The organism is Streptomyces sp. MMG1533 (assembly GCF_001279775.1).
GTDB lineage: Bacteria > Actinomycetota > Actinomycetes > Streptomycetales > Streptomycetaceae > Streptomyces.
Map to the genome: position 1 here is coordinate 1 of NZ_LGDG01000002.1, position 56,678 is coordinate 56,678.

51 protein-coding genes, 1 tRNA gene and 4 pseudogenes are annotated in these 56,678 nt (G+C 69.5%); 26 read left to right on the forward strand and 30 right to left on the reverse strand.

Annotated features, from left to right (window positions below; genetic code table 11):
* Positions 1-285, forward strand: a pseudogene (locus ADK57_RS01380) (NDP-hexose 4-ketoreductase); the annotation flags it as partial.
* Positions 286-419: 134 nt separating this feature from the next.
* Here the strand turns inward: ADK57_RS01380 and ADK57_RS01385 are convergent.
* Complete coding sequence (locus ADK57_RS01385; protein ID WP_053747452.1) at positions 420-1,238, reverse strand: SDR family NAD(P)-dependent oxidoreductase; 819 nt, start codon at positions 1,236-1,238, stop codon at positions 420-422.
* A 95-nt stretch (positions 1,239-1,333) separates the two neighbouring features.
* Positions 1,334-1,849, reverse strand: a pseudogene (locus ADK57_RS48675) (transposase); the annotation flags it as partial.
* Positions 1,850-2,096: 247 nt separating this feature from the next.
* Here ADK57_RS48675 and ADK57_RS01390 point away from each other — a divergent pair.
* Positions 2,097-2,172, forward strand: a tRNA-Arg gene (locus tag ADK57_RS01390).
* 55 nt (positions 2,173-2,227) lie between these two features.
* Here the strand turns inward: ADK57_RS01390 and ADK57_RS01395 are convergent.
* The 6 genes and pseudogenes from ADK57_RS01395 to ADK57_RS01420 form a co-directional block, all read right to left on the reverse strand.
* Positions 2,228-3,142: pseudogene (locus tag ADK57_RS01395) on the reverse strand (tyrosine-type recombinase/integrase); the annotation flags it as partial.
* Between the two features lie 228 nt (positions 3,143-3,370).
* Positions 3,371-5,410, reverse strand: a complete 2,040-nt coding sequence (locus tag ADK57_RS01400) for a multicopper oxidase family protein (RefSeq protein ID WP_199830449.1) — start codon at positions 5,408-5,410, stop codon at positions 3,371-3,373.
* A 370-nt stretch (positions 5,411-5,780) separates the two neighbouring features.
* Positions 5,781-6,257: a hypothetical protein gene (locus ADK57_RS01405; RefSeq protein WP_053747453.1), complete on the reverse strand. Its 477-nt coding sequence runs from the start codon at positions 6,255-6,257 to the stop codon at positions 5,781-5,783.
* A 191-nt stretch (positions 6,258-6,448) separates the two neighbouring features.
* A complete protein-coding gene (locus ADK57_RS01410) occupies positions 6,449-6,715 on the reverse strand; it encodes a DUF6959 family protein (protein WP_053747454.1) in 267 nt (88 codons plus the stop codon).
* A 452-nt stretch (positions 6,716-7,167) separates the two neighbouring features.
* Positions 7,168-8,754: a hypothetical protein gene (locus ADK57_RS01415; RefSeq protein WP_053747455.1), complete on the reverse strand. Its 1,587-nt coding sequence runs from the start codon at positions 8,752-8,754 to the stop codon at positions 7,168-7,170.
* A 96-nt stretch (positions 8,755-8,850) separates the two neighbouring features.
* Positions 8,851-9,621, reverse strand: a complete 771-nt coding sequence (locus ADK57_RS01420) for an aminoglycoside phosphotransferase family protein (protein WP_053747456.1) — start codon at positions 9,619-9,621, stop codon at positions 8,851-8,853.
* 493 nt (positions 9,622-10,114) lie between these two features.
* Between ADK57_RS01420 and ADK57_RS01425 the strand changes: the two genes are divergently transcribed.
* On the forward strand, positions 10,115-10,681 hold the full coding sequence (locus tag ADK57_RS01425) for a Uma2 family endonuclease (RefSeq protein ID WP_053747457.1): 567 nt from the start codon (positions 10,115-10,117) through the stop codon (positions 10,679-10,681).
* Positions 10,682-11,533: 852 nt separating this feature from the next.
* On the opposite strand, the gene ADK57_RS48685 is transcribed toward ADK57_RS01425, so the two are convergent.
* The 6 genes from ADK57_RS48685 to ADK57_RS01455 all read right to left on the reverse strand — a co-directional run bounded on the left by ADK57_RS48685 (position 11,534) and on the right by ADK57_RS01455 (position 20,592).
* Positions 11,534-12,832 carry a lytic transglycosylase domain-containing protein gene (locus ADK57_RS48685; protein WP_053747458.1) on the reverse strand — a complete coding sequence of 433 codons (1,299 nt, stop codon included), beginning with the start codon at positions 12,830-12,832 and terminating at the stop codon, positions 11,534-11,536.
* Positions 12,833-13,062: 230 nt separating this feature from the next.
* Positions 13,063-13,896, reverse strand: a complete 834-nt coding sequence (locus tag ADK57_RS51910; RefSeq protein ID WP_053747459.1) for a helix-turn-helix domain-containing protein — start codon at positions 13,894-13,896, stop codon at positions 13,063-13,065.
* A gap of 44 nt (positions 13,897-13,940) precedes the next feature.
* Positions 13,941-15,824, reverse strand: coding sequence for a copper resistance CopC/CopD family protein (locus ADK57_RS01440; RefSeq protein WP_053747460.1), 1,884 nt, complete (start codon positions 15,822-15,824; stop codon positions 13,941-13,943).
* Positions 15,825-15,900: 76 nt separating this feature from the next.
* Positions 15,901-16,650, reverse strand: a complete 750-nt coding sequence (locus ADK57_RS01445) for a YcnI family protein (RefSeq protein WP_063785907.1) — start codon at positions 16,648-16,650, stop codon at positions 15,901-15,903.
* 66 nt (positions 16,651-16,716) lie between these two features.
* Positions 16,717-17,757: a multicopper oxidase family protein gene (locus ADK57_RS01450; RefSeq protein ID WP_063785908.1), complete on the reverse strand. Its 1,041-nt coding sequence runs from the start codon at positions 17,755-17,757 to the stop codon at positions 16,717-16,719.
* Between the two features lie 87 nt (positions 17,758-17,844).
* Positions 17,845-20,592, reverse strand: coding sequence for a cupredoxin domain-containing protein (locus ADK57_RS01455; RefSeq protein ID WP_199830450.1), 2,748 nt, complete (start codon positions 20,590-20,592; stop codon positions 17,845-17,847).
* A gap of 620 nt (positions 20,593-21,212) precedes the next feature.
* Here ADK57_RS01455 and ADK57_RS01460 point away from each other — a divergent pair.
* Positions 21,213-21,668: an MmpS family transport accessory protein gene (locus ADK57_RS01460; RefSeq protein ID WP_053747461.1), complete on the forward strand. Its 456-nt coding sequence runs from the start codon at positions 21,213-21,215 to the stop codon at positions 21,666-21,668.
* 239 nt (positions 21,669-21,907) lie between these two features.
* On the opposite strand, the gene ADK57_RS49700 is transcribed toward ADK57_RS01460, so the two are convergent.
* The 3 genes from ADK57_RS49700 to ADK57_RS46690 all read right to left on the reverse strand — a co-directional run bounded on the left by ADK57_RS49700 (position 21,908) and on the right by ADK57_RS46690 (position 24,727).
* Entirely contained in the window at positions 21,908-23,014 is a 1,107-nt protein-coding gene (locus tag ADK57_RS49700; protein WP_159049989.1) for a hypothetical protein, read from the reverse strand.
* Positions 23,015-23,217: 203 nt separating this feature from the next.
* The gene (locus tag ADK57_RS01470; RefSeq protein ID WP_063785909.1) at positions 23,218-24,294 is read right to left on the reverse strand and encodes an RNA polymerase sigma factor; all 1,077 of its coding nucleotides are present in this window, start codon (positions 24,292-24,294) and stop codon (positions 23,218-23,220) included.
* Positions 24,278-24,727, reverse strand: coding sequence for a helix-turn-helix domain-containing protein (locus ADK57_RS46690; protein WP_078972877.1), 450 nt, complete (start codon positions 24,725-24,727; stop codon positions 24,278-24,280). Before ADK57_RS46690 ends, ADK57_RS01470 begins: the two co-directional genes overlap by 17 nt.
* Before the next feature lie 486 nt (positions 24,728-25,213).
* Between ADK57_RS46690 and ADK57_RS49705 the strand changes: the two are divergent.
* A pseudogene (locus ADK57_RS49705) lies at positions 25,214-25,366 on the forward strand (IS3 family transposase); the annotation flags it as partial.
* Between the two features lie 133 nt (positions 25,367-25,499).
* Here the strand turns inward: ADK57_RS49705 and ADK57_RS50355 are convergent.
* Positions 25,500-25,880, reverse strand: a complete 381-nt coding sequence (locus tag ADK57_RS50355) for a hypothetical protein (RefSeq protein WP_199830451.1) — start codon at positions 25,878-25,880, stop codon at positions 25,500-25,502.
* Between the two features lie 28 nt (positions 25,881-25,908).
* Between ADK57_RS50355 and ADK57_RS01480 the strand changes: the two genes are divergently transcribed.
* The gene (locus tag ADK57_RS01480; RefSeq protein ID WP_199830452.1) at positions 25,909-26,649 is read left to right on the forward strand and encodes a hypothetical protein; all 741 of its coding nucleotides are present in this window, start codon (positions 25,909-25,911) and stop codon (positions 26,647-26,649) included.
* 30 nt (positions 26,650-26,679) lie between these two features.
* On the opposite strand, the gene ADK57_RS01485 is transcribed toward ADK57_RS01480, so the two are convergent.
* Entirely contained in the window at positions 26,680-26,874 is a 195-nt protein-coding gene (locus tag ADK57_RS01485) for a hypothetical protein (protein ID WP_159049991.1), read from the reverse strand.
* A gap of 147 nt (positions 26,875-27,021) precedes the next feature.
* Between ADK57_RS01485 and ADK57_RS01490 the strand changes: the two genes are divergently transcribed.
* The gene (locus tag ADK57_RS01490) at positions 27,022-27,909 is read left to right on the forward strand and encodes a universal stress protein (RefSeq protein WP_053747465.1); all 888 of its coding nucleotides are present in this window, start codon (positions 27,022-27,024) and stop codon (positions 27,907-27,909) included.
* 155 nt (positions 27,910-28,064) lie between these two features.
* On the opposite strand, the gene ADK57_RS01495 is transcribed toward ADK57_RS01490, so the two are convergent.
* On the reverse strand, positions 28,065-29,090 hold the full coding sequence (locus tag ADK57_RS01495; RefSeq protein ID WP_053747466.1) for a 6-phosphofructokinase: 1,026 nt from the start codon (positions 29,088-29,090) through the stop codon (positions 28,065-28,067).
* Between the two features lie 503 nt (positions 29,091-29,593).
* Between ADK57_RS01495 and ADK57_RS01500 the strand changes: the two genes are divergently transcribed.
* A complete protein-coding gene (locus ADK57_RS01500) occupies positions 29,594-30,124 on the forward strand; it encodes an HPP family protein (RefSeq protein WP_053747467.1) in 531 nt (176 codons plus the stop codon).
* Between the two features lie 147 nt (positions 30,125-30,271).
* Here ADK57_RS01500 and ADK57_RS48695 read toward each other — a convergent pair whose 3' ends face one another.
* The 3 genes from ADK57_RS48695 to ADK57_RS01510 all read right to left on the reverse strand — a co-directional run bounded on the left by ADK57_RS48695 (position 30,272) and on the right by ADK57_RS01510 (position 32,470).
* Complete coding sequence (locus tag ADK57_RS48695) at positions 30,272-30,493, reverse strand: BON domain-containing protein (RefSeq protein ID WP_053747468.1); 222 nt, start codon at positions 30,491-30,493, stop codon at positions 30,272-30,274.
* 276 nt (positions 30,494-30,769) lie between these two features.
* The gene (locus ADK57_RS51915) at positions 30,770-30,895 is read right to left on the reverse strand and encodes a hypothetical protein (protein WP_267890750.1); all 126 of its coding nucleotides are present in this window, start codon (positions 30,893-30,895) and stop codon (positions 30,770-30,772) included.
* Between the two features lie 156 nt (positions 30,896-31,051).
* Positions 31,052-32,470 carry an ATP-binding protein gene (locus ADK57_RS01510; protein ID WP_053747469.1) on the reverse strand — a complete coding sequence of 473 codons (1,419 nt, stop codon included), beginning with the start codon at positions 32,468-32,470 and terminating at the stop codon, positions 31,052-31,054.
* A 572-nt stretch (positions 32,471-33,042) separates the two neighbouring features.
* On the opposite strand from ADK57_RS01510, the gene ADK57_RS01515 reads away from it, so the two are divergent.
* From ADK57_RS01515 to ADK57_RS01540, 6 genes are read left to right on the forward strand one after another with little or no spacing between them, the layout of a single operon-like run.
* A complete protein-coding gene (locus ADK57_RS01515; protein WP_053747470.1) occupies positions 33,043-34,371 on the forward strand; it encodes an ABC transporter substrate-binding protein in 1,329 nt (442 codons plus the stop codon).
* A 4-nt stretch (positions 34,372-34,375) separates the two neighbouring features.
* Complete coding sequence (locus ADK57_RS01520) at positions 34,376-35,146, forward strand: ABC transporter ATP-binding protein (protein ID WP_199830453.1); 771 nt, start codon at positions 34,376-34,378, stop codon at positions 35,144-35,146.
* Entirely contained in the window at positions 35,143-35,898 is a 756-nt protein-coding gene (locus ADK57_RS01525; protein WP_053747471.1) for an ABC transporter ATP-binding protein, read from the forward strand. Before ADK57_RS01520 ends, ADK57_RS01525 begins: the two co-directional genes overlap by 4 nt.
* Complete coding sequence (locus ADK57_RS01530) at positions 35,895-36,767, forward strand: branched-chain amino acid ABC transporter permease (protein ID WP_053747472.1); 873 nt, start codon at positions 35,895-35,897, stop codon at positions 36,765-36,767. Before ADK57_RS01525 ends, ADK57_RS01530 begins: the two co-directional genes overlap by 4 nt.
* Complete coding sequence (locus ADK57_RS01535) at positions 36,764-37,801, forward strand: branched-chain amino acid ABC transporter permease (RefSeq protein ID WP_053747473.1); 1,038 nt, start codon at positions 36,764-36,766, stop codon at positions 37,799-37,801. Before ADK57_RS01530 ends, ADK57_RS01535 begins: the two co-directional genes overlap by 4 nt.
* 54 nt (positions 37,802-37,855) lie before the next feature.
* Positions 37,856-38,356: a MarR family winged helix-turn-helix transcriptional regulator gene (locus ADK57_RS01540; RefSeq protein ID WP_078972880.1), complete on the forward strand. Its 501-nt coding sequence runs from the start codon at positions 37,856-37,858 to the stop codon at positions 38,354-38,356.
* Positions 38,357-38,667: 311 nt separating this feature from the next.
* Here the strand turns inward: ADK57_RS01540 and ADK57_RS01545 are convergent, their stop codons facing one another.
* Positions 38,668-38,964, reverse strand: a complete 297-nt coding sequence (locus ADK57_RS01545; protein ID WP_053747474.1) for a GYD domain-containing protein — start codon at positions 38,962-38,964, stop codon at positions 38,668-38,670.
* Positions 38,965-39,836: 872 nt separating this feature from the next.
* Between ADK57_RS01545 and ADK57_RS01550 the strand changes: the two genes are divergently transcribed.
* The 12 genes from ADK57_RS01550 (at position 39,837) to ADK57_RS01605 (ending at position 52,085) form a co-directional block, all read left to right on the forward strand.
* On the forward strand, positions 39,837-40,337 hold the full coding sequence (locus tag ADK57_RS01550; protein WP_053747475.1) for a hypothetical protein: 501 nt from the start codon (positions 39,837-39,839) through the stop codon (positions 40,335-40,337).
* A gap of 103 nt (positions 40,338-40,440) precedes the next feature.
* Positions 40,441-41,112, forward strand: a complete 672-nt coding sequence (locus ADK57_RS01555) for a class F sortase (RefSeq protein ID WP_053747476.1) — start codon at positions 40,441-40,443, stop codon at positions 41,110-41,112.
* Positions 41,113-41,322: 210 nt separating this feature from the next.
* Positions 41,323-42,159 carry a class II glutamine amidotransferase gene (locus ADK57_RS01560; protein WP_053747477.1) on the forward strand — a complete coding sequence of 279 codons (837 nt, stop codon included), beginning with the start codon at positions 41,323-41,325 and terminating at the stop codon, positions 42,157-42,159.
* 240 nt (positions 42,160-42,399) lie between these two features.
* Entirely contained in the window at positions 42,400-42,726 is a 327-nt protein-coding gene (locus ADK57_RS01565; RefSeq protein WP_053747478.1) for a carboxymuconolactone decarboxylase family protein, read from the forward strand.
* 170 nt (positions 42,727-42,896) lie between these two features.
* Entirely contained in the window at positions 42,897-44,333 is a 1,437-nt protein-coding gene (locus ADK57_RS01570; protein ID WP_053747479.1) for a DUF2252 domain-containing protein, read from the forward strand.
* A 481-nt stretch (positions 44,334-44,814) separates the two neighbouring features.
* On the forward strand, positions 44,815-47,412 hold the full coding sequence (locus ADK57_RS01575; RefSeq protein ID WP_053747505.1) for a LuxR C-terminal-related transcriptional regulator: 2,598 nt from the start codon (positions 44,815-44,817) through the stop codon (positions 47,410-47,412).
* A gap of 36 nt (positions 47,413-47,448) precedes the next feature.
* Complete coding sequence (locus tag ADK57_RS01580) at positions 47,449-47,988, forward strand: hypothetical protein (RefSeq protein ID WP_053747480.1); 540 nt, start codon at positions 47,449-47,451, stop codon at positions 47,986-47,988.
* Positions 47,989-48,152: 164 nt separating this feature from the next.
* Positions 48,153-48,350 carry a hypothetical protein gene (locus ADK57_RS01585; RefSeq protein ID WP_020276994.1) on the forward strand — a complete coding sequence of 66 codons (198 nt, stop codon included), beginning with the start codon at positions 48,153-48,155 and terminating at the stop codon, positions 48,348-48,350.
* A 308-nt stretch (positions 48,351-48,658) separates the two neighbouring features.
* Positions 48,659-49,522 carry a YhjD/YihY/BrkB family envelope integrity protein gene (locus ADK57_RS01590; RefSeq protein WP_053747481.1) on the forward strand — a complete coding sequence of 288 codons (864 nt, stop codon included), beginning with the start codon at positions 48,659-48,661 and terminating at the stop codon, positions 49,520-49,522.
* Positions 49,523-49,668: 146 nt separating this feature from the next.
* Positions 49,669-50,136 carry an SHOCT domain-containing protein gene (locus ADK57_RS01595; protein WP_053747482.1) on the forward strand — a complete coding sequence of 156 codons (468 nt, stop codon included), beginning with the start codon at positions 49,669-49,671 and terminating at the stop codon, positions 50,134-50,136.
* A gap of 30 nt (positions 50,137-50,166) precedes the next feature.
* The gene (locus tag ADK57_RS01600) at positions 50,167-50,634 is read left to right on the forward strand and encodes a DUF7144 family membrane protein (protein WP_053747483.1); all 468 of its coding nucleotides are present in this window, start codon (positions 50,167-50,169) and stop codon (positions 50,632-50,634) included.
* A 23-nt stretch (positions 50,635-50,657) separates the two neighbouring features.
* Positions 50,658-52,085 (forward strand): diacylglycerol kinase family protein, encoded by a 1,428-nt coding sequence (locus ADK57_RS01605; RefSeq protein ID WP_078972882.1) that lies wholly within the window; start codon positions 50,658-50,660, stop codon positions 52,083-52,085.
* 207 nt (positions 52,086-52,292) lie between these two features.
* Here ADK57_RS01605 and chvE read toward each other — a convergent pair whose 3' ends face one another.
* The 6 genes from chvE to ADK57_RS01635 all read right to left on the reverse strand — a co-directional run bounded on the left by chvE (position 52,293) and on the right by ADK57_RS01635 (position 56,658).
* The gene (gene chvE, locus ADK57_RS01610) at positions 52,293-53,384 is read right to left on the reverse strand and encodes a multiple monosaccharide ABC transporter substrate-binding protein (protein WP_053747484.1); all 1,092 of its coding nucleotides are present in this window, start codon (positions 53,382-53,384) and stop codon (positions 52,293-52,295) included.
* 843 nt (positions 53,385-54,227) lie between these two features.
* On the reverse strand, positions 54,228-54,821 hold the full coding sequence (gene amaP / locus ADK57_RS01615; protein WP_053747506.1) for an alkaline shock response membrane anchor protein AmaP: 594 nt from the start codon (positions 54,819-54,821) through the stop codon (positions 54,228-54,230).
* 10 nt (positions 54,822-54,831) lie between these two features.
* Positions 54,832-55,521: a DUF6286 domain-containing protein gene (locus ADK57_RS01620; protein ID WP_053747485.1), complete on the reverse strand. Its 690-nt coding sequence runs from the start codon at positions 55,519-55,521 to the stop codon at positions 54,832-54,834.
* On the reverse strand, positions 55,518-55,964 hold the full coding sequence (locus ADK57_RS01625) for a hypothetical protein (RefSeq protein ID WP_053747486.1): 447 nt from the start codon (positions 55,962-55,964) through the stop codon (positions 55,518-55,520). The genes ADK57_RS01620 and ADK57_RS01625 overlap by 4 nt, the downstream gene beginning before the upstream one ends.
* The gene (locus ADK57_RS01630) at positions 55,961-56,188 is read right to left on the reverse strand and encodes a hypothetical protein (RefSeq protein WP_053747487.1); all 228 of its coding nucleotides are present in this window, start codon (positions 56,186-56,188) and stop codon (positions 55,961-55,963) included. Before ADK57_RS01630 ends, ADK57_RS01625 begins: the two co-directional genes overlap by 4 nt.
* A 38-nt stretch (positions 56,189-56,226) precedes the next feature.
* Complete coding sequence (locus tag ADK57_RS01635; RefSeq protein ID WP_053747488.1) at positions 56,227-56,658, reverse strand: Asp23/Gls24 family envelope stress response protein; 432 nt, start codon at positions 56,656-56,658, stop codon at positions 56,227-56,229.
* Between the last annotated feature and the right edge of the window lie 20 nt (positions 56,659-56,678).

Genomic DNA, 56,678 nt, shown 5'->3' on the forward strand with positions numbered 1-56,678 from the left:
CTCTCCCAGCCCGCCAAGGAACTACTGGCGGAGAAGGGATACGACCCCGTGCTCGGCGCGCGGCCGCTGCGCCGCACCATCCAGCGCGAGATCGAGGACTCCCTCTCCGAGAAGATCCTCTTCGGCGAGCTGCGTCCGGGTCACATCGTGGTCGTGGACACCGAGGGCGAGGGCGAGACCAAGACCTTCACCTTCAGGGGCGAGGAGAAGTCGGCACTGCCGGACGTCCCGCCGATCGAGCAGGCGGCCGGTGGCGAAAGGCCGGGATCGGGCTCGGAGTTCTGAGCGCCTGTCGACCTTGAGCAAGCCGGCTCTTCCTCCGCCGCCGCGGACCTCAAGTACATCTTGTGGCCCCCGGCGGTCCGGCGCGTATCCGGCGCGAGTCCGGCGCGAGTCGGACTCTCCGTCCAGCGGCAAGGTCAACGTTCGCTGTCGCGCGGGGTGACGTGGAACTCGAAGGGAACAGTCCCGGGGTCCAGTGCGGTCACTCCGCCGTCCACGGTGAGGACAGCGCCGTTGACGAAGGACGCAGCCGGCGACAACAGCCAGGAGATGGCCTCGGCGACCTCACGAGGGTCCCCGGGGCGGCGTGCCGGCAGCAGCCGGGTGACTTCCTCGTATGCTTCGTCGACCTCGCCGCAGGCCAATTCGGCGTCCTCTGCGAACCGGGCCATGCGGCGGTCGGCCATCTCCGTGCGTACCCAACTGGGGCAAACGGTGTTGGCTCGCAAGCCCTGCGGCCCGTAGTCCACACACAGTGACCGGCACAACTGCAGCAATGCCGCCTTGGAGGTGGCGTAGGCGGCATTGCCCACCCCGTTGCGCAGAGCGGAAACCGAAGAAACTGCGACGACGGAGCCCCGGGCCCGAAGCAGGTGCGGCAATGCCGCACGCATCAAAAGGAAAGGGCCGGTGAGATTGGTACGGAGCACCAACTCCCAGTCCTCATCGGACAGTTCCCCGACACCCCCACTGCGTCCCACCCCCGCATTGACAACCAATCCATCGAGTCGGCCGAATCGCGCGACGGCAGTTTCGACGAGGCGGAGAACAGCGTCCGGGTCGACGGTGTCAGCCGGACAAGCCAGAGCCCCGGTTTCCTGGGCGATGCGGTGCAACGGCTCCGGTCGTCGACCGGAGATGACAACGTCGTGCCCACTCGCCTGGAGCAGCCGTACAGTCGCCGCACCAATTCCCGTTCCTCCCCCGGTCACGACCACAACACGCTGATCCGTCATGTGCGTTCGCCCTCCTGTTGCCGCCAGCTCGGGTCAGGCGATCTTAGGCGGCAGCGGCCCAGCCAATTCATTCCATTTGGCGAGTTTTCGGTACTGATCAAGGTGCCGCAAATGCCGACGAAGGCGAGGAAGTGTTCGGGCTTGCGCTCGGGGCGGCGGTGAAGTCTGCGGCAGCCGGAGAGCCGGGCGATGCCGCGTTCGACAATCCAGCGGTGTCGGCCCAGTGGTCGGGAGTCCCCGATGCCGCGGCGGGCCATCCGGTGCCGGATGCCGCGCGCGAGGAGCCATCGGCGCCGGTGACGACAGTCGTAGGCCTGGTCGGCGTGGAGTTTGGGCGGGCGGCGCCGGCGGGGCGGCGCCGGGATCGGATGGGCGGGATCCCGCGGATCAGTGCTTCCAGAGCCTGACTGCCGTGGAGGTTGGCGGCCGAGATCCCCGGCGAGATCGGGAGACCGTTCCGGTCGACGACCAGGCGGATCTTCGATCCGCTCTTGCCCGCGATCGGTCGGATTCTGTCCTGTCACTGCCCCCTTCCAGCTGCCCCCCTTCAAGGGCCCGGACGCTCACCGAATCGATCGCACACCGCGACCGGGCAGGTCTCCACGCGCACCGCGTCGCACCGCCAGGATGGCCGCACGACCGGCCGACGGGGCCGGCCGCCCGGCACGGGCGCCGACCGAGACCGGCACCCGATGCACAGCGCACAGGCGCACATCCCGCTCCGCCGCTGGACCGACAACCGCTAGACTGTCCACGGTGCACCGCTCCGGCGGGGCACCCTGTGGATGTCCGGGGCCCCTCGGGGCGGGATCCACCCGGTACGGGCGGATTTTCCAACACGTTTGCCCACACATCCCCGCCTTCGTAGCTCAGGGGATAGAGCACCGCTCTCCTAAAGCGGGTGTCGCAGGTTCGAATCCTGCCGGGGGCACCAGGCAAAAGGCCCCGGACCGATCATGGTCCGGGGCCTTTGACATCTACTTCTGACATCAACGAGGACGGTCACTCACAACCGGCCGCCGCTTGAGCAGCCGATCCATGTGGCTGATCGCCTCGCGCTGAGTGTCCTGCACGACGTGCGTGTACACGTCCATGGTGATGCTGATCTGACTGTGTCCGAGGATCTCCATCACGACCCGAGGCGCGACTCCGGCAGCCGTGAGGAGGGTCGCTGTGCCGTGCCGAGCGTCATGCAGCCGGATGACGCGCAGGCCGGCCGACTCAGCGACGCGGGTGAAGGAGCGGTAGACGTTCCGAGGCTCGACCTGGCGACCGGTGCGGGTAGTGAAGACGTAGCCCGACTCGTGCCACTGCTCCCCCGCCTTTGCCCGAGCCGCCGTCTGCCGCATCCGGTGCCAGCGCAGTGGGGCAATGCAGAGCGCGGGCAGAGGGACGACGCGACGACGACGGCTCTTGGGATCGTCGTCGTACAGGACACCACGGCGACGCTGGGTCTGTTGGCGGACGTAGAGAACGCGGTTTTCGAGGTCGAGGTCGGACCAGCGGAGACCGATGATCTCTCCCCGGCGCAGGCCCATGGCGATGGCGAGCACGAAGGCCGCGTAGAGGGGGTCTTTGCGGGACGCGGCGAGGAAGTCGAGCGTCTCGTCCAGGCTCCAGGGCATCAGCTCCCGGTTGTCCGTACGGGGCGGCTCGACGAGCTTGGCGACATTGCGCGCGATCAGCTCCTCTCGGCAGGCGGATGACAGAGCGGAACGCAGAACGCGGTGCGATTCCTTGGCTGTTGCCGCAGTGCTCTCCTTCTCCAAGCGAACGAGGAAGCGGCGCACGTCGGCGACGCCGAGAGATTCGAGCCGCTTGGCACCGAGCAGAGGCACCAGGTAGAGCCGGACGTGCGACTCGTACTTGTCGTACGTGCTGAGCTTCCGCCGAGGCTTGATCGGCGGGGGCGCCGTTCGCGAGTACCGGCCGTTTGTGGTGTGCGCGGGGAGCTCCCATCCCGTCTGCCGTCGACCCAGGCAGAGCCGAGCAGACGGGATGGGAGCCAGGGTGAGTGGTGGGTGAGGCTGAGTGGCTATCGGACCCGTCTTGGTCTGGAGGGGTCACAACCAGAGGATCGGACCGCGCCCGTGGTGGCCTGACTGCTGTGACCGACCACGGGCGCCGACCTGTCAGTGGTCGTTCTTGCGCCTGCCTCCGATTTGGTACGGCCGCATCATCTCGTTGTCCTCGTGCTCGACGATGTGGCAGTGCCAGACGAAGCGACCGGGGTGGTCGAACCGGGCCTTCACCCGGGTGATTTCTCCCGGATAGGCGATCACGGTGTCCTTGAAGCCACGCTCCCAGCTCTCCGGTGGAATGGGTGACCCGTTAAACGGTTGCCGGTTCACCACCTCGAACGCCACCTCGTGGATGTGGATCGGGTGGGCGTCAACAGTGAAGTTGTGCAGCTCCCATGTTTCGGTTGCGTTCAGCCTTGGGTTCTCCGTCACCGGGTCGGCCCAGCCGAGCAACACCGGATTGCCGGCGGAGTCGACCGTCCCGAGCAAGTTCTGGACCGGCGTTCCAGGTGGCACCAGGGGACTGCTGGAGTTCGCCTCGTTGAGGGAGAGTCGACGGGTGACGCTCGCCGAGCCGAGTGGCCTGATCCTGGGCAGCCTGAGCCGATCCGGCGGGACGCTGGTGTCCTTGCTCGCCAGCGGGCCGACCACGAATTTCATCACCTGCCCCGTGGTGGCCGGATCTGCCACGGGGAAGTCCACGCCTGGTTCGCCCCGGCCGAAGGGCTCGTCCGCGCCCTCGTTGATGAGGTACAGCTCGGTGCCTTCCGGGATCTCGGTGAAGTCGACGATGACGTCGGCCCGCTCCGCGTTGGCCAACAGCAGCCGCTCCAACTGCACCGGTGCGGGCAGGAACCCGCCTTCGTTGCCGATCTGCCAGAACGGTACGGCGGACTGTGTCGGCCGGGCGGTCGGACTGTCCGCGATCTTCAGGATGAGGAACCGGGCATTGCATCCGTTGAGGAAGCGCAGCCTGTAGCGGCGCGGTTCGACCTCGAGCTTTGGCCATGTCCGGCCGTTGACCACGATTGTGTTGGCGAAGAATTCGGGGTTCCAGATGGGGGACACATCGGTGGTAGGAATGTACGGACCCGCGAACCCGTCGAAGAATTCCCGGCTCGTGGGGTAGAACAGTGAGCCGTCTGAGTTGAACGAGCGGTCCTGAATGGCCAGGGGGATCTCGTGGTATCGGGTGCCCGGCGGATCGCCGAAGGCGGGCGCCGGTCCGGGCAGAGCCCCCTTGGGCAGGTCGCAGTCGCCGCCGCGCAGCAGATAGAACCCGGCGGGCCCGGCGTAGACGTTGAGCCGGGTCAGACCCAAGGAGTGATCGTGGAACCAGAGGGTCGCCGCCCGCTGGTCGTTGGCATACTGGAAGGTCGCGGTACCCGGGTCCCACTTCAGGCCGTGCGCATCGGCGAACTTCTCCCGGAACTCGTTGTAGAACGAGCCCACGGTAGCGAATCCAGGAGGAATGTTGTTCGCGCGTGGCAGGTACCACGCTTCGGTGTAGCCGTCGCTCTCCTCGGTGGAATGCCCACCGTGCAGGTGAGTGACGATCGGCACGGGGCCGGTATACGGACCCGGCGTCGATGTGAACGTCGGCCGGGAATCGCGCCCGGCCTTGCCGCCCGGCGGGTTCGCCCAGTGCAGGGTGGGGTCGACCGCCAGCAAGTGCGGGAGGAAACGGCCCTGGCTGTCGACGAGATCGTTCACCCAGGTGACCCGGACAGGCCGGTCGACCCTGGCCTCGATGGTGAACGACGGGTAGTTGAACGTGTCGTCGTCCCCGAGCGAGCCGTATCCCCACACAGTGGTGGACGGCAGAGTAGGCGGCAATACCTGCTGGCTGAACTGCCGGACGCCGATGACGTACGTGTCGATGCCGTGCCGCTGCGGGTGGCGAGCCTTCGGCATCACCGGCGGGATCACCAAGGTGGTGACGTATTTCGGGATGGTCGTGGGGTCCAGGGTGGGGACTGGGAATTTGGCGGCAGACCCGATCCCCGGGGCCACCGCGGTCCCGTGTGGGAGTGCCACCGCCCCGTTGAGTCCTGGAAGGACCAGGGCCGCCCCACCAACGGCCCCGGCTACGAGCACGTCTCTTCGTGCGATCATTTCTCTCGCCTTCTGCCGCCCGAGGGCGTCGATCATTTCCTCACCGGATGTTAAGATGCATGTACAGTGAGTAATTGAACGATGCCCAGCGTGTCGTCAGGTTGTCGGGACCGGGCGACGTGCGGTCTGCAATCGGCGCAGTGATGGCGCAGTGATGGCCAAAATTCGTTAGCTGCAAATGGCCGCGTCCCGCGATCGGGACAGCCGACGGGTTATGAATCCCAGGGCCCTCAGGTTCGGTGCGCCTGATCGCGTTAGGGACGAAGGAGTCGTGCCAGACGCGTGCCAGGTCGTGCGGGGAACCACGGGGAACACCGGGTACCGAATCGACTCACACCAAGGCCCAACACCTCTTAGCCGCAGGTCAGTAAGGCAACTAGAGTCGGAGCACACGAGCTTCCCAAGCTCAGGGCGCAGCACCGTCGTCACTGACGCGCAGGTCTTCTCGCATTCGCGCCCGAAGCACAGCAAGGGCATCGTCATAAGTTCGGCGCCCCTCCAGGTACACGGGATCAGTGACCAACACCCCCTCCATCACCCGATCTCGGAGGTCGCGCAGACGGCGGAAAGCGTCCTCCGAGGCCTCTACGACACGCCTGGGCGCACTGATGGTCATCTGGTACCTCAGTCCGATGCACGGCCCGAACGCTTCGCGAGCCATGGTGCGGCGCGTCGAGGGTGCCATGTCTGGGTCCCGCGCCATATTGCCGCAGGCGTGACGGGCCTCGGACAGGCCGGCCAGGTAGTCCCCGTACAGGGTGCGACGCGCTTGCGTCTCGCGTTCCAAGCGCTCCCGTTTCCACCGCTGACGGTCCAGAAGCATGGCGGACCCTGTCGCGATCGCGGCGCCAACTATGGTGCTGATTAAGGTGATCCATTGCACGGACCGACCGTAGCCACTGCTACGAAGCCCGTCGGCCCCGCACCGCAACCGCACCAGATCGGGCAGGAAACAGCGGGGAACCACGGTGAAAGCAGTCGAGCCCGAAGAAGCCACAGCCCAGCCGTTCGCCCAGGTCAGCACCCGAACCAGCCGCAAATGATCGCAGCTTCCCAAGCTGATGGCCCGACAGCTCAGTACGGCCGTGGAATCTCGTGCTCGCTCAACACTGCCTCGTACCGCGCCAGCAGAGCATCCAGGTTCGCCAGAAGAAGGCCGGCGGAGTCCCGAGCTTCATCCATGTCGCCTCGCTCGCATGCCTCCACCACCTCGGCCACGTCGCTGCGGAGGATGTGAAGAGAGTCGCCCTGCACCAGGACCCCGGGGAACCGTCGGCCGGGCAAGCGAACCACGGCGTCGTTGCCACCATCTGTGAACAGCTCGGCCTCAATACGCTCCATCGGACCATCCAACCTGACATCACCAGCTGACATCAACGACGGTGCACACAGACAGACTTGAGCGACCGAAGGCACAGGGCGCACGAGTGGGTCAAGGCTCCAGGGCGGCCGACGGATCGAACTCCTAAAGCGGGTGTCGCAGGTTCGAATCCGGCCGGGGGCACAGCGCATTACCGCTCTGACCTGTGGTTTATCCCCCAGGGAGGGCTCCTACTCGGCCTCGGACTCCTCGTCCGGGGCCGTTTGCGTGAGCGGTGCGTGAGCGGTGCGTGAGCGGACGGGGAGTTGATCTCCCGGATATCGCCCGACGGATCAGCATCATCCAGCACGGGCTCTTGCGCCTTGCCGGGCTCGGGCGCCGCTGCGGAAGCGGTGTTCTCGCGCTCTCGCCGACAGGTCAGGCTGCCTGACGCGAGCGAGGGCGCGTCGAGTATCGGTCGGGCGGGCATCGGTCACTGACGGCTGAGCGCGCGGGATACTCCGGCCGTGACCGTGGTGGCCAGGATCCAGCCGGCCGCGATCAGCCCATAGGCCAGCCATTGCCCACTGCCGCGTGGTGCGAAGGCGCCTTCCTGCCCGAACGTGATGATCGGCACCAGCAGATCAAGGGTGTAGAAGACGGCGTTGAAATCCGGAGCCTTGCCGGCTTCGAGCGCGGCGGGGGGATGCAGGCCGAAGAACAGTGCGCCGCAGAAGAGCAGAGCCATCAGCCATAGACCTGCGCGGAGAGGCCGGTAGCCGTAGCCGACGGCTACGTCCTGGACGTGACCCCAGGCGCGGGTGTGCGTGGAGAGGGTGGTGCGGCGGTGGCGTTGTTTGGCGAGGAGCACCGTACGCGCTTCGTCCTCGTGCCCCAGCCTCCGGTAAGCCGCTGCGAGTTGCTCGTACGGCTGTGGGAGGTAGCCGCCGCTGGTGCGCCGGATCCACCGGACCCGCTCGACCGCCGGCAGGCGGAACGCGAGGGCGTCGTACATCGCCTCGGCCAGCCGGAGGTCGGCGGGCCAGGTGTCGGGGGCGTCGTACAGCGTCCCCAGCTGGGCGTTGCGTGCGTCCACCACGCCGTCGATCGGCCGCTGGGTGCGCAGGTCGGTCTCCCGGGTCTGGATCGCGCGCAGGGACAGGGCGGTGCCGCCGGCGTGGGTCAGTCTGGCGTCACGGAAGCTGAGTTCCGTACCGACACGCGTGCCGTCGAGCTGGATGCCCCCGTCGACGGTGAGACCACGGCCGAGGTCGAAGTTACGGCTGACCGTGACGTCGACCGCTTCCAGGGCGATGTCGCCGGGGTTGCTCAGCCGGGCCCCGCAGAAGCCGATGGCTGCCCCGACCGTGGCACCGGAGAGGATGATCCGCCCCTCGGCGCTGAACCCCGGGTGGAAGGTGAAGTCCTCGGTGATCTGGACGTGATAGGCGTCCAGGGCGTGACCGCCGGGGTTGCGCAGCGAAGCGCCTTCCAGATCGAACTCGCCGTCCATGGACGCACCGGACAGCCGGAAGCGCCCTTCAACAGCCAGGTTGGTGCACAGCACGTCCCCGTCCACCGTGGCGTGGACGGCGGATATCGCCTCGCCGTCGGGAAACGTGATCACAGCGTCACGCAGGTCCAGATCACCGTTGATCTGGGTGCGGGTGAGCACGAGGGGTCCTGTCATGCGGCAGCGGGAGAGCACCAGCCGGGCATCAATCTGCGCCGTGTCGGCAACGAGGCCGGGCAGACCGCAGCCGGTCATGACCAACTCGCGGGTCCGGGCGCCCTGCAACAGGGGTGCTTCGTCGAAGCGGCAGTCGGTCAGGACGACGGGCACGGAGATCTCGGTGAACCGGAGATCCAGACGGCCTGTGATACGTGCACCGGTCAGGCGCAGTGCGGGGCGGTCACCCGGAGAGTGATCAGCGCCGGCGCCCAGCAGCAGCGCAGCGACGACGTCGGCCCGTACCACCGCTTCGGCCGATGCCGGGTCGTCAAGGACGTCGACGGTGCGTCCTTGGGGGAAGGAGTCCCACAACCGCCGTTCGGGAGCATTGAGTTCGTCGAGGCGCACGGTTGACGATCTTCCTGGTACGACGACGTATCGGACAAGCCCATTCGAAGTGCCGGGACGGTGAGGCGTGAGGCAGTGGACGGACGGGGAGAGCCGTTACTCGAACAGGTGCCGGTGCGCTCGGCTCCATGTCACCTTGTGTTCGAGGTCCTGCAGGTGGCCCTCCGCCACCCAGGTGGCCTGGGGTTCGTGGCCGGCGATGGCGAGACGGCGCACCCGTTGGGCATTCGCCTGCTGCTCGGTGATGACGGCGTCGACGATGCCGTCGGTGGAGGGAAGGCCGTAGGCGGTACAGAACCGTTCCAGGCGCCTGCGGCGGTTGGGCGGTTGCGGGAAATGCAGCCATCGCAGGCACTCGGCGTCGTCCCGGAAAGGCGCGACGTACTGCAGTGCGTAGGCGACGTCGTGCAGACGTGCTGCCGGGCGGGCGAAGTCCCAGTCGATGAGGCCCACGGGCAGGTGGCCCTGCCAGACCACGTTCCACGGGCCGAAGTCGCCGTGGCAGATCACTTCACCGCCGGTCGGTGTGCCCGTGTCGACGGCCCAGACGGCCTCGTCCGGCGGGATGAAGTCAGCGGTTGCGTCGTGACAGTCGCGCAGCAGGCGGGCGAAGGCGGACAAGCCTTCGTCTTCCACGACCTTGGCCCATCCCAGCGGCCCCGATTCCCCCTCGATGTAGCTGAGGACCTCGCGGCCTTCCTCGTCAAACCCCAGAGCCCTCGGAGAGTGGGAGAAGCCCACCGATTCGAGATGGCACAGCAGCGCGTGCACGGTCTGCGTCCAGGGTTGAACGGGTCTGCGGACGGTGTCCCCGATGCGTATGACCTGCCGGTGAGTGTGATCCTGCAACACTTCTTCGTTCGCCACCGGTACGACGCTACCGGCCTGTCGGCGGTGCGGCAGGCGGATTGCCAGGGGTGCCGGGCCACGTACGTTGGTTCCTGGGAAGTTCGATCGGCGGTCGTCGGAGCGGGTCCAAGTGCACGGGGCACGCGCTCGCGCCAGGGCGCCGGTCCGCCCAACTGACGGTCGAGAGGGTGCTGTGAGGCGTCGGGGGAACGTCGGGCAGCGGTGACGAACGCGACCTGTCCGGAGACGAGATCGGACATGATCTGCCGGAGTCTGTCGCGGCCCTTCGGGCCCCGGTCGGCGACCAGGAGGGCGAAGTGTCCGACAGCCTCGGTCAGCTCGCCAGTGAAGGCGCCGACAGGGGCGCACTGCTCACTTGTCGTGGACCCGCCAGTCGGATGCCGGCTGACGGGGAGGAGGCGTGAGCGAGATCAGCGTGCCGGACGGATGGCAGACAGTACGCTGAGTCCAGCGGGATCGGGCCCGCAGCACAGTGTCCGGGAGGTGCTTCATGACGGCCGAGATGGTGGCCCCGGCGTGGATGCATGAGCAGATCACGGCGGAGGAGTACGAGTCCTGGTCCGAGGAGCAGTGCGCCGGCATCGAGATCGTGGACGGGATGGTCGTTGTGAGTCCGAGTGCCTCCAAGCGGCACAACCGGCTGGCCCGGATTCTGGCGAACGCCCTGGATGCCGCCGCGGGCCCGGAGTGGAACGCCGACACGGACTTCGACGTCCGGCTTCAAGACGTCCCGCTCACCAATCGCCGCCCGGACGTCGTCGTGTACCGCGCGGACACGATCGACATCACCCCCACCCGCCCTGAGCACGTGCTACTGGTCGCTCAGGTGGTGTCGCCGGGCTCGGAGACCACCGACCGGATCGTGAAGGTCGACCAGTACGCCAGGGCAGGCATCGGCTTCTACTGGCGGATCGAGCAGGCGGCGACAGGCGTTCCTCTCGTGTACACCTACGTTCTCGACCCTGCGACGAAGACCTACCGGGACGGAGACGTGTCCGCCGGCGTCCTCAAGGTAGCGGCCCCCTTCCCGGTGGAGATCGACCTCGGCCAGATCTGACCACGCACTGCTCAGCAGTCGGCGGCGCGTGAGCGATGCGTGAGCGGACGGCCCGCTACAGGGCGGCATGAGCTGGATCAAGTGTCTCGCCGCGCGGTTCTGACCAGGGGAAACAGCACCGCGCGGCAGCGCCAGGCACCACCCGGCAAGGATTCGACCCCACCTCCTGAAGCGGGTGTCGCAGGTTCGAATCCTGCCGGGGGCACTATTCGTTACGCCGCTGACCTGGGGTTTCTCCCCCAGGAAGGCGCTCTGTTCGGCCTCGGACTCGTCGTCCCGGGCCGTTTGCGTGAGCGGACGGGCCTCCAGACCCCGATATTTCTCCCAACGGATCAGCGCCATCCGGCACGGACTCCAGCCGGGCTCTTCGGCGTCGTCAGGCTCGGCCTCCGCTTCGGGGGCGGTGTTCGCGGAGGTGGCGCGGGCGCGGTACGAGCCGGGCTGCGCCCCCGCCGCAGCCGCACGAGAAGAGCAGCACCGACTGCGACGGTAGGCACGGAGCGCTCCTGCTTCCGTGTTCCGCGGACACCCGCTGCTCACGGGCTGTGCGGTAACGGCGACAGCCCGGCCTCGCGTCCGTCGAGGGTCTGGTGCGCGCGCCGGCCGCCCCGTGGTTGCCCCCTTCCGGCTACAGCACGGCCCAGCCGGCATTGCTGAGCCAGCGCTGATACCCCCGACGCTCGCGACGGCAAGGGCATCAACTCTTCCTACGGGTGTCTCCGCCAAGCGGCTTCGGCTCCGCGTGGAGCGCTTGGTACACCAGCCCGCTTGACGGCGGGCAACCGCGCGGCCCACGCCAGGACCTCGACCAGGTACTCGGCCGGCAGCACCCGGGTCGCAGCCTCGGTACGCCTACTGCCGGACGCTCTCGCCGCCGGTGAGGGCCGTGTCCGTGTCGCCGACGATCGTGAGCCGCGCCGTGACCTTCGGCACACCCGTGCCCGACGAGGTCTCGGCCCGCACGGCCACCCCCTCATCCAACGCGTCGCCCGCCATCGCGGTCAGCTCCCCGGTGCCCGTGACTTCCAGGTGCGCCACGGTGCGGGTTGGCGCGGGGCTGGGCGCGGGCGAGCCGGGTTCGGTGCCGGGATCGTTCGGGCCGGGGCTCGTCGAACCGCCGCCGTCCGGCTTCGTGGTGCCCGGATTCGGTGTACTCGGCTCGGACGTACCGGGCGTACTCGGTGACGGGCTGGGGTTCGGCCCGTCGCTGTCGTCGCTGCGGCCGGTCGGCAGGACACCCGTGCCGTCCGGGACCGCGTAGGTGCCCTTGCGGTAGTACCCGAGCCACTTCAGGACCGTGTTCAGGTAGGCCTGCGAGTGGTTGTAGCTGAGGATCGCCGCGTGCAACTGCGGTGTGACCGACAGGTCGCGGTCGCCCGCGCACAGGTAGCGGCCGGCGGCGAGCGCCGCGTCGTAGATGTTGTTGGGGTCCTTCTTGCCGTCGCCGTTGCCGTCAGATCCCCAGCTCTCCCAGGTCGAGGGGATGAACTGCATGGGGCCTACGGCGCGGTCGTGCACCGTGTCGCCGTCGTACGCGCCGCCGTCGGTGTCGGTGATCTTCGCGAAGCCGTTGCCGTTGAGGACGGGCCCGAGGATGGGCGACAGCGTGGTGCCGTTCGCGTCCACGCGTCCGCCGCGGGCCTGCCCGGACTCCACCTTGCCGATGGCCGCCAGCAGTTGCCAGGTGAGGTCGCAGCCGGGCTTGGACTCGGCGAGGGCGGCCTGTGCCTTCTGGTACGCGTGCAGGACGGTGACGGGTATGCCGGCTTCGGGCTCACCGGTGTTGGCGTCACCGTCACCGTCGCCCGCGCTGGGCGTCTCGGTGGGGCTGTCGAGGGGTGGTAGATCCGTGTAGTAAGGGGAGTCGGCGGTCGCGCCGGGGTCGGTGTCGGTGTCGGCCGCGGGAGTGTCCGTGCGCTGCCGACCGCTGTCGGTCAGGCCGGGGCCCTGGGACGCGGTCAGCGCCGCGACCGCGGCCGCCGTCAGGGCGGCGGTTGCCGTCCCCTTGCGCAGCCTCCTGCCGAAGCGCGCCGCCGTTGCGAGAACCCCTCGCGTCGACGATCGTGCGGGGCTGTCCGCGCTCCCCAGCGCGTCGGCCCGCGTGACACTTCGACAACTACGCGTGGATACCTGTTCGTACCTGATTCTCACCGGTTGTCAACCTCCGATTTCAGTGGTCGGTCAGGTCCGGGCCACCCGCATCGGCCCGATCTGCGCGTCCCGCACAGTGGGCGGCGTTGATCGCGTCACGGTCACGGGACTGCGATCCGAGCGGCAGGACCGGGGCGGTGCGGTGCGATCAGTAGGGGGACGTCAGCCGGCAGACGGCGGCCGGCAACGCGGCAGCCGTCCAGGCACTGCCCAGAGCTGCGGCCTCCCCGTCACAGTGCGACGGGCGTCCTCTCGGTGTGCGTGCTGATCCACAGGTCCAGCAGCTCCGTCCGGCGGATGGGTTCCCAGCCGGGCACGATGACGACCGGGCCGCGGCGCCGGCTGAGCAGGCGGGCGTAGAACTCCCGTATCTCCGCGCCGTCGTACGGGTCCCGGGCCGGCGTGAAGAGCACGGCCCCGCGGCTCGTGACCGCGAAGAGGACGTCGGAGTGCAGGGACATACCGGAATCGGGGTCCGCCGGGGGGCCGCAGACGCACCAGCGCACGCGGGCATGGTCGGTCCACAGCGTCTCGGTCACCGGTCTCCTGCGCACCTCGGCCGCCCCGGCGCCCGTCGTCATGGCCCCCGTCGTGGCACGCAGGCCGTACGTCACTGCGGCCCCGTCGGTGAGCATCCGGATCGGCTGCGATCCGGCCGGACGGAATCCCCACCGGATCAGGTAGTTGCGGATGCTCGTGGTGCCCAGTACAACGCCGAACTCCCGGTGGGCCAGCTCCGCGAGGGACTGCCAGGTCCACAGCACGTCCCGCAGTCCCATCTTGTCGGGCGTCGTCGTCGTCATGGTCCGGAGCATCCAGAGCTGCCGTGCGGACGAGAGCGCCAGCTGATCGCCCGGCCTTCGGCCGCGTCTGCGCGGGCGCAGCGCGTCGGAGCCCTCCAGCCGGTAGGCCCGGACCCAGGCCCCCACGGTCTGCCGGGAGACTCCGTACAGCCGTGCGACCTCCGTGCGCGGCACCCCCGACTCCACGGCCGCGACGGCACACCTCCGCAGATCCTCAAGTCCGTCGGCCGACAGTTTGCGAGCGTCGCGTGTGTTCGACACGATGTCGCGATCCTCCTTCGTCCGGGCCGCCGCGCGGCGGCCCTTCAGCGGACATCAACCGGAATGCGTACGACGTCCTGGTCGATGTCGGACGTGCGTACGGTCAGCGCCAGCTCCCACCGCCCGCTCAGGGGCAGTGAGAAGGCGCTCGAGATGTGGTGGCCGGGGCCCGCGTACGTCAGGGGAACGCGGATCGGCCCCACCGAGGGCTTGCGCAGACTGAACTCCGCCCGTACCTCGGGCACGTCCCTCGGTCTTCCCCGGGTGTCGAGAACCGCGAGGTGGACTTCGTTCACCCCTCTCGCCGCGGGGCTGACCACCACGGCGACCACACCCTTTCCGCTCGGCCCTCCGCTGTCGAAGGCGACCGCCCGGCTGAACGGCACAGCGGTCTGGGGTCCGGCGGGAGCCACTCCCACCGAGGGCCGCCGATCCTGCCGGCCCGCCGTCGTCCCGCCGTCCGCGGTCGCCGGATCGGTGTTCGCCAGGACGGTCGAGACCGCGAGCAGGACGGCGGCGAGCAGTGTCTCCGCCATCACCAGCCTCCCGAAGCGCCGGATCTGACCGCCGTCCGGCCCCGGCCGACCCGGCCTGCGCCGGCCCTGGACCACCAACGGCGCCGGGCCGTAGTGTCGCCGCACCCACGCACGGGCCCCGGCGCCCAACCCGACGAGCAACGCGACCAGGCACAACTTGCCGAGCAGGACACGTCCGTACAGCGTGCCCGGCAGTGCCGGCACACTGCCCAGCTGCCGCCAGGCCTGGAAGAGACCGGTGGCCACGAGCAGGACGACGCATATCCCCGCGACGCGCGAGAACCGCGTGACGGTGGGCTCCAGAGCCGAGGCGTCGGGGGCGTCCCTCGACCGCAGCAGCACCGTGCCCAGGGTGACGAGCCCGCCTGTCCAGACCGCCATGGCGACGAGATGGACCGTGTCGGCCGGCACGGCGAGCGCGGCCAGTGGGCCCGCTGCGCTGTGGCCCGCGAGGCTCCATGTCAGGGCGAACGCGCAGCCGACGCCGAGCACGGCGACGATGTTGCGCCTTTGGCCCCGCCATCCGGGGTCGGGGGAGGGCCCCGCCCCGGATGCCCACTCCGCCCGGTCGCCCGGGGCCGAGCCGCCGGCGGTCACTCGCCGGCGCGCGAGGACCAGTCCGGCCGCGACGAGAGCGAGCAGCACGCCACGCAGCACGAGCATCCGCCCCATTCGGCTGCCCAGCGTCGCGGCCATGAGGCTCCTGTCCAGGGCGGCGAACAGGGAGCTGCCCGCCGCGTACGGCCCGTAGACGAGCAGGGAGAGCACCGTCGCCGCCATGAGGGCGGACCAGCCGGTCCACACAAGCCCGTGGACGAGGCGCCGCCGGAACCCGGCGGGCCAGCAGGCCGCGACGAAGAAGGCGGTACCCACAAGAACGGCGAAGCCCACGAAGGAGACCCATCGCGCCGCGCCGTACAGGGCGACGGCCGCGGTCCCCGCGCCGTGTTCAACGCCCGCGGACGGGCCGGCGGACACGGGCGGGCTCCCGGCCGTGGGCCGGCCGAGGCTGAAGGAGAACGTGCCCTGCACGGGGTGGGAGTCGGCGGAAACCGTGTGCCAGACGACGGTGTAGGTGCCCCTGGCCGACAGGGTCGGCAGCCTGACGGCGACCTTCTCGGCCCTGCCCCCGGGATGCGTCGGCCGGCCCGTCGCGACGGTGTCACCGTCCGGCGCGATCACGCCGACGCGGGTCAGGCCGAGGCTCACGGGCTCGGTGAACGTCAGGGACAGCCGTGACGGAGGGGTGCCGAGCACCTGCCGGTCGGCCGGTGCCGTCGACACCACTGAGGCGTGGGCTCGGGCCGGGGCGGAGCCGGCGACCACGGCCAGCGCTGCCAGCAGGAGTGCGACGCATGCGTGCGCGGACGTGTGGAGCGTTGCTCGGTGCATCGTGATCTCTCTCGTCGGAGGCGGTGGGGAGGAGGCGCCGACGGCCTGGGGACGGGGCCGCCGGCGCCCCCGGCTCTCAGGCCGTGATCCCTTCCTGCCTCTCCGCCCGGGCGGACCGCCTCGCGGAGGTCCGCCGCCCGGCCGCCGCCCAGCCGAGGGCGGCGAGGCCGACGGCCAGCCCGCTGCCGCCGAGCAGCCGCGACACCGTGTCGGTGGCGGGCGCCCGGTCCGCCTCGTCCGTGGTCCTGGCCGCGGCCGGTGCCGCCGCGACCGGTGCGGTGCTCTTCAGCGCGAGCACCGGTGCGGGGTGCTCGGGCTCGGCCGCGCCCTTCTCCGGGACGTCGATCCAGCGCACCACCTCGCCGTCCGAGTAGGTCTGCACCGCCTTGAAGACCAGCTCGGGGGCGTCCTCGGGAAGCGGCCCCAGGGACAGGGGGAACTCCTGGAACTCCCCTGGGCGGATCGTGCCGCCTTCCCACAGGACGGACGTGACCGCCTCGGTGATCTCGTGGTCACCGTCCACGATCGGCTGCTTCAGCCGCTCCTTCTTCACCGTCGCCTTCCAGCCGGGAACGGGCTGGACCGACACATGCCCCAGGGGGTGCTCGGCCGGGAAGGCTATCTCCACCTGCACGGTGGAGTCGGCATCCCGCTCGTTCGGCACCCGGAAGGCGGCCTTGGTGAAGCCGCCGGGCTCGGCCGTCCCCGGGTTGACGGAGACGTGGGCGAAGGCACCGGGCGTGGCGAGGAGGACGACGGCGGCTCCGGCCACGGCCGCGGCCGACAGGCGGCGGCCGGACGGATGCCCGGGAGTGCGGGAGAGCATGGGGATCGGTTCCTTCCAGCAGGGGGACAAGGACATGGGGAGCGGGAGGGCGGCCGGCAGCTGTGCTCAGCCGATGAGGGGCAGGTCCGGTACGGAGACGACCGCCGGGTCGACCTGGAAGATGGAGACGAGTCCCGCCATGCCCTCGTGGGTCTCCGAGTGCGAGAAGATGTGGCAGTGGATCATCCACTTGCCGGTCTTGGTGGGTGTCCAGACGATGTCGTAGGTCTGTCCCACGCCGACGTTCAGCGTGTCCATCTCCTGCGGGACGGCCAGCGGCCGGCCGTCCTGCGCCACCACCGTGAAGTGGCCGCTGTGCAGGTGGATCGGGTGGATCATCTCCGGTCCGGTGCCTATCAGACGGATACGGACCTTCTCGCCCACACGGGCGCTGAGGCGCTCGGTCGCCGGGAAGCTCTTGCCGTTGAACACGAAGCCCAGCGGGCCGTCGCCGATCATGATGCGGTAGTCACGGTCGGCCTCGATGTCGCCGGTCCTCGGCACCACCTCGAGGGATCCGTAGAGCCCCTTGCCTTCCTGCTCGCCGTGCATGTGCGAGTGGTACCAGTGGGTTCCCGGGCTGATCGCCTTCCACTCGTAGGTGTAGCTCTCGCCGGGCTCGATCTCGGGCTGCGTGAGGCCGGGTACGCCGTCCTGACTGTTGGGCAGGTCCATGCCGTGCCAGTGCACGGATGTCGGCTCGGGCAGATCGTTCTCGACGACGATGCGGACCGGGTCGCCCTCGTTCACGCGGATCACCGGACCGGGGACGATGCCGTTGAAGGCGTAGGCCTCGCGGACCTTGCCCGGCGCGGTCTCCCAGGAGACGGGCGCCGCGTGGAGCTTGAAGACCTTGACCCCGTCGACGACCTCGTAGGGCGCCAGTTGGGTGCCGTCCCCGAGGTCCTTGGCCTCGCCGGGCGCCCCGACCGCGGACGGGTTCGGCCGGTGCGGACCGTCGGGAGCCAACTGCTTCATGAGGGCGGGGGCGAAGGATGTCAGGCCGATGACGGCGAAGAACACGGCGCTCGGTACCAGGACGCGGGAGAGACGGAACGTGCGCCGGGGTCCGGCCGCTGGAGGGTAGGCGGGGGCGGGAGATTCCATGGAGGTGTGTCCTTCTCATGCGCTCATGAGGGCCTGGAGGAGAACCGGGGGGCCGCCCGCGGGCGGCCCCCCGGCCGTGGTGCATCGCTACGAGCACTTGCTCCCGTAGTCGAGCGGGTTGCGCTGACGGCAGGTCAGCTGGTCGTTGACCGCGTTGCTGGGCGCGCGCTGAACCCAGCCGTTGTAGGCCAGCGGGACCGTGAGAACACCCTGACCACCCATGCCGGCGTAGTCGGTGATCTTGTCGTCCGTCTTGGTGTTGTCGTCACCGCTCAGGAGCATCCGGCCGACGACCTTGGCGTCCGAGATGTCGCCGTCGTTGTTCGGGTCGATGTCGACGACGGACATGGCGTTCGAGAACTTGCTCGAGACGTAGCCGTAGTAGCCTCCGCCCTTCTTGGCGCCGAAGTTGATGCCGTGGCACCCGGCGTCACAGGGGAGGTACTTCACGATCTTGTCCGTCTTCGGGTCGATCACCGTGATGTTCGACGTCAGGGTGTTCGCCACCAGGAGCGCACTGCCGTCCGGACTGACCGGCAGCTGGATCGGCAGACCACCGAAGTCACCCGTGGCACCCTTGACCGGGTCGTAGTCGCCCCACAGGTCGATCTCCTTGTAGTGGGTCTTCGTGCCGCCGTCGACGCACGCGTCCTCCTTGATGGAGATGCACGAGACGGAGCCACCGAGGAAGTTGGCCTCGTACGCCTTGGCGCCGTCCGGTGTCATGCCGGTCGCGATCGGCAGCTCGCCGGTCTTCTCCTTGCGGATGTTGCCGGTCGGAATGTCCACGACGGTCGAGTCGTAGCTGTTCACGTTCGGCGTGACCATGTACTTGGCGTCGCCGCTCATCCAGTGGGCGTGCGGGTTGGCGATCTTCTCGCCCGGGCCCTGGACGGGAATACGCCGGTCGATGCCGGTGCCGCCCGGTGCCAGCTCCATGACCGCGCTACCGCCGTTGAGGGCGATGTGCAGTTGGTCCGTGTCCGTCCTGGTCATGACGTGGGACGGGTCGGGGCCGACCTTGATCTGCCGGATGAACTCACCGGTCTTGCGGTCGAAGACGTCGAGCTTGTCGTTGAACCACTCGGTTTGGTAGATGTACTTTTCGTCGCGGTCCGTCCACATGTTGTGCGGATTGTTCATGTTGATCTTGGGCAGCGCGACCTTGCGCTCGACGGTCCAGTTGGAGGCGTCGATCTTGGTGGCCGAACCCGGCTTGGACTTGCCCTCGAACTTCTCGAACTGGGTGTCCACCCAGACCTCACCGACGCCCGGAACGCTGGGCTTCTGGTTCGCGGCGGGGAGGGTCTTCGGCGTGTTGAACTTGTTCTTCAGGTACGCGTCCAGGCTGGGGACGAGCTCCTGCTTGCCGTCGCTGGTGTTCATCAGGATCGGCGCCGGCGGGTAGGACGGGTTCCACTGCGTGGCCTGGGTGTCGCTGTACCGCTGCCAGTTGTCCGGGACCGTGATGTTGAAGAACTTCTGCACCAGCTCGGCGATGATGTCGGCGTTGGACGGCACGTTCAGCGAGCGGCTGTTGACGCGCAGCTTCTTGCCGAAGTCCAGACCCGGGGTGAGGGGGTCGTCGACGACGGTCGCACCGAGCATGAACGGGTGCACCTTGCACGCGAAGGCGTACAGGCCCGGCTCGGTCAGCTGGACGCTGGTCTTGCCGACGAAGGCGCCGCCCTGGTCGAAGGGGAAGCCCTTCGCTCCGTCCGGCCAGATGAGCCCGGTGACGGTGTGCGCCGAGGCTGCTGCGGGAGCCGAGATGTCGAAGTTCGCCGTCACCGGGAGCTCGACGTCGTTGGTCTCGGCGTACTTCTGGATGTCCGCCAGAAGCGGGAGCAGCTCGGCGCCGACCGGCAGGTCGTCCAGCGTGGTCGGCGCGTTCGCCGGCTTGTCCTTCATCTCGTCGGACAGCTGGTCGAGCAGCGTGGCCGCCTCCTTGGCGCGGGGGTCGCCATCGGGCAGGACCTTGCTGATGGCGTCCTTGGTCGAGTCCAGACCCAGCAGCTTCAGCGGGTCGACCCCGAGGTCACCGATCAGCGGTGCGTCCGAGCCGTCGTAGTCGAACCCGTCGAGGCCGGGCAGGTCGCCGTTGAGCGCGCCGAGGGCGTCGTCACCGAGCAGGCCGCCTTCGCCGGTCGCATCACCTATCAGGGGGAGGCCGTCGAGGTTCAGCCCCGGAAGGCTGGACGTGGTGGTGCTGAGCGGTACGCGCGGCATCTCGGCCACCGCAAGGGCACGACCGCCGAACAGGTTGGTGTTCGTGTCGAACCACGCGTTCTGGTTGTCGGTGAGGTGGAAGGAGACGGGCAGGGGCCCGACGCCGACCGGGCCACCGCCCGAACCGTCACCGCCCGTACCGCCCGAGGGCGCCGGGGAGCTGGTACCCGTGGAAGTCGGCGTCGGTGTCGGGCTGGAGCTGCTGGTGGAGGTCGGGGTCGGGGTCGGCGAGGGCGACGACGAACCGCCGACGACCACAGTGCCGTTCATGTCCGGGTGGAACCTGCAGTGGTAGTTGAAGGTCCCAGCCGACGTGAAGGTGAAGGAGTAGTTCGCCCCCGGACCGAGGTCGGGTGAGTTCAGCGGTCCCCCGGTCACGCTGTGGGTGACGCTGTCGTCATTCGACCAGGCCACGGAGTCACCGACCGCTACGTTGATGCTGGCCGGGTTGTACTGCAGATTCCTGATCGAGACCGAGTGCGTCGCCGCGGAGGCCACGGGAGCGGCCATGGCCAAGGCGAACCCGCTCAAGGCGAGCGCCGTGGCGCCCGCCAGGGCACGCGTCGTCCAGGGCCGGCGTTGTCGCCACCCCCTGGACGAGCGCATGCGTGGCACATTGAGAATGCGCATCATAACCCTTCTCTCACTTAGAGCTGAGTGCATCGGCAGGCACCACCACAAAGGCTTCACAGTCACCACTGGAAATGCGCGGAGAAACGACCCGACGAGACCCGCGAATCGCCTCCGATTCCACCCCTCAGCGGCAACTCGGACTTCACCTTCACGGCGTGTAGCGAACATTAACTGAGCCTTTATGTCCCACTTATCTCTGCATTGTTAACCAAAGATTAATAGAGATTCACTCGAGCTCCAGGGGCACGTGAAGACGAACATTGAGGCGTAATTACAACGCCAACGAAAACAAAAGGCAGACACCTCGGCGAGCGATCGAAGAGCGAAAGCGAGGCGTTCCAAAAGGTCAGGGCGGGCGCGGTGATCACGCGAAAGTGTCAGGTATTTGCCTTCCAAGCCCGCGGCATCAGGGTCACGTTCTACGGGAAGCCAGGATTAATTCCGTGAACCCTGGCCAAGGGAGCCGACCGAATGCCACCATGACAGCGCGAACGCAGGGGCCGTCGGCACCCCGGGGCCGAGCACGGCCCTGCGCGATTCACCGGACTCGGCCGCACCCAACCGGCCCCACAGGACAGAAAGCGAGAATGCCTATGCCTCCCTCACGAGACGGTTACCGCACCAGGTGGTTCCTCTGGTCGCTGGGCGTCCTGCTGCTCGCCACTGCCGGCGGCATCGTCATCGTGGCCTCCGGCGGCTTTGAAGATCCAAGCACTGCGGAGCAGGCGCGGCAGGCTCTCCAGCCCACCCGGCACACGGTCATCTACCAGGTCACGAGCCCCGGCTCGACGTCAGCACTGATCACTTACCGGGCGGACGGCGTCAACAACGACAAGGGCGTGGACAACGCCAAGCTCCCGTGGAAGAAGGAGGTCGTCATCACGGCCGGACCCGGGGCTGCCGTGGCCCAGGTGATGGCGGCGGGCGGGAAGGCCGGGTCGGTCTCCTGCTCCATTCGCGTCGACGGCCGGATCGTCGACAGGCAGACCGCCAACGGCCAGTTCACCGATGTGTCCTGCTCAAGTGTCGTGCAGCCCGGCGCAGGGTGACGGTGAGCGGATGCCGGGGCGCCCCACGCTTCGGCACCCGCCGGCGCCCCGGGGCTAAACCGTCAGGACAGACAAGAAAAAAGGGAAAAGGAAAACGACAGCCAGAGTCCAGCTCATTATCCGAACGGAAGTCGGTTCTTCGACCAAGGCGTTCTCCGGCATTATTAGCCGCCTGCCGAAGAGATCAGGTCGAGCACGTACGTCCCACCGGGATACTGGCCGTAGCGATGGAACTGGTTTCAGGCATCTTGTCGTGGCTCCGGTGGATCCAGCGCGAACCGTTCTGGTAGATGTCGCACTGATCGGCGTGGCCGATATCGGTAACCGGATTGCGGTAGGGGCTGTCGACGTTGGGGGCGATCACCGCGCGGGCGCTCTGGTCGTTCCGCAGCAGCCGGACCGAGAAATCTGCTCCAGTGCCAGTGCACCGGGAACCGTACGCAGAAATTGCCGCTGATATTCTTGTGGCGCGGGGTCGGACTGATGCCCTTCGGTGTGAACGTACAGGGGTTTGGCTGCAGGTAGTGGCGTGCCGCGGCCTCGGCCCGGTAATTTCCGGTTTCGTACACCATCCCCGGGCCGTCGCCGTGAAACCGGTATTCGGAGCCGTCGCCGCTTTCACGCCCGATTCCATCGTCGGTGGCGACGGTGTACGGGCCCGGAATGCAGGCCTCGGGCGTGGTGCGGGACATGGTCAGCGTGCGGATGCCGAGGGGCGGAGTGGCGCCCGGTGCGGCGCCGCCCGGCGTTTCTTCGACGTCGGTGGCGGCCGGGGTGACCTCGCCCCCGTAGCGGTACCGGGTCATAGTGCGCGGTGCGCCCCCGGCTACGGGAAGACTGCGATCGGCGTCGATCTCGTACGCTCCCCGGTGTCCTGGCACAGCACGGGTGCGGGCATCGATCTCGAGACGTTCTATCTCGAGACGTTCGATGTCACGGGACAGGGCTTCGGCGCGTCCGCTCGGGCCGCGGTCGATCGTGACGGTCCATCGGCCGGCATGCCAGGTGCCACCGGCGACGGCCGTGGGAAGGTGTTCGTCGTCCACGGCCGCGCGTGCCGCGGCGATCGCGTCTTCGGCGCTGACGGGGAAGGACGCCGCATCGGCTGTTCCCCGAGCGGCGGACAGGCGGACGACGGCACCGGTGCGGCGGCCCACCTCCGCGGTGACTGCACGGGCACCGGCCTCGCCCGCTTCGACGGCCCGAAAGCGGGGCAGCCGCAGCGCGTCACCGTCCAGGTGGCTGACGGCCTCCCGGCCGACGAGCCGCCGGTCGGCGAGGAAACCGGAGACGTTGTCCCGGACGAAGCGCTGCGCGGCCTCGCGTGCCTGGTCGGCGGAGGGCACGTGGTCGCGGCTGCCGGCTCCGCTCCTGCATCGAGTCACGCGTAACTCGCCTCCTCACAGAGCCGCCTCGGCGGCAGTGGCGTGGATACGTCACCTGCTCTACGGGGACGAGCGGGCCGTGAGTCGCACGAGAGGAGAAACTTTTCGAGAGAGTGCGCGGACGCTGTGACCCCGGCGCCGAGGCGGCGGCCGAGTTCCCGTCGTCAGCGGACCGACAGCGGCGTGCCAAGCGCACGGCCCGGCTCGATCGAGCCGATCGGACGAAGTGGGTCGAGCGGCGGAACCGACAGCCGGGATGGGACTACGGCGGACACGTCCGGCGCCGTCGGCAGAGCCGGTTCGGGCGCCTCCGGCAGCGCGGGCAAGGCGGGAAGGGCGGGCACGGCGGGAAGGGCGGAAACGGCGGGAAGAACAGCGCCCTGCAGGTTCGACAGGGCCGAGGACGCCGACGACAGAGGGCCCACGGCCGTCGGCGGGACCGGACCGTCCCCGAGCCCGACGGGAAGATCAGACGAGGCCGTCTCGGACGCCTTCGGTTCTCTGCGCCCCGGCGGGAGGCCCGGAGCCGCGGGGAGATGCGTTACGTACGGACGGAGCCGCGAAGGCGCAGTCTCCTCCGTCTCCGCTTCGGAAGATGTGCTCAGGGCCAGTCCCGCCACCGTCAGGGTCACCGCCACGGACGCCAGCGCGGCTGTCTGCGCGCCTTCCCTCAGCACTCGCGGCCGCCAGCGCCACACCCAGACGGCGAGAACCAGTGTCGCCGCCAGTACGGCGCGGAGCGCCCTGCGGGCCCTGGCCAGAAGCGACCGGACCGCCTGGTAGCTGAGTCCGGTTCGCTGCGAAATCTGTTCGAGGTCCAAGCCCTGCGCCCTCAGGCTCAGCACCTCCGCCTGGCGTATCGGAAGGTCCGCGCTGCGGCCGGCAAGCCACTTCGCCTCCGCCTGGTCGCACACCGCGTCCTCCACCGTGGCGGGTCCGGCCGCGGTGCGCGCCGAACGGGTGTGCACCTCGGCCTCGCGGTTGATCTGCCGGTACCGGTCGACGCACAGCCGTATCGTCACCGATGTCAGCCAAGCGCCCAGCCGGGCGTCGTCCAGGTTGGCGCTTTCTGCCGCACGGACCATGGCTTCGTGCACCGCGTCCTCGGCGTCATCCACATTCATGGACCGCCGTCGCGCCACCTTCAGCAAGGACTCACGGTGGCTCAGCACCCGCTGCCAGCGATCGGCGGGATGCCCGTCCGCCGAACCTCGCTCCGCAGGCTCATCGTGTCCGCTCACTGTCGCCTCTCACGCCGCCGAGATCACCTGTCGGCCACCGCTCACGAACCAGCACAGCGCGAGGCCCGTGCGTGGGGGCTCCTGTCGAAGACGCCGCAACGAACGGGGTCAACCCAGCGCCTCGGCGCGGCTCCTGGCCCTCTGCGTCGGACTGCGCGCCCGCGGGGTGGCCGAGGTCCGCGACATCGCCGCAGGCGAACAGTTGGGCACGCGCAGTGTCGTTGAGCTGCAGCCCGTCGGCGAGCAGTTCGGCGACCGCGCGCGACGGCCGGCACAGTCCGGCTTCCACATCGAGCAGGTAGGAAGCGGACAGGCCGAGCGGCCGTGCGGCTTCGCGTAACCGCCAACCACGCCGGAGCCTGGCCGCGTTCAGCATCGGGCCGAGTCCAACGGCCGGTATACGGCCGGGCTGTACCGCGAGAACATCTCCCATCGACAACCACCCCAAGTCAGAGGCTATGCCGCCGTCTCGCCGTCCCGATGTCTACGGCGTTTCCTGAGCATTACAGGCCCGGCAGCGGCCTGTGGCGTGTGTGACAGCAGACAACAGCGCCCACGGCGCATCGGAGACCGGTCAGCGGATCCGTGCATCCCGCGGCCTCGAAGGGCTTTTGCGCCTTGAGCCCGTGGGAGTCGTCGACCTCCTTGTCGGGACTGTTCGACGTCGGCTGCGCGTGCGTCAGCCGAAAGTGGCGCGGATGTCGGCGTGCGCGTCGTTGAACGTCGCCGTGTCGACGCGCTCGGCACGTGTGTACGCGGACCATGTGTCTCACGCCTTCTGACCGGGGTCGCGGTAGGTGGTGCAGCGCGCCGCGCTGGTGGTCCATCCACCGGGTCGCCAGGTGCTTTCGGGCATCACCCAGCTGACCGTCCCGGTTGGCGCCGGACGGACTCGCGGCTGCCTCGTCCCTCGGTGCACCTGGCCCACGACGGCATCGCGGCCTCCATCGGCTCGGTCGGCGACGCATACGACAACGCCCTGATGGAATCCACGATCGGCCTCTACAAGACCGAGCTGATCAAGCCGCAACGGCCCTGGAAGACCCTGGCCGAGATCGAGTTGGCCACCGCCCCCGACGGCTGACCGCGCGGGATATGCCCGCCGTGACCGTGTGCCAGGACCCATCCGTCCGCGACCAGTCCACAGGCCGGCCATTGCCCGCTGCCGCGTGGCGCGAAGGCGCCTTCCTGCCCGAACGTGATGATCAGCACCAGTAGATCGAGGGAGCGGAGGACGGCGTTGAAATCCGGTGCCTTGTCAGCTTCGAGCGGGGCTGGGGATGCAGGCCGGAGAACGGTGCGCCGCAGACGAGCAGAGCCATCAGCCACAGACCTGCGCGGAGAGGCCGGTAGCCGTAGCCGACGGCTACGTCCTGGACATGGCCCCAGGCGCGGGAGTGCGGGGAGAGAGTGGTGCGGCGGGGCGAGGCCGGGCAGGCCGCAGCCGGCACCTGGTGATCGTGCCGGTCCCGGAAAGCAGCCGAGAGGACGTACGCGAACACGCGGACCTGCGGTTCGGGCCGGCAGCCCTGCCAATCGGCCGACGAGCTCTGACCCATGTCCGGCGTACGCTTGAGCCGGGGCATCGGTGGTCAACCTCGCGAGGTGATGAAGATGCTCGACTTGTCCTCCAGGCTGTCGGACATTCCGCCGACACGAGGTCAGGCACCCTGGCCCCATCACGAGTACGTCAAGGGCTGGGGCGTGTTCGGTCTGCCCTTCGACTCCGGTCACGTCCTCGCACTGCGTGTCTTTCCGGAGAACTCCTTCAGTCCCTACCGCACGCTGTGGCACCGCGACCCGAGCGGCAATTGGTCCATCCACGTCGACGGGGCACGACTCGACACCGCATGCCCCAGGTACTACGGCGCCGCCTGCGCCCGGACGGGATACGCCCACATCACCCTCACTTGGACAGGCCCGGCCTCCCTACGGGTCGTGATGGATTCTCCTTCACTGGACTGGACCCTCACCGCCTCCTCGACCCGGCTCCTCGATGTCCTCAACGGCATCAGCACAGCGCTACCGCTCGCCACCTGGCGCCCTCGCCCTCTGATTCGGGCTCGGGAGCGTTTGGCTCGCGCGCTGGGCATGGGGCACCTGCAGATGTCCGGCCTGATGCCAAGCGGCCACACCGGAACGCTCATGCCACAGCAGATGTATTTCGTGGATGACTCACGAGCCACCCTCGACGACGTCGACCTCGGACTCCCCGTCCATCTGCCCGAGAATCCGCGGATCGGTGACGTGCCCCTGCCGGCCCGCGGCGTCCTCGCCATCGGCCAGGCAGTCTGGGAGATCCTGGACCGGACCGAATACGAACGCGCCCGCTCCGAGACCGCCCGACCGTCGTAGGTTCAGACCTCCGCGGCTCCCCCGCTCGCATCACAGCCGGGCGCGCCGCAGCCGTGCCGGATCCAGCGGTAGGCCACGGTCGTCACCGGCAAGCATCGGACACAGTCGGGGCGAGAGATCAGAACGGTCGGCACGCAGGTCACAAGGCGTACCGCCCCGTCCCTCCCCCACCACCACGTCCGCCATCTCCTGGGCCGTGCGCATCACGTAGAGGGTGCTGCCCACCTGCGCGCTGACGATGGGGGCCCGCCAGGACCGTCGCGGGCCCCGCATCCGGTCCGGGAGCCAGAGCGCTCCTGGCGTGGAACAGTGGAAGGGGAGGCAGGGCGGTGTGCCGTCCGTGAAGGTACAGGCCCGGCGAAGGAGGACACGATGAGTCACCCTGTGCTGGCGGGTGTCGACGGGTCCGAACGCAGTGCGACGGCAGCCGACTGGGCGGCGCGGGAGGCCGAGTTGCGCGGCGTTCCCCTGCGCCTGTTCCATGCCTTTCCGTCTCTTCCGGGCACCGTCGTGCCCCGCCCGGCCCTGGACCGGCTGCGTCACATGGGTGCGCGCATGCTCGAGCGAATGGTCACCGACCTGGTCGACCGTTACCCGGATGTCGAGGTGCAGGGCGAGCAGGCCGACGACGCCCCGACCCCGGCTCTTCTCGCCGCGGCCCGCGCTGCCGGACTTCTTGTCGTCGGCACACGGGGGACGGGCGGTTTCGACGGTCTCGCGGTCGGCTCGGTGGCGCTGCGGATGGCGGCAGCAGCCCCGTGCCCTGTCGTCCTGGTCCCCCAGCGGCCCAGCCCCTTCGGGGAGGGGATACGCGCGGAAGGCGTCGCTGCCCAGGTGGTGGTGGGGTTCGATGCGCATCGCCCGGTCGGGGAGGCGGCGGACTTCGCGTTCTCTGTCGCTGAGGCACGTGGAGCAGGTCTGCGGGTGGTCCAGGCATGGGCGTTTCCTGCGGAGGCGGTGTCTCCGCGGACGCTCGTGGTGACCGAGGAGGACCGCGCCACGTGGGAGGACCAGGAGGTTCTGCGGCTCTCGGACGCGCTGCGCGTCTGGCAGGCGAAGTACCCCCGCGTGACGGTCCGCACCGATGTCATGTTGCTCCAGCCTGCGGGAGCACTCTTGAACGCGTCCCGGGAAGCGGCCCTGCTTGTCGTGGGCCGCCGCACCGATCCCCAGGCGGCCGAAGGCCGACTGGGCCCGGTCACGCACGCCGTACTGCACCACGCACGCTGCCCGGTGGCGGTCGTACCGCACACCGGATGACGGCCGTCCAGAGGCCTGTCGGGGAAACGGCGGAACGGCCGAGCGGCGGAACGGCCGAACGGCGGGTCGCGGGCCGGGGAGCGATCCGGTGGGCGGCGGGCCGGGAGTGATCCGGTGGGTGGCGGGCCGGGAGTGATCCGGTGGGTGGCGGCCGGTCAGCCGAAGAACACCTCGAACTCGTCGTACAGCGACGGATCGACGAGCTTGGTCTTCGCCGTGGCGTCGGCGAGGGGGACGCGGACGATCCGGGTGCTCTGCAGGGCGACCATGACGCCGAAGTCACCGTCCTTGACCGCGTCGATGGCGTGCAGCCCGAAGCGCGTGGCCAGCCAGCGGTCGAAGGCGCTCGGGGTGCCGCCGCGCTGGATGTGCCCCAGCACCGTGGTGCGGGCATCCTTGCCCGTGCGCTCCGAGATCTCCCGAGCCAGCCACTCGCCGACGCCGGACAGCCGCACATGGCCGAACTCGTCCAGCGACTGATCCTTGAGGACCGCCTGGCCCTCTTTCGGGGCGGCCCCCTCGGCCACCACGACGATCGGCGCGTAGTTGATCTTGAATCTGTTCTTCACCTGCTCACAGACCTGATCGATGTCGAAGGGCCGCTCCGGGATGAGGATCACGTTGCCGCCGCCCGCGACGCCGGCGTGCAGTGCGATCCACCCGGAGTGCCGCCCCATGACCTCCACCACCAGGGCGCGCATGTGCGACTCGGCGGTGGTGTGGAGGCGGTCGATGGCCTCGGTCGCGATGCCGACCGCGGTGTCGAAGCCGAAGGTGTAGTCAGTGCCGGAGACGTCGTTGTCGATGGTCTTCGGCACGCCGACCAGGGGAATTCCCTGACGGCTCAGTTCGGTGGCCACGCCGAGCGTGTCCTCGCCGCCGATCACGACGAGCGCGTCCACGTCGTGCGCGGCAAGGGTGTCCTGTACGCGTCGCAACCCGTCCTCGTGTGTGAACGGGTTGGTACGGGAGGAGCCGAGGATGGTTCCGCCGCGAGGGAGGATCCCCCGCACGCCGGCGATGTCCAGTGGTACGACATCGTCCTGGAGCAAGCCGAGCCAGCCGTCCCTCAACCCGACGAAGTCGAAGGCGTATTCGTCGACACCTTTGCGGACGACACTGCGGATCACGGCGTTGAGGCCGGGGCAGTCACCGCCGCCGGTCAGTACTCCGACCCTCATGGGTTTTCTCCCATCCGCTGGACGGCCCGCGCAGTCGCGGCCTTCTCGGCGATCAGGACCTCTGCCCGGGAACGCCGGGAACGCCGGGAACACCGAGAACGCCGGGATACCGCGAACACCGGACCACCGGGAACATGGATCGCCTGCTTCCAGCCTCCCCCCGTTCGGTCCGCAGTGGCCACTCGACGGACGCCTGGTCCGAACGGCTCGCTCGTGAGGAGTTCTGTCCGGCTTCGGGGCGGCCTGGAGCCCGCTGAACAGGTGCGGGCCGCGTCGATCGGTTCGTCCGGATGACTCTGCGCGGTGATCAGAGGCGGACGTGGCTCGTCTCGCTGCGTTCGATCCTGCCGATGGCGGCGAAGGCGTTGATCCTGGAAGGGGGCGCCCACCTGCGGGCCACGCTTCTTCGCACGCCGGGAACGGCCTCGCCCGAGGTTGGGGCCGAACTGCTCACCACCCGCGTAACGCCACGGCGACGCCCGCGGACGAGGAAGGAGACGGCCATGGAGCAGCAGCCGAGGACGGTCCACGATGAGCAGGAGGTTCTGGCACGGACGGTCGCCGTCGTGATGCGCACCGCTGTGGTCACGGTCGCTGTCGACGAAACCGTGCTCGTGGCCTGGGAGTTGATGGAGCGGTCCGGCTCCCGTCATCTTCCGGTCGTACGTCCGGACGGCCGCTGTGCGGGCCTGCTGGACAGGGCCGACGTGGCGGTCGCCTGTGCGGCACCGGCCTCCTCGCTGTCCGGCCTGCGTGTGGGCGACCTCCTGCCCGGCCACAGGCCGGCGCTCGTCCACGCGGAGCAGACCGTACGCCATGCGGCCGACCTCATGAGCTGTACCGAAGTCGACGCGCTCCCGGTGCTGGGGGAAGACGGGCGTCTCGCCGGGGTACTGACGGCGTTCGACGTCGTCGCGGCCCTCTCCGGTCGTCCGGTGCGGAGGGAACCCGCCGAAACGCAGCCGCAGGCCCCGCCCACAGTGCTGCCCGGGCTCCCGCCTCGGCGGGGCTACCGTGGAACGGCGGTGCCCTGACCGACCACCACTTCGACGTTCACCGAGGTGACATCCGGACGTCAGTCCGTGTAGAAGCCGGCCTCGAACACCCGGCGGCCCCTCGGCACGGAAGGGGGCCAGCGCCGTGGCCCACCGGCTGCGGTGTCAGGTGCCAGGTGCCAGATGTCAGATGTCAGGTGCCAGGTCGGGCGCGGGCCGGAGGTGATTCGTGACGTCGACGACACCGTCGACGCTCTCGGACAGGCGTACCGCGATGGGGATGAGGCTCTCCTGTGGCACCGTGCCGCTGAGTGTCACCCGGCCGTCGCTGACCTGGACGCTGACCTCGCCGGGAGACAGGCCGAGGGTGCGGGTGAGCTGCCGCGCATGCAGCCGGGCGCCGAGCACCGGGTCCTGGTCGTGGATGACGGCAGGCTCGTCGGAATCGTCTCGCTCTCGGACGTCAGCCGAACGGTGACCTGGCTGATGCGTACTGCCCCTGGGCGGCGTGATGGTCTGTGACCGCGGGCCGTCACCTGGGCGGGCCATGTCACAAGGCGCCGTATCGCTCATGTGGCGCACTGCGACGATTGCCGGCCGCTCGTAGATCGGGGCGTGGCAAGCCGGAAGCCGCCGGTCCCGAACGAGGCCGGCAAGACAACCGCGTCCGCGGGTCACGCGGATCTACGGTAGGGGCTGCGTCGTGCACTGGCGCGCAGCGAGGAGGCGTTCGCGCGGCGTCTGGGCTTCGATGCGGCGGCCGACCAGGGTGATGGGCTTCTCCAGCCGCCGCCGGGGGCGGAGGCTCACGGCGGCGACCTCGCCGCAGTCGTCGCTTCGGCCCGTGTACGAGGGCCGACGACCGGCGCTCGTCAACGGCGGCCGTCGTCCCCGGCCCGGCCGGCCTGACCCGACCCGAATGCCGGCAGTCCGTACGCCTCCGGCCCGACATGTATCCCGGCGCGCTCAGGAGGACCACGCCGCGAGGAGTTCCGCCGGGCCGTACGCGGCGTCGAGCCCCGCGCAGTCGGTGCCGCTGCGCGAGAGCGCGATCACAGGCACGGGAGCAGGCGTGAGCGCGGCGCGGTGCCGGTGCAGCGCCGCGAGGTCGTGCCGGTCGAACGGGGAGTTCTCCAGCCACTTCACCGAGCCGACGAACAACAGCTCCTTGGCGATCGGCGCGCGGTCCGCGCCCACGACGTCGATCTCCACGTCGTTGGTACGGGTCCAGTAACCGCCGATGGCGGGGGCGGCGGGGAGGTTCGCGTCGGGCAGCAGCCGTGCCAGCGCCTCGCGCACCAGGGGTTCAACGGCCCTGCCACGCCAGCTGGTCCAGTTTTCGCGGATGCGCCGCAGCGTCAGGTCACCCCGGCCCCGCTCGATCTCCTCCATCGCCGGACCCAGGAGCTTCAGCCAGAAGCGGAGGTAGGGATCAGCGACCCTGTAGCGACGATCCTTCGAAGGCCGCGTGGACACGGGAAGCTCCGCCGCGATCACCCGCTTGTCCGCCAGGATCCCCAGCGACCGCTGCAGCGGGGTCGCCCCGATCCCGCCGGCGGCGCGGGCAATGTTGGAGAACGTCCGCTCACCGCTGCCGATCGCCGCGAGGACGGTGCGGGCTTGGACCTGCTGGGGGAACTCCGCGGCGAGCGAGCGCTCCGCCGACACCAGCAGGGCCGAGACCGGATCGCTGAGTGCCGCCTGCAGGAACTCCCACATCCCGGCGCCGTGCGGCCACTCCGCACAGATCAGCGGCAGCCCACCGGTGATCAAGGCCGCGTCGAAGGCCGAGGCGGGATCGAGGCCGAGCATCCCGCCCACCTCCGCCGGGTTGAGCGGACCCAGCACCATCTCCCGTCCGCGCTGGTGGAACGGGCGTCCGTAGCTGTTCAGTGCCTCCATCATCGACAGGTCGGAGCCGATGAGAACCAGCAGCACGGGCTTCGTCTCCAGCACTCGGTCCCAGGCCCGCTGAAGCATGCCCTCGAAGGCGCCATCCGCATCCATCAAATAGGGCACCTCGTCCATGACCACCACGCTCACCCGATCGTGCGGGAGTGCCGCCGCCAGCACATCGAAGGCGGCATCCCAACTCGCCGGGCGGGCCGCGGACAGCAGATTCGCCAGCGGAAGGCTGGATGACCGCGCATCCTGGCTGAGCCGCTCCAGATCCGCCCCCGGCGACGCCCCTGTGGCGGCATAAAAGAGGAACGGCACACCGGACCTCTCGGCGAACCGCTCCACCAGCCGCGACTTGCCCACGCGGCGGCGCCCTCGAAGCATCACGCACCGCCCGGGCCGCTCCCCACCGACCCCGGCCGTCACCTTGCCCAGCTCGCGATCCAGCGTCTCGAGCTCGTTCCGCCTGCCCACGAAATCTGCCATGCCGCCGCCTTCCAGAACGCTACCTGCCACCCTCACAGACACTAACATCACAGTTAGTAACATCAGCGTTAGTGACATGTCGGCTCAGAAGGATGCCGCCTGCCCCGGTACATCCACGGGACGGGAGGAGATCAGCCTTCGGCGCCGCAGCACGGTCCGCCATTGGGCACCAAGGCCGCCGAATGCGTGAGCGGCGCGCGAGCGCACCGCGGTCCAGCCCGCCCCTATGTCAGGAAACCTGCGAAATGACTACGCCTGCCGAGCGGGCCGCGTCAAGGGCGTCGCGACAACCTCTCCCCCTCCGAGGCGCCGGGCGGGCGACAGTCGAAGAGGGCGCCCGATACGTCTCGGCAACGCCCTTGTCATCCGGCGTCGGCGCATGCATCATCGTGGGCATCATCAGGGTTCCTGATATCGAGCATGCTGCTCGGCCCTACCGGGACGCGAAGGAACCCGCCACCTCTTCTGCTGCCGGCTCCGGCTTCCCCCCAGCGGCTTCAGCCGCCCGTTCCGGCTTCCCCAGCAGCTTCACCACCCTCAGCTCCGCTCCCTCGACGTGCCCGGAGGCATTCATGAGCGCACCCATCAGCACACCCGCGAACGGCAATTTGTCCCGAAGATCCATTCTTCGGGGGACGGCCGGAGCCGCCGGTCTGTTCACCGCAGGCGGTCTGCTGACCGCCTGCGGCGGCATCAAGGAGTCCGCGGCACAGACCGACGCGGTGCTCCGGATCGGCTACGTCTCGCCCAGCACGGGCCCGGCCGCGGGCTTCGGCGAGCCGAACGCGTTCCTGATGAAGAAGCTGCGCGCCACCTTCAAGGACGGGCTGCGGATCGGCGGCAAGAAGTACTCCGTCGAGATCATCGACCGCGACAGTCAGTCGAATCCGCAGACCGCCGCGCAGGTCGCGGCCGACCTGATCAACAGCGAGAAGATCGACCTGATGCTCGTCACCTCCACCCCGGAGACGGTCAACCCCGTCGCCGACGCGTGCGAGGCGGCCAAGATCCCCTGTCTGTCGACCGCCGTGCCGTGGGAGGCCTGGTACTTCGGCCGCGGGGCCACCCCCGAGAAGCCCTTCACGTACACCTACCACTTCTTCATCGGCGTCGCGGAGATCCATGCCGCGTACACCTCCCTGTGGACGAAGGGCGGGGTGGAGACCAACCGGCGGGTCGGCGTCATGTGGCCCAACGACCCCGACGGCAAGGCGATCCGGCAGGGGCTCGGGCCGCAGCTGAAGAAGAGCGGGTTCAGGATCGTCGACCCCGGGGCGTACGAGGACGGGACGAACGACTACTCGGCGCAGATCGCCGCGTTCAAGAAGGCGGACGCGGAGATCTTCAACACCTTCCCGCTGCCGCCCGACTTCGCCACTTTCTGGAAGCAGGCCCGGCAGCAGGGATACCGGCCGCGCATCGCGTCCATCGCCAAGACCGGTCTCCTCCCCTCCCAGGTCGAGGCGCTCGGCTCGCTCGGACACGGCCTCAGCGCCGGCTTCTGGTGGTCGCCCCAGTTCCCGTACACCTCCACCCTCACCGACCAGACCGCCGGGCAACTGGCCGACGACTACGAGAAGTCGACGGGCAAGCAGTGGAACCAGGTCATCGGGTCCAACATGGCGCTCTTCGAGGTCGCGGTCCACGCGCTGAAGGCGACCTCCGACCCCAAGGACCGGGGGGAACTGGCTGCCGCCCTCGGCAAGGCCAAGCTCACCACCGTCGCCGGGCCGCTGGACTTCACGTCCGGGCCGGTGAAGAACGTGTCCACGGAGCCGCTGGTCATGGGGCAGTGGCGCAAGGCCACGGGGGGCAGCAAGTTCGCCGTCGAGCCGGTCATCGTCGACAACGGCGCCTTCGGCGACATCCCGCTCGGAGGCGAACTTGAGCCCCTCCGCTGAGCCGGTGACCGACACCGTGGGGACAGGGGAGGCCGCCTCGGCGGCGGCCCCGGCCCCGCCGGTGCTCGCGGCGAACGGCATTCACCGACGCTTCGGCAGCCTGGTCGTCCTCGAAGGCATCGACATCGCCCTCTCCCCCGGCGAGGCCCTGGGCATCGTCGGGCCGAACGGCGCCGGAAAGACGACCCTGCTCGACATCCTCTCCGGCGCCCAGGCACCCTCCGAGGGCAGTGTCACCTTCCAGGGTCAGGACGTGACCCGCTGGAAGGTCGACCGGCGCTGCCGCGGCGGCATCGGGCGCTCCCATCAGGTGCCGCGCCCCTTCACCGGCATGACGGCCTACGAGAACGTGCTGGTCGCGTCGGTGCAGGGCGGATCGCACCGGCGTGGGGCCGCACAGCAGCACGCCCTCGGTGTGCTGGAGCGCTGCGGCATGCTCGGCCAGGCCAACCGGCCCGCGGCCGCGCTCACCCTGCTGGAGCGCAAGCGGCTGGAGATGGCGCGGGCGCTGGCGACCGATCCGCAGGTGCTGCTGCTGGACGAGATCGCGGGTGGTCTCACCGACGCCGAGACGGACGAACTGATCGCCACCATCCAGCAGTTGCGCGCCGACGGCATCGCCATCGTCTGGATCGAGCACGTCATCCACGCGCTTCTGCGGGTGATCGACCGGCTGGTCTGTCTCGCGCAGGGCCGGGTCCTGGCCGAGGGCGAACCGGACGCCGTCATGTCCGATCCCCGGGTCGTCGAGGCCTACCTGGGGAGCGCGGCATGAGTCTGCTGACGGTCGAGAATCTCGAAGTACGGCACGGTCTGCTGCACGCCGTCCGCGAAGTCTCCTTCGCCGTGGACGAGGGCGAGGTCGTGGCGGTGGTCGGGGCCAACGGTGCCGGAAAGTCCACCCTGATGCGTGCCGTCGCCGGAGCACACCGGCCGGCCGAGGGCCGTATCGGCCTGGACGGTGTGAATGTGACGGCCCAGCAGGCCCACGACCGTGTCGCGGCCGGGATAGCGCTGGTCCCCGAGGGGCGACGGCTCTTCGCCGACCTCACCGTGGAGGAGAACCTGCTGGTCGCGTCCCGGGTACGGCGCCACGGACCGTGGGACCTGGCAGCCGTCGTGGCCGCCTTCCCGCTGCTCGACGGGCTGCTGAAGCGGCGCGCCGGCAACCTCTCGGGCGGCGAGCAGCAGGCCGTGGCCATCGGCAGGGCGCTGATGACCAACCCCCGGCTGCTGCTGCTCGACGAGGTCTCGCTGGGCCTCGCGCCCATCGTGGTCGACACCCTCTACGACTCGCTCGGCACCATCCTCTCCGGCGGAACGACCGTGCTGCTGGTGGAGCAGGACCTCGGCCGCGCCCTGGGGGTGGCCAGGCGCGTGCTGTGCATGCTCGAAGGCCGCGTCGTCCTGGACGAACCCGCCGACGAGGTCACCCGCGAACAGGTCGTCGAGGCGTACTTCGGGCTGAGCCGGGCTGCGGCCCCGGACCGCGCCACCGCCGCAATCGTGCAGGAGGAGCCGGCATGAACTGGATCAACGCCATCGTGCAGGGCGTCATGCTCGGCGGTGTCTACGCGCTCTTCGCCTGCGGCCTTTCCCTGATGTTCGGCGTCATGCGGACCGTCAACCTGAGCCACGGCGACCTCGCGGTCCTCGGCGCGTTCCTGGTCGCGGTGGTGGCAGCCGCCGTCGGCATCAGCCCGTTCTTCGCGGTACTGCTGGTCCTGCCCGTGATGGGCCTGGTCGGAGTGGCGTTGCAGCGGGGCATCCTCAGCAGGGCGCTGCGCACCGGCGAGATGTCGTCGATGCTGGCCACCTTCGGCCTCGCGATCGTGCTGCAGAACGTGCTGCTGGAGATCTTCAGCGCCGACTCCCGCTCCCTGGACGTCGGTTCGCTGTCCACGTCCGGTCTCCAGCTCGGGTCGTCGGTGAGCATCCCGTATCTCGGCCTGCTCACCGTGGCGGTGGCGGTCGCGCTGCTCGGCGGGCTCCAGCTGATGCTGGCCCGTACGGGCATCGGCCGGGCGATCCGCGCCACCGCCGCCGACGCGGACACCGCCGAGCTGGTCGGGATCGACAGCCGCCGGGTGTACGCCTGGGCCGCCGCCATCGCCGTCGCCACCGCGGGTCTGGCGGGAGCGTTCTTCGCGATGCGGTCGTCGTTCAGCCCGTCCATGGGGCCGACCCAGCTGCTGTTCGCCTTCGAGGTCGTCGTGATCGGAGGGCTCGGTTCGCTGTGGGGGACGCTCGTCGGGGGCATGGTCCTCGGCGTCGCCCAGACGGTCGGCGCGCAGGTGGATCCGCGCTTCTCCATCGTGGCCGGACACGCGGTGTTCCTCGCGGTTCTGGCCTTCCGTCCGCAGGGACTGCTCGGCATGAGAAGGAGCCGCACATGACCACCGCATCACCGGTGACCACCGCATCACCGACGACCCCCGCCACCGCCACCATCCACCGGTGGACCTCCGTCTCCCGTACGGCGTCCGGTGCCCTGGCCGCCCTGCTGCTCGCCCTGGCGTTCGCGCCCTTCGTCTTCACACCCGAGGCGACCGCGAAGCTGACGGCCCTGTTCGTCCTCGTCATCGTCGCGGCCATGTGGAACGCGCTGGCGGGCTACGCCGGTCTGGTCTCCGTCGGCCAGCAGGGCTTCATCGGCCTAGGCGCGTACGGAGTCTTCCTCTTCGTCGACCGAGGCGTCAGCCCCTTTCTCGCGGTCGTCCTGGCAGCCCTGCTCGCGGGTGCCGTCGCCGTACCCACCTCGCTGCTCGCGTTCCGGCTCACCGGTGGGCAGTTCGCCATCGGCATGTGGGCGATCGCGGAGTTCTTCCGGCTGGTCGTGGTGAACACGCCTTCGCTGGGCGGCGGTTCCGGCCGCTCGCTCACCGATCTGTCGGCCACCGATCCGGCGGTGCGGCAGGCCCAGGTGTACTGGCTCGCCCTCGCGCTGATGAGCGTGCTGCTGCTGGCCGTGTTCGTGCTGCTGCGCAGCAGGCTGGGGGCTTCGCTGGAGGCGATCCGCGACGACCCGGTGGGCGCGGCGTCCGTCGGGGTACGGGTCACCTCGGCGAAACGGCTGGTCTTCGTCCTGGCGGCGGTGGGCGGTGCCGCGGCCGGTGGACTCACCCTCGCGAGCACCCTGCGGGTGCAGCCGGACTCCATCTTCGGGGTCCACTGGTCCGCGTACATGATCTTCATGGTGGTCATCGGCGGCCTCGGCACCTTCGAGGGACCGATCATCGGAGCGATCGTGTTCTTCCTGGTGCAGGACTGGTTCGGGGACACCGGAGGCACCTGGTACCTGATCGGGCTCGGCACCCTCGCCATCGGGATGACGCTGTGGATGCCCCATGGGCTGTGGGGTACCGTGGCTCGCCGACGTGACCTGGAACTACTACCTGTCGGCTATCGGGTGAAGTCGCCGGTCGGGTGACCTCGACGACGGCCTCGCCCGGCCTCCCCGACGACCGACCAAGAGGTGCGAACGATGGCGGAGGCAGCCGATCGGGACCCCACTCCGGGTCCGGGTGCGGATCCCGATCCGGACCCCGAGGGCCACAAAGGCCCGCTGACGATCTATCTCGTCAAGCAACTCGAACTGGCCATCCGCTCCTTCATGGACGAGGCCCTGCGGCCGTACGGGCTCACGACGTTCCAGTACACGGCCCTGACCGTGCTTCAGCACCGAGGCAGGCTGTCCTCCGCCCAGTTGGCCCGCCGCTCCTTCGTCAGACCCCAGACGATGCACGAGATCGTGCGTGCGCTGGAGGAGCGTGGGCTGCTCGAGCGCGCCCATGCCCCGGGAAACCGGCGGGTCATGGAGGCCCGGCTGACGCGGGAGGGGGAGGACCTGCTGGCGGCGTGCGCGCCGGCGGTGCAGAGGCTGGAGGACCGGTTGCTGCTCGACATACCGGAGAAACGGCGGTCCGATTTCCGCCAGGGCCTGGAGGACGGGCTCGCCTCCTTGACGGGGTGGCACCACGGCTGACGACGCGGATCGGCGGGCCGCCGCCCCGGCCCGCCCCGCTCCCGCGCATCAGCGGTCCCGGAACTTCGGCGACTGTTGAGAATCTGCGAGCGCAGGACGTGAAGCGGGTGTGGATCTCGCCGCCGCGGGAGCCCGGGACGGCGCACGCCGGCAGTTCTGGAAGGCCCGGGCGCCCCGAAGTCGCGTTCCCCGGCTGCAGCGGATCGCGCCGCTGGACAGGGCTCGCAGGTTCGAATCCTGCCGGAGGCACCAGCAGGAAGGCCCCGGACCGATCATGGTTCGGGGCCCTTGGTCGCCAGGTCTGACGTGCCTCAGCCGGCGGCCTTGGCGATGATGCGGTCCATCTCCTCTTGACCAAAGGCCCGCAGGGTCGTGGTACGGACGTTGCCCACTCCGCCGAGCTGCAGGAGCGCCGCGGTGGCGATCTCGTCGTCGGGCGCTTCGACAACGGCCACCAGGTCGTACGGACCGACGGTCCAGTAGATGTTCAGGAGCTTCGCCCCGAGCTTCTGTACCCCCGAGGCGAAGGCCTCGGCACGCTTCGCGGTGTCCTTGTAGTTCCGGATCCCTTGATCGGTCCAGTTCAGCAACGTGACATACGTCGGCATGGCCTTTTCACCTTCATGAGGGAACACATCGCAAGGCCAATCCTCGGCATAACCGCCGAAACATGCAGAACATGCGCACCCGAATGAGCAATACGGGCAATCACAGTGGGACCAGTCGAGATGCACTTCGCCAACAGAGGCGCCACTGAAAGGCCAGATGGTCCACCCCGGCGTGGAAGGCGCGGACGAACAGTCCGAACATGACCAACACCCCGCCCCACAGTCCCCAACCGGCGCTGCACGCCCCGATCCGTGCGGCCACCACGGCCACGGCGGGCCAGTGCAAAGCGCGCCACGCAGTCGGGCGCCGATCGGTGTGACCGGGGTGGCCATGGACGTCGTCGGGTTCGTCATACCGACGACGACGATGCCTTCGCCGTCCCCGTGGGGCGTCGGACCAGGAACTGAACTGCAGGGTCAGACCTGGGTATGACCCGTCGGGCCGCCTGACCAGCACCGCATCCAGCCCACTGCACGAGCAGTTGACGTCTCGTCAGGAAGGCATTCATGCGGAACACGGACGGCACACATGAAAGCGGGAATCAACCGACCCACCCTCTTCACGGCGACTCACCGCGCAAGAGGATGAACCACGGCAGAGGCAGCCCCAGGCGCCCTGCGCTTTTCAAGATCACCCAAGGGGCCGGACGAGCTGACCCTTCGTCACCTGTGCGGTGAATTCTTCCCATCTCGCCCTCAGGGCCGCTCACCTGTGTAAATGATCAAAGGAGTGCGGTCGCCGGGTGTGGCCGGGTGACCCATCCGTCCGTATGTCGTGTTGCAGATCTGACGGTCTGTCGGTCTTCTCATAAGCGAAGCACAACAACGGTGCCGCGCATCCCGGCCGGCCACTGCTTCCTCGGAGGAACTTCATGCGTATCAAGTGTGCAGGCGCCGGCATCGGTCTGGTTCTCGGTGCCGTCGGACTGTCGAGCCCAGCCGCAGCAGCCGCGAGCGGCCCCGCCAGTGATTCAGGTATCCACATCAGCACGAGACACGCCGCCCCAGGCTCAACCGTCAGCGTCAGCACCACAGCCTGTGGCTCGGAGACCTATGGGAAGGGCGAGTCTGAGGCAGGAGGCAAGTTCCACCTCTTCCCAGGCGACCGCCAGGGCGTACTGGCCGGCGAATTCCAGGTGCCGACCGGAACCGAGCCCGGTAGTTACACCGTCACCCTGAAGTGCCCGCCCCGAGTCAAAGTCACGGGCACGTTCATGGTCGGCAACGGCAACCCCAGCGGAGCGGTCGATGCTGGGTTCGGAGCGGCCGACGACAAGGGCACACAGCTTGCCCTAGGAGCGGTGCTGCTCGCCGGAGCCGCCGCCGGAGGCGCGATCAAGATGCGCCGCCGCCCGGCCGGTGCCCGCACCTGACGCTCTGCTCCATCGGCCCAGCCCCCCGGCCCGTGTCGGTCCGGGGGCTCGGGTCGCACCCCGTCTTCACTCATTTCGGCCGCGAAGCGGAGGCGCCAGAGCGATGGCACCCGGCGACGAGCCCGTCGAACCTTCTCCCCTGTTCACCTCCTCCACCAAGATTCTCGCCTGCACCCTGCTGACGGGCTTGATGCTGGTGATCACGGCGCTCCGGGGCGGACAGCCTCCGCAACCTTCGACCGTGCAGTCCTTCTCCTCCTCCCCACGGCCCGGTCCCAGCAACACCGCCTCGGCCCACTACCCCTCCGTGTCGGCGCTGCCCCCGTCTGATCCGGTCCAGCTGCGGGTCCCCGCCATCGGCGTGAATGCCCCGATGACGGAACTGACCCTCGACGAGACAGGGGCACTGCGCCCACCATCGGCAGACATGCCGGCCTTTGCCGGGTGGTACGGCGACGGCACGACTCCCGGCTCAGTGGGGACAGCCGTCACGACGGGACATGTCGACACGCAGCAAGGCCCCGGGGTTTTCTACCGGCTCGGGGCACTGGCCAAGGGCGACACCATCGAGATCACCCGGGCAGACCGGCGAACAGCAGTCTTCACGGTCGACGCCGTGGAGCTCTACGCCAAGGAGGCGTTTCCGGACGAGAAGGTCTATGGCAGTTCCGACCGGCCCGAACTACGCGTGATCACCTGTGGGGGTGAATACGCCGAAGAGACTGGCTACCAGGGCAATGTCGTGGTCTACGCGACGCTGACCGCGGTGACGTGACCACACCGAACCAGCCTGTTCGTCATGCCCCGACCCGCCGTGCCCGTGGCCGTCCGATCCGTGCCCGCATGGCGATGCGCGGCGAGGGAGGCGAAAATGGGATCAGCCGGACAGGAGCCACCCGATCAGCGGACTTGAAGGCTCCGGAATCCGCGAGCGGGACATCAAGGTATCTCCCGCGGGTGCAGGTAGGAACACAGGTGATGGCTCATGTGCCGATGGCTCGCTTACTCGGGAACGCCCCTGCTGCTCGACACCATCCTCTACAAACCTGCCCACTCGCTGATCGATCAGAGCCTCCACTCCAAACTGGGTGTCGAGACGACGAACGGCGACGGTTTCGGCGTCGGGTGGTACGCGCAGGAAAGCATCGACACCCCAGCCTTGCTCAAGGACATCGGCCCCGCCTGGAACAACCGCAACCTGAGGGAGATCGCGGATCATGTCCGCTCCCCGTTGTTCTTCGCCCACATACGGGCGTCGACCGGCACGGCGGTGCAGCAGACGAATTGCCACCCGTTCCGGCACGGCCGTTGGATGTGGATGCACAACGGTGCCATCACAGGTTTCCACCTCATACGCCGCGAGTTGTCCCTGCTTGTGGACCCTGAGCTGTTCTCCGACATCGAAGGAACGACGGACTCGGAGATGATGTTCTACCTGGCCGTCACCTTCGGCCTGGACCAGGACCCGCCGGGTGCCGTGGCCCGGATGGTGGGAGTGGTGGAGCGCAGCGGCCGCGACCACGGTGTGGAGTTCCCGGTCCAGATGACGATCGCCGTGACCGACGGCGAACGCCTATGGGCCTTCCGGTACTCGAGCCAGGGCGCTTCCCGGTCGTTGTTCTACAGCACCCGCGTGGACACCCTGCGCAAACTGCACCCCGATATGGCGTTCCTGGAGGAAGTGTCCGACGAGACCCGCCTCATCGTGTCCGAACCCCTCGGTGATCTGCCGGGTGCCTGGAACGAGGTGCCCGAGAGCAGCTACGGCGTCGTACATGCCGGAGCCGACGAGTTGTATTCCTTCGCCCCACAACCGGCATGACACGTCAGCAGATCGCGGACCAGGTCGCGTCGGCGGTCGTCGGTCGTGACCCCTTGCTCCTGCTGGTGCCCGTGCTGCTGCGCCCTGGCCTGGGCGCGCCGTGCGCGAGGCCCGGATGGGTTCTACGGTTGAGGGGAGACCCCCCATTTGCGGAACGCATTTGCGGAACTCATCTGCGGAACTCGGTTCTTTCCGCCTCACACCCCCTCGGGCTCGAAACTCACCAGGAGGGCATACGACATGTCCACTGCATCCGACACCCCTGTCCTGGACACCCTCGCCGCCATGACGGTCGACTCGATCGAGCGATGCGGGCTGGCCCCGGACATGCTCATCCTCACGCGCATCGCGGCACTCGCCGCCTCGGACGCCCCTCCCATCTCCTACGCGGCCCATATCGACCCCGCCATCAAGACCGGCCTGACCGCCGAACAACTGCAGGACGTCCTGGTCGCCATCGCACCCATCGTGGGCACCGCCCGCGTCATGACGGCAGCGGGCAACATCGCCACGGCGTTCGGCATCGCCATCGCCGTCGCCGATGCCGAGATCGAAACCCAGGGCTGAGAGCCGCCGCCCACCCGGCATCGATGACCCGCGCGGCCGGCATCGGACAGAAGACCAAGGAACTGCCCGTCGGGTCCATCGGGTCCGACGGGTCCGATGGGGCCCGACGGGTCCGACGTGCCCTGTGCCGGGCGTCCCCATGGTCGCAGGACCAGGCAGGAGCGTCCGTGATGTCCCAGAACGCGACCACGGCCATGCGCGCGGCGCCCCACACCACGCCCGAGGATCGCGCGGCTCTCGGCAAGGAGGCGCGGCGCCGCTCGCCGCGGTCGGGTCACGCCGTGTACAGGCCGTCTCCCGACCGGCCGGACCCGCTGACGATCCTGGAGGCGCAGTCCGCGGCACGCGTGCCCGAACTCGTCCCGATCCGCTACGGCCGGATGGTGGAGTCCCCGTTCCGCTTCTACCGGGGCGCCGCCGCGATCATGGCGTCCGACCTGGCCGACAGCCCGACCTCGGGACTCACGGCCCAGCTGTGCGGGGACGCGCACCTGCTGAACTTCCGTCTGCTCGCCTCGCCGGAGCGGCAGTTGGTGTTCGACATCAACGACTTCGACGAGACGCTGCCGGGGCCCTGGGAGTGGGACGTCAAGCGGCTGTCGGCGAGTCTCGTCATCGCGGGCCGGGCGAACGGCTTCGACGACGCCGAACGCGCCCGCATCGTGAGCTCCACGGTCCGTTCGTACCGCGAGGCGATGATCCGCTTCGCGGGCACGGGCAACCTCGACGTCTGGTACGCGAAGATCGACGCGGACCTCCTCGAGTCCCTGGTCGCAAGCCGACTCCACGGAACGAAGCGCGGTCAGAAGAACCTGGCCCGCGCCATGGCCAAGGCCCGCACGCGCGACAGCCTCCAGGCTTTCGACAAGCTCACGGAGACGGTCGACGGCCGGCCCAGGATCGCGGCGGATCCCCCGCTGCTCGTCCCGGCCGGCGACCTGCTGCCGGACGTCGAGCGCAGCGCGCTGGAGCGCCGGTTCCGCGGTCTGATCGAGCGGTACGGCCGCACTCTCGCTTCCGACCGGCGCACGCTCCTGGCCGACTACCGTCTGGCCGACGTCGCCCGCAAGGTGGTCGGCGTCGGCAGCGTCGGAACCCGATGCTGGATCTTTCTCCTGCTCGGCCGGGACGACCGCGACCCGCTCTTCCTCCAGGCCAAGGAAGCCGACACCTCCGTGCTCGCCGCACACGTCGGCACCAGCCGCTACCCCAACCAGGGCGAGCGGGTGGTCTCGGGCCAGCGGCTGATGCAGGCCACGAGCGACATCTTCCTCGGCTGGGAGCGGGTGGACGGGATCGACGGCAAGCAGCGCGACTTCTACGTCCGCCAGCTGCGCGACTGGAAGGGCATCGCCATGCCGGAGCGGATGCGGCCGAAGGACATGGAGGCGTTCGGCGAACTGTGCGGGGTCACGCTGGCTCGTGCGCACGCGCGGTCCGGCGACCGCATCGCGATCGCCGCATACCTGGGCGGCGGCGACTCGTTCGACCGCGCACTCGCCACCTTCGCGGAGGCATACGCCGACCAGAACGAGCGTGACCACCAGGCCCTGGTCGACGCGGTGCGCGCGGGCCGGCTACCCGCGGAGGAGCTGCCGGCAGCCTGACCCGGGAAAGGACACCCGGCTCGACCCGAACGCGTATGGGCCTTCGGCTCAGCGGTTACGGCATCACCCAGCCGGGCGGAGACGTGCTCCGTGCTTTCCGGCCCGCCCTGCGAGGCGACTCGGCTTCGAGCCGACCAGCAGGGCTGCCCCTCCTTGTGGGGACGGGGTGTTGTGGGTGACGAACACCGCCGTGGGCCCGGCGGCAGGAGCATAAGGGCTGGTGAACGGGCCAGTGGCCCGGTGCGCCGCGCGCCGTGGCGGAGAGACTGGGATGCTGGAGGAGGGAGCGCCGCCCGTGACGTGACCCTGGCGGACAGGGGTGGTGAGCACCGTGGCCGAGACCTCAGAGACCTCAGAGACCTACGAGACCTACGACAACGCCCAAGGACCGACCGTTCCGACGGTTCCGGCCGTTCCGACCGTTCCTGCCGTTCCGACCGTTCCTGCCGTTCCGAGCGCCGATCCCCAGGGAGACCCGTTCCTGCGCACCCGGTTCGCCCTCCCGGCGAGGCCCGCCACGTTCCTGCGGAGGCAGCGGCTCGTCGACCACCTCGACCAGGCTCGCGGGACGCCGTTGACACTGGTCAACGGGGCGGCCGGGGCCGGCAAGACCCTGCTCGCCGCGGACTGGGCCGCCGGACTGCGGCCGCCGGTCGCCTGGCTCACCGTCGAAGTGGGGGACCGGCGTCCCGGGGTGTTCTGGGCATACGTCCTTCAGGCACTGCGCGCCTGCGGTGCACCGGTATCCGACGCGGTCGGGGTCCCCGCGGACGCGACCGGGGTGGACCAAAGGCTGCTGGCAACGCTCGCCGCCGAGCTGAACGAACGCGATCGGCCCGTGATCCTCGTGCTCGACGAGTACGACCGCGTGACCGATCCGGAGGTCACGGACCAGCTGGAGTTCGTCCTGCACCACGCCGGGCGGGGCCTGCACCTCGTCCTCGTCACCCGCACCGAACCGCTGCTGCCGCTGCACCGTTACCGGGCGGCCGGCGAGCTGACGGAGATCCGCGCCGCCGAGCTGGCCTTCACACCGGAGGAGGCCGTCGCACTCCTTGAGCTGCACGGTCTGAGCCTTCCGGTCCACGCCGCAGGCGCCCTGGTGGACCGCACCCGGGGCTGGGCCGCCGGCTTGCGCCTGTCCGCCCTGGCCGCTATGGAGAGCGCCGACCCGGAGCTCTACCTGAAGGAGTTCGAGGCGGACCGCAGTACGGTCGCGGACTTCCTGCTGGCCGAGGTCCTCAAGGGACAGCCGGAGGAGACACAGGGCCTCCTGCTGCGTGTCAGCGTCCTGGAGCGCTTCTGTCCCGATCTGGCCAACGCGCTGACCCTCCGGACCGATGCCGGGCCCATTCTCGCCGGGCTGCACCGCGACAACGCGTTCGTCGAGCACCTCGGGCACTCGTGGTACCAGCTCCACCCGCTGTTCGGGGAGATACTCCGGGCCCATCTGCGCGAGCGCCTGCCAGGCCTGGATCCGGAACTCCACCGGCGGGCCGCGCGGTGGCTGAGTCGTTCCGGATTCGTGCCCGAGACACTCGCCCATGGGGCCGCCGCGGGCGACTGGGATTTCGCCGCCGGCGCCCTCGTCGACGACCTGGCGATCGGACAGCTCTTCACCGGCCTGCGCTCAGGTGACTTGACCGAGTTGTTCTCCCCCATGGGGCCCGAGGCCAGGAGTCCCGCGGCGGACCTCGTGCGCGCGGCCCGCGACCTGTCCCGGTACGACCTCGACCACGGACTGGCCCGCCTGCGCCACGCCGAGGAGCATCTGGCCGGCGACGCGCCCGACCGGGCGGCCGCCCGGCTGAGCTGTGCACTGCTCGAGGCACTGGCCGCCCGACTGACCGGATGTCCCCCACGGGCCGAAAAGGCCGCCGAAAAGGCCGATGAACTGCGGCAGGAGGTCCCGGCACACCTCCTGGACAAGCATCCCGAACTCACTGCTCTCCTGCTGACCCATCTGGGCTCGGCCCGCCTGTGGGCCGGGCGTTTCGAGGACGCGCGCGCCGCCCTGACCGCGGCGGCCGGCGCTCCCGGCGGGGCCTCCACCGTGCTGCCCCGGGAGGACTCGATGGAGCACCTGGCCCTGCTCGACTATCTGAACGGCTGGCTCGGCCGGGCGGAGCGCAAGGCCCTGGCGGCGGTGCCCGAGGCGGAGCGGGTCGGCCTGCCCCAGCCTTCCGGCTCCGGCATCGGGCAGCTGGTCCTGGCCGCCGTGGCCGTCGACCGCCATGAGCTGGGCCGGGCCCAAGCCCTCCTCGACGAGACGGCCCGGCTCCCGTCGGGAACGCGTGATCCGGTGATGGCGGCGGGACGAGCCCTCGCCACGGCTCGCCTCCTGTTGGTCAGGGGCAAGGCACGAGCCGCCGTCGAGGCGGCGGACCCGGCCGTCGTCGCCGCCGTGGCCTCACCCTGGGTGGCAGGCTATGAAGCGCTCTTCGCCTCCGCCGCCCACCTGGCCGAAGGACGGCCGGACGAAGCCGCCGAGGTACTCGAGGGCGTGTCCGGCGACCAGCCGGCGTGTGCCGTGGAGGCCGCGGCGATCCAGGTCGCCGCAGGCCGTGCCGGGGCGGCCATCGACCTGCTCGACAGCATCCGCACCGGGGGCCGGCCCGGGCCGGCGGTGACCGTGAGGGCAGCGCTGGTGAGGGCTCAGGCCGCGGAGGGTGCGGGAGACACCGCCACCGCCCGCAAGCTCGTGGCCCATGCGCTCCTCGACGCTCGGCGGGAGCGGCTGCGACGTCCGTTCCTCGATGCGGGAGCGTGGATCCGGCCCTTCCTGGCCACGCCTGAGCTCCACGAGCTGGCAGCGGGCTGGCTCACGCCCGGCCTGCCGCGGGGTGAGCAACCCCGGCCGGAGTCGCTGCCCCCACCGCTCGTCGCGGTGGAGCTGAGCGGACGCGAGCGCGATGTCCTGGAGCGGCTGGCCCGGATGATGTCGACGGAGGAGGTCGCCGCCGACCTCTACGTCTCGGTGAACACGGTGAAGACCCACCTCAAGAGCGTCTACCGGAAGCTGGCGGTGAACCGGCGAGGCGACGCGGTGCGCCGCGCGCGCGACCTCCGGCTGCTGTGAAACCTGTCGAAGCGCTGAGTCCGGAGGGAGTCACCGGTGTCCAGGACCCGGACCAGGACCAGGACCGGCCCGACCACCGCCCGCGGGGAGCGCCGTGCCGAACGGCGGGTCCACGCGGACTACACGGGCGGCGTCTACGGATCCATGCTCGCGGCCTCCGTGGTGATCGGCGCGGGCTCCCTGGGCTCGTTCCCCCGCACCGAGCTGGTGCTGCTGCTGTTGCTCACCGGCGTGGTGTTCTGGATCGCGCACGTGCATGCCCAGCTGTTCGGGGCGCGTCTGGCGCAGCAGGCTCCGGACCGCCGGGTGGTGCTGCAGGTGTGCCGTGACGAGTGGCCGATCGTCAAGGCCGCTCTCCCGCCGGCCGCCGCGGTGGCCGTCAGCCCGCTCCTGGGCCTGGACGTGCAGGGTGCCCTCTGGCTGGCCCTCTCCGTCGCCGTGGCCGGGCAGGTCGGCTGGTCCGTGGCCGCGGCACGCCGTGCAGGTGCCTCCCGGCGGCTTGTGGCCACCACCGCGTCGGTCAACCTGCTGCTCGGCCTGCTGATCATCTCTTTCAAGATCGTTCTGACGCATTGAGAACGCGTAGGTCCGTGGGGTCCGTGAGAACGCGTTGGTCCGTGGGGTCCGTCGCCAGGCCACGGGTCACCTGCACCGGGTGAGGCCCGAAGAAGCGCGGAGGCGCACGGTCGTAGGGAGGAGTGCCGTCCGCCTGTCCCAGGCAGTCCATGGGAGGACAGCTCGTGCGCTACGAGATCCGAGTCGAGGGACACCTGTCGGAAACGCTGGCCAAAGCCTTCCCGGAGCTGGGCCACGTGGTGATGTCCGGCCAGACCGTCCTGTTCGGCCCCGTCGTGGACGAAGCACACCTGTACGGGCTGCTGGCACGCTGCCAGTCACTGGGACTGCGTGTCCTGGAGATGCGGCAGCTGCCGGAGTGACGGGACCGGGAGGTGTGCGGTGCCGGGCGGCCTCGCGTGGTGACCGGCGGGACGCGGCCGACGGCGATGAGCACGGCGCGGGCGACGCAGCGCCACGGCGGATCACCCGTCATGGGTGACCCCGGCACCGGGTGACGGGCGTGACCCTGGAGCGGTCGGGTCCTCGCACACCGCCCCCTCACACGCCGCCCCGTCGGCCGTCCGGAAACGACCGCTCGATCACGCGAGGAGGAGCCATGACCATGTCGCGTGGTTCGGCATCGCGCACCGGACAGGAACGCGAGCCCGGCGGGGCGGCACCGTGAGCCATGGCAAGAAAACCCGGCGCCGCCCCGGCGTCCCGCAGGCGCACGGCGGTGGAGCGGGTCCTGGCGAGCCTGCGGTCCGGTCCGGTGGCCCGGCTGCTACCCCGCCTGTCGGCGCTCAACGTCGTGGAGGGCTCCGTGCGGCTGGCCGCGCAGGCCTTCATCACCGCGCTCCCGCTGCTGATGACCATCGCGGCGTTCGCCCCCCGAGAGGTGCAGGACCTGCTGGCCGACTCCCTCCGTGCGGTTCTGGGGGTACGTGGTGACACGCTCGACGAGGTACGCCGTGCCTTCACCGCCACCGGCACACCACGGGACGCCGCCGGAGCCGTGGGCGTGGTGGTGACTCTCGTGTCCGCCACGGCCTTCAGCCGGGCGCTTCAGGCGGTCTGCGAGCGGTGCTGGCACCTGCCCCGGACTCCGGTGCGGGCCGCGGTCTGGCGCTGGCTGCTCTGGCTGCTCGTCTGGCTGGGCGTCCTCCTGGTCCAGGCACCGCTGCGCAGCGGGTTCGGCGGCGGGGCGGTGATCGGTTGGGTGCTGTCCGTGTTGTCGGCGACGCTGCTGTGGTGGTGGTCCCAGCATCTGCTGCTGGGCGGCAGGATCGGCTGGCGGAACCTGCTGCCGGGAGCGCTGCTGGCGGGCACGGGCACGGTCGTGCTGAGCTGGGCCGCCGGCCTGTTCGCACCCACGGTCATGGAGCGCAGCCTGCAGGAGTTCGGTCCGCTGGGGCCCGTCTTCACGTTCCTGTCCTGGTTGATCGCCGTGTTCCTGGTGGCCGTCTCGGGCCTCGCCCTCGGCCAGTACGTCGCCTCCTCCGACTGGTATCGGACAGCCGCCGTCCCCCGCCGTACGCGGGCCGGACCCTGACCCTGCCGCGCAGGAGCGCATCCATCGAGTGCCGGGCCGCCCGCAGGCTCACCCGCGTCGGGTGAGGCCATCCGGCCCTCGCAGTGCCCACGCTGAAGACAGCACGCAACGGCGACCGGGCAAGCGCCCGGGACGGAGAAAGAGACATGAGCGCGCAGACGTACCTGGCGTACGACTACCCCTTGCTGAGCGTCTTCTGGAGCATGCTCCTGTTCTTCCTGTGGATCATGTGGTTCGTCCTGCTCTTCCGCGTCGTCGTCGACATCTTCCGCGATGACGCGCTGAGCGGGTGGGCGAAGGCCGGCTGGCTGGTGTTCACCATCCTGCTGCCCTTCCTGGGCGTCTTCGTCTACGTGATCGCCCGCGGCAAGAACATGGGCCGCCGGGAAATAGCGCAGGCCCGAGCACAGCAGCAAGCCTTCGACGCCCACATCAAGGAGGCCGCGGGCGGCATGGGCCGGCCCAGCAGCGCCGACGAACTCGGCAAGCTGTCCGAGATCCGCGCCCGCGGCGACATCACGGACGAGGAGTTCCGCAGGGCGAAGGAACTGGTCCTGGCCGGCCACGGCTCGGCGGAGCCCGCCGGCTCCACCGCCCGCACTCCCGGTCGCTGAGCATCCGCACACCATGAATCGAGGCGCAAGATGACCGCGACACACACCCGGCCGGCACACACGGCGAAGCAGGAATGGGCAACCGGCCTGACGGCCTTCGCGGCCGTGATGCTCTTCCTTGTCGGCCTGCTCGACATCTTCCGGGGCATCATGGCGATCGCCGAGGACGACATCTTCGTCACGACGCGCCAGTACGTGTTCGAGTTCGACCTGACCGGCTGGGGCTGGGTCCACCTCGCTCTGGGCGCGGTCGCCGTGATCGTCAGCATCGGGCTGCTCAAGACCGCGACCTGGGCGCGCGTCGCCGGCGTGGCCATCGCCGGACTCGTCATCATCGCCAACTTCCTCTCCCTGCCGTACTACCCGGTGTGGTCGGTCGTGATGATCGCGCTCTCCGGCTTCATCATCTGGGCCCTGTGCGTGGTTCCGCGCGACAACCTCTTCGACCTGTCCGAGGAGCGTCCGGTGTCCGAGGAGCGCCCGCGGCACAGGGTGTGAGGCGGAAAGAGAAAGGCCGACAGGTGGGACCACACCGCGGCGGCGGGAACACGAGAGGGCCGGGCGAGGCGGGGACCGCAACTCCGGTACGCGAGGGCAGTGCGGGACGGGCTCGCCTCGCCGTGCTCGCCCTGCTGGGCAGCATCCTGGTGCCGCTCGTCGCCGCCGGTCTGCGGAGCGTGCTGTGGGCGCTGGCCGGCCTCGCCGGCCTGGCGCTCGCCGCCGTCGGTGTGTGGTGGACCCTGGCGCACACCGGTGCGCTCCGTGCCCTCGGGGCGGCCCTGTCGGTGACCGCGCCGGTCGCCGTCCTCGCCCTGTATGCCACGTTCGGCATGCTGGGACCGGCCTTGCTGTCCCTGGGCCTGTGGCTGCTGGCCGTCACGGCGGCACGCACGGCCCCGGCACCTGGTCGCACCGCCTCCGAGCAGGCCGTCACCGAGGCGCCGCACGCCCCCTGGGTCCTGATGAATCCGCGCTCCGGCGGCGGCAAGGTGGGTCGTTTCGACCTGGTGGAGAAGGCCCGGGCCGCCGGCTGCCGGGTGGCCCTGCTCGACGCGGGCCAGGATGTCGCCGGGCTGGCCCGGCAGGCCGTCGCCGAGGGAGCCGATCTGCTGGCGGTGGCGGGCGGCGACGGTACCCAGGCGCTGGTGGCCGAGGTCGCGGCGCACCACGATCTGCCGTTCGTGGTGATTCCCGCCGGTACCCGCAACCACTTCGCCCTCGATCTCGGCCTCGACCGTGACGATCCGGCGGCCGCCCTGGAAGCCCTGACCCACGGCGTCGAACTCCGCATCGACCTCGGGTACGCCGCGGACCGGGTCTTCGTCAACAACGCCTCGTTCGGCACGTACGCGTCCGTCGTCACCGACCCCGCGTACCGGGACGCCAAAGCCCGCACGACCCTGCGAACCCTCCCCGGCCTCCTCACCGGCGAGGACGCGCCCAGGCTGCGGACGCGGGCCGACCGGACCTACGTCGATGGACTGCAGGCGCTGCTCGTCAGCAACAATCCCTACGGGCGTGCCGTCGACGCGGCCCATCCAGGGCGCAGGAAGCGGCTGGACTCGGGACTCCTCGGTGTGGTGTGCGTGCGGGTCGGCAACACCGCCCAGGCGGCGCGCCTGGTGCGCGGTCCGCGCTCCGGGGGACTCATCCGGCTGAACGCCGGGGTGGTCGTCGTCGAAGCCGACACGGACACCCTCCCGGTCGGCATCGACGGAGAACACGTCGTCCTGCCGTCACCCGTCGTGTGCCGCAGCGCGCCCGGGGCACTCCTGGTCCGCGTGCCGCGCCGTCGCCCCGGTACACCTCGAGCGGGCGGGGCGGCGGCCGACTGGCCGCGCGTGGCACGGCTGGCGCTGGGCCGTCCGTTCCCGGACGGGGGAAAGGACCCGCTGTCCGGCCCGGGCAACGGCAGGGGGACTTGCCCAGGTGACGGCCAGGCCCCGTAGGAAGCAGCGCCCCGGCCTTCGCGGCGCGTTCACTTCGCCCCCGCCGAGCAACAACCCGACGGGGCGAAGTGATCAGGGTGCCGAACGACCAACAGCCTGGCCCTGGATCTCGATCACCACGTGGGGTGCGCGTCCAGCTGCCGTCGGGAGGAGGGTGGCAGTGCCGTGGCGGGCGTCGTGCAGGCGTGTGACTCAGAGACCGTGTCGCTACTTGAGCTCTTCGGCGGTGTAGTAGCCGTCCCTGATCAGAAGATCGTAGTTGCTCTTGTCGACGCTCTCCGGCTGCAGCAAGTAGACGGGTACGTCCTTGACGCCGTTGTTGTAATCGGTTCTGTTGTCCACCCTCGGCACCCTGTCGCGGAGAATGTCGTCGACCATCTCCGTGGCGGCCTCGCCGAGAGCGCGGATGTCCTTGTAGACGGTCTGCGACTGCTCACCCGCGATGATCGACTTCACCGAGTCCAGCTCGGCGTCCTGACCGGTGACGACCGGGAGGGGCTTGCCGTCGGAGCCGTAGCCGTCCGACTTCAGCGCAGCCAGGACACCCCTGGAGATGCCGTCGTACGGCGACAGGACCGCGTCGACCTTCTTGCTGCCGTACCACTTGGAGAGGAGGCCGCTCATGCGCTTTTCCGCGGTGGGCCCGTCCCAGCGCAGGGTGGTCATCTGGTTCATCTCGGTCTGGCCGGACGGGACGACCAACTGCTTGCTGTCCAGGAACGGCTGCAGGAGCGCCATCGAACCGTCGTAGAAGTACTTGGTGTTGTTGTCGTCGGGGGAGCCGGCGAACAGCTCGATGTTGAACGGGCCCTTGCCGTCCTCCAGGCCGAGCTTCTCGATGATGTGGCGGGCCTCTTGCCGGCCGACCATCTCGTTGTCGAAGGAGACGTAGTAGTCGACGTTCTTGGTGCCGAGGATGAGCCGGTCGTAGGAGATCACCGGAATGTGCTTGTCGGCGGCCTGTTGGAGCACGCTGTTGAGCGACTTGGCATCGATGGCCGCGATGATCAGTGCATCGACTCCCTGCTTGACCAGGCTCTCGATCTGTGAGACCTGGCGTTTCGGGTCGTCGTCGCCGTAGACCAGCTTGGTCTTGTACCCCTTGTCCTTCAGGCCGTCGACGACGCTCTTGCCGTCGGTGAGCCAGCGCTCGGAGGCCCGGGTCGGCATGGCGACGCCGACGGTACCGCCCTCGGAGCTGCTCTCGGAGCTCGCGCTGTTCTGGCCGCAGGCGGACAAGGTGAGGGCGAGGGAGCCGGCTCCGGCGAGGAAGGCAAGGGCCGCTCTTCGGTTGAACATGTTGATCGTTCCCTGTTCTTCTCGTCGTTGAGGGGATGACGGCGTATCAGACATCGATGGGGAAGCGGTGGAGCGGGCCGGGGCAGTCGGCAGACAGGTCGAGAGCGAGTCGGACGCGCCGTATCCGCTCCCGGGCGGTGTCCAGGGTCGGGCTCCGCAGACGGGTGCCGTACGGGTGGACCCCCGGGCGCCCTGGGCGGACCGGACTCCGGACAGAGCGGTACGCCGGGGCGGATCAGCTCGACGCCCTCGTGGATCCGCACGTGGCCACCGAGGTCGTCGGGAGTCTTGGCGTACAGGTTTGAAGGCGAGTGGACAACCGGCGGACCTCGTTCAGATGGTCGAGGTCAGTCGGCCCGGCACGTTGCTCGAGTCGGCGCTCGGACGCCTCGGCGTCCCGCCGCGGCGCGGCATCCGGCGCTCGCAGACTCTCGTGATCCCTTTGCCGGTGTGCTCCTGCACGCACGCCAGGCCGCGACACGGCGTTCCGGCCACGGGCGGGCTGATTCCGGGGGTACACAGGGCAATCGCCTTCAAATGTTCGAAATCTCGACACATGTTCCAAATGTTGGCGTGACAGTAGGGGGACGTGTGCAGGGTGTCAACGGGGTGAACTGGAACGGTTACAGAAAGGTGTTGCGGCGGCGGGGGAACAGCGGGATTCAGCTGTCGTGGGCGGTGGATTTCGGATGATGCGGGAAGATCTTCGCGCTTTCCGCTCGACTGGCGCGATGTGTCCGACAAGGAGCGCTTTGCATGACCGCGTTCCATGACAGGACTGACAGGCTGCGGGACCGCGTCGGAGAGACGGAGAGCCGTGCAGCAGACCCGAGCCCGGCGATCCTAGGCGGCGCGCCGGGCGCGGTGGCGGACTTCCCGGAGCCGGACCTTCGACGGGAGGCGGTCCAGGCCGGCCGAGTCTCGTGCGTGTGCGAGCGTTTCCCGGCTCAGTCGCCCCAGAGTCCGCGCCGGATCGGCGTGAGGCTCCAGCAGCAGCCGCACATGTGCGGTGGGAGCGGTACGCCGGCCCGTCAGCCGTACACGAGCCCGCGAGACCCCGTCCAGGGCTTGCGCCTCTTCCTCGATGACGTCCTCCAGCGTGCGGCCGTTGAGTCGGGCCCCCGCGCCGTCTTCGCTGTCGACGAGGACCTGGCCCAGGCGGTGTCGGCGTTGCGCAAAGAGCCACCACAGGAGCAGGGCCAGCAGTACGGCGAGCACCGCGATGACGGTCGGCCACCACCAGTCTTCTTCCCGCCACCGGGTGCGTCCCTCGCTGCCCAGCACCACATCGTCCGGCCCACGGAAGGGCCACCAGCCCGGCATGCCGAAATCCCAGTGGCGTTGCAGATCCAGCCCGCCCAGCAGTACGCCGCCGCCCAGGGCGAACAGCCCAAGGCCGAGAAGCCCCAGCAGCACCCGGTTCACCGTCTTGCGCATCGGGGTCACCTCAGTCCTTCTTCGGGCGCCGGACGTGCACGGTCAGCGCGGGTTGCCGGGCGAGTCCCAAGAACGTCACGGCTTCGCCCAGCGTGGCGTCCAGGTCCGTGCGGACCTCCTCCAGATCGCGGAAATGTGCCCATGCCCGGGCTTTGACCTTCCGGCGGCCGACATCGACCCGTGTCGACTGGACACCGGGCACCTGCATGGCCCGGTCGCGCAGAACAAGGGCGGCCGCGCGGCGGTCGAGCCCGGCGCGGACCTGCTCCGTCCCGGGGATACCGGTGGGCCGCCGCATGGGCAGCAGCCTGCGCAGACCCGGTGTCACCGCCAGCAGGAAAAGCCACAGGCCGAGAGCCATCGCGACCGCGGCCCCGACGATCACCCAGATGTCGTCCAGCGGCCGTGTGGCCAGTTCCTCGGCGAGCCGCCGCCGCCAGCGCATCGCGGACCGGCCTGCCCGCACCGCGGCCACGTCGTACAGGAGCAGTCCGACGGCCGCGGCGGACAGCAGGGCCACCAAGGCCGCGGGAATCCGGCGCGCCGACCAGAAACGGCGCGCCGACCGGCCTGATTCATCGATCGGCGCCGTCGCGCCCGCGCCCGCACCCCGGGTGGCATCGGGGGACGGAGCCGCCTGTCCGGAATCGGAGGGAAGGTCGCTGTCACCGGTCGGCTTCCGCCAGGTGTTCGCGCTCATCTCACCCTCTCCTGGTCCGTGTGCCGCGTATGCGCCGAGTGCAGCCTCTCGACCGACACCGCGAGGTCGGACACCTCCATGCCGGCCAATGCCCTGAGCCGATCGGTGACGTCCCGGCGCACCGCGGCGCACTGCGTCCCGATGTCGGAGGGATAGCCGAGTTCGACGGTGATGCGCAGCCGTGCCTCGCCGAGCAGCGCCTGCCGTCCGGCGTCGGACTCGCCGTCTCGTCCTGCGGTATTCCGCTCCGGTGCCCGCCGCACGGATGTCGTCACGCGCGGCGTCCGGCGGTCGGGCGGTACGCGGCCGGCCGACTCGGTGAACCGGCTCAGCGCCTCGCGCGCCACCTGGGAGGCGATCTTCGCAACGACCCGGTCGGCGACGGTGGTCGCACCGCGCTCCCCGCGGGGGACGCCCGGACGCCGATCGGCTTCACCGGTCACTGCCGCCAGTCTCCCCGAGCCCGTCGCCGGTCATCGCGGATCCGCCCCTGCCGGTCTCGGCGGCGGACGAAGTCGCCCGGTTCGAGATCGCCTTCCACGAACCGCCCGGCCACGAGACCGACGACGCCCAGCCCCAGCACCAGCAGGAAAGCCCAGAAGTCACCGAAATACGCGGCGAAACCCAGCGCCATTCCGGCCATCAAGCCCACCACGGCCCTGCTCATCACGCGCTCCTTCACTCAAGCGGGCTGCTGCCTCCCGGCTACTGGATCCGCTGCCGCTCTTCCCCTTCGTCCTCCTCGTCGGGCAGCTTCACGTCGCTGACCATGATGTTGACTTCCACGACTTCCCGGCCCGCCATCCGCTCCACTGCGGAGATCACGTTCTCCCGCACCGCACCGGCCACGTCCGTGATCGAGACGCCGTACTCGACGACGATCTCCAGATCGATGGCCGCCTGCCGCTCTCCGACCTCGACACTGACCCCGCGCGTGACGGACTTCCCACTGCCGGCGCCAGGCATCCGCTCCCGCATGGATCCCATCGAGCGCGCGAATCCGCTGCCCAGGGCATGGACGCCCAGCACGTCCCGTGCCGCCATTCCGGCGATCTTCTCCACCACCACATCGGCGACGGTCGTCCGGCCGCGAGAACCGGGCCCACCTCCGTGCTTTACGCCGGTGTTCTCAGTCATCGGGACATTCCTCCCTCAAG

What these genes read in the sequence shown, in the direction of transcription:
- ADK57_RS01425 (WP_053747457.1), top strand. Translation starts at nt 10,115, where the DNA reads ATGACGGCCGAGATGGTGGCCCCGGCGTGGATGCATGAGCAGATCACG.
- ADK57_RS01570 (WP_053747479.1), top strand. Translation starts at nt 42,897, where the DNA reads ATGTCCCAGAACGCGACCACGGCCATGCGCGCGGCGCCCCACACCACG.
- ADK57_RS01495 (WP_053747466.1), bottom strand. Translation starts at nt 29,090, where the DNA reads ATGAGGGTCGGAGTACTGACCGGCGGCGGTGACTGCCCCGGCCTCAAC.
- ADK57_RS01515 (WP_053747470.1), top strand. Translation starts at nt 33,043, where the DNA reads ATGAGCGCACCCATCAGCACACCCGCGAACGGCAATTTGTCCCGAAGA.
- ADK57_RS01630 (WP_053747487.1), bottom strand. Translation starts at nt 56,188, where the DNA reads ATGAGCAGGGCCGTGGTGGGCTTGATGGCCGGAATGGCGCTGGGTTTC.
- ADK57_RS01635 (WP_053747488.1), bottom strand. Translation starts at nt 56,658, where the DNA reads ATGACTGAGAACACCGGCGTAAAGCACGGAGGTGGGCCCGGTTCTCGC.
- ADK57_RS01565 (WP_053747478.1), top strand. Translation starts at nt 42,400, where the DNA reads ATGTCCACTGCATCCGACACCCCTGTCCTGGACACCCTCGCCGCCATG.
- ADK57_RS01440 (WP_053747460.1), bottom strand. Translation starts at nt 15,824, where the DNA reads ATGCACCGAGCAACGCTCCACACGTCCGCGCACGCATGCGTCGCACTC.
- ADK57_RS46690 (WP_078972877.1), bottom strand. Translation starts at nt 24,727, where the DNA reads ATGGGAGATGTTCTCGCGGTACAGCCCGGCCGTATACCGGCCGTTGGA.
- ADK57_RS01545 (WP_053747474.1), bottom strand. Translation starts at nt 38,964, where the DNA reads ATGCCGACGTATGTCACGTTGCTGAACTGGACCGATCAAGGGATCCGG.
- ADK57_RS01500 (WP_053747467.1), top strand. Translation starts at nt 29,594, where the DNA reads ATGGAGCAGCAGCCGAGGACGGTCCACGATGAGCAGGAGGTTCTGGCA.
- ADK57_RS50355 (WP_199830451.1), bottom strand. Translation starts at nt 25,880, where the DNA reads ATGCCCCGGCTCAAGCGTACGCCGGACATGGGTCAGAGCTCGTCGGCC.
- ADK57_RS01530 (WP_053747472.1), top strand. Translation starts at nt 35,895, where the DNA reads ATGAACTGGATCAACGCCATCGTGCAGGGCGTCATGCTCGGCGGTGTC.
- ADK57_RS01385 (WP_053747452.1), bottom strand. Translation starts at nt 1,238, where the DNA reads ATGACGGATCAGCGTGTTGTGGTCGTGACCGGGGGAGGAACGGGAATT.
- ADK57_RS01600 (WP_053747483.1), top strand. Translation starts at nt 50,167, where the DNA reads ATGACCGCGACACACACCCGGCCGGCACACACGGCGAAGCAGGAATGG.
- amaP (WP_053747506.1), bottom strand. Translation starts at nt 54,821, where the DNA reads ATGCGCAAGACGGTGAACCGGGTGCTGCTGGGGCTTCTCGGCCTTGGG.
- ADK57_RS01450 (WP_063785908.1), bottom strand. Translation starts at nt 17,757, where the DNA reads ATGGAATCTCCCGCCCCCGCCTACCCTCCAGCGGCCGGACCCCGGCGC.
- ADK57_RS01560 (WP_053747477.1), top strand. Translation starts at nt 41,323, where the DNA reads ATGTGCCGATGGCTCGCTTACTCGGGAACGCCCCTGCTGCTCGACACC.
- chvE (WP_053747484.1), bottom strand. Translation starts at nt 53,384, where the DNA reads ATGTTCAACCGAAGAGCGGCCCTTGCCTTCCTCGCCGGAGCCGGCTCC.
- ADK57_RS01535 (WP_053747473.1), top strand. Translation starts at nt 36,764, where the DNA reads ATGACCACCGCATCACCGGTGACCACCGCATCACCGACGACCCCCGCC.
- ADK57_RS01445 (WP_063785907.1), bottom strand. Translation starts at nt 16,650, where the DNA reads ATGCTCTCCCGCACTCCCGGGCATCCGTCCGGCCGCCGCCTGTCGGCC.
- ADK57_RS01510 (WP_053747469.1), bottom strand. Translation starts at nt 32,470, where the DNA reads ATGGCAGATTTCGTGGGCAGGCGGAACGAGCTCGAGACGCTGGATCGC.
- ADK57_RS01525 (WP_053747471.1), top strand. Translation starts at nt 35,143, where the DNA reads ATGAGTCTGCTGACGGTCGAGAATCTCGAAGTACGGCACGGTCTGCTG.
- ADK57_RS01410 (WP_053747454.1), bottom strand. Translation starts at nt 6,715, where the DNA reads ATGGAGCGTATTGAGGCCGAGCTGTTCACAGATGGTGGCAACGACGCC.
- ADK57_RS01540 (WP_078972880.1), top strand. Translation starts at nt 37,856, where the DNA reads ATGGCGGAGGCAGCCGATCGGGACCCCACTCCGGGTCCGGGTGCGGAT.
- ADK57_RS01480 (WP_199830452.1), top strand. Translation starts at nt 25,909, where the DNA reads ATGCTCGACTTGTCCTCCAGGCTGTCGGACATTCCGCCGACACGAGGT.
- ADK57_RS01555 (WP_053747476.1), top strand. Translation starts at nt 40,441, where the DNA reads ATGGCACCCGGCGACGAGCCCGTCGAACCTTCTCCCCTGTTCACCTCC.
- ADK57_RS01620 (WP_053747485.1), bottom strand. Translation starts at nt 55,521, where the DNA reads ATGAGCGCGAACACCTGGCGGAAGCCGACCGGTGACAGCGACCTTCCC.
- ADK57_RS01490 (WP_053747465.1), top strand. Translation starts at nt 27,022, where the DNA reads ATGAGTCACCCTGTGCTGGCGGGTGTCGACGGGTCCGAACGCAGTGCG.
- ADK57_RS01455 (WP_199830450.1), bottom strand. Translation starts at nt 20,592, where the DNA reads ATGCGCTCGTCCAGGGGGTGGCGACAACGCCGGCCCTGGACGACGCGT.
- ADK57_RS01590 (WP_053747481.1), top strand. Translation starts at nt 48,659, where the DNA reads ATGGCAAGAAAACCCGGCGCCGCCCCGGCGTCCCGCAGGCGCACGGCG.
- ADK57_RS01550 (WP_053747475.1), top strand. Translation starts at nt 39,837, where the DNA reads ATGCGTATCAAGTGTGCAGGCGCCGGCATCGGTCTGGTTCTCGGTGCC.
- ADK57_RS01595 (WP_053747482.1), top strand. Translation starts at nt 49,669, where the DNA reads ATGAGCGCGCAGACGTACCTGGCGTACGACTACCCCTTGCTGAGCGTC.
- ADK57_RS01460 (WP_053747461.1), top strand. Translation starts at nt 21,213, where the DNA reads ATGCCTCCCTCACGAGACGGTTACCGCACCAGGTGGTTCCTCTGGTCG.
- ADK57_RS01400 (WP_199830449.1), bottom strand. Translation starts at nt 5,410, where the DNA reads ATGATCGACGCCCTCGGGCGGCAGAAGGCGAGAGAAATGATCGCACGA.